Source organism: Oceanobacter mangrovi, from assembly GCF_019740315.1.
In the GTDB taxonomy this organism is placed as follows: domain Bacteria; phylum Pseudomonadota; class Gammaproteobacteria; order Pseudomonadales; family Oceanobacteraceae; genus Oceanobacter; species Oceanobacter mangrovi.
The window spans coordinates 1-57,671 of the sequence record NZ_JAHXZR010000007.1; the positions used below are offsets into that span (position 1 = coordinate 1).

Genomic DNA, 57,671 nt, shown 5'->3' on the forward strand with positions numbered 1-57,671 from the left:
CTACAAACATCCAGGAGACTCAAAAGAATCCGGCGACCCGAGCGGTTAAACACACTCTTTTCGCCGTCCTTCGCTGCCGAAGCAGTGAAGAGGCGCGCATTATAGGGACGCCTCATTTTGAGTCAATAGCCCAGGGAAACTTTTTTCGAATTCGTATATTATCAACGGCCTTGATACAGGTGGCTGGTTCCGACTCATCGGATCGAGCTGTTGCCATAACACGTCGCGCAGACTGTTTTTCTACGCGACTGAACCCTGGAGTTCCCATGTCTGAAAAAGCGGTTGTCATCTATTCCGGCGGAATGGATTCATTCACCATTCTCCACAAAGCCCATAAAGAAGGTTATGAGTTGTATCCACTCACCTTTGATTACGGTCAGAAGCACAGTAAGGAAATTCGCTTCGCCTCATCGGTGTGCGAAGAATTAAAGTTGCCACACCGCATTATCGACATCACTGCAATCAATCAGTTACTGCAAAGCTCTTCGCTCACGTCCTCTATTGATATCCCGGAAGGTCACTACGAAGACGAAAACATGAAGTCGACCATGGTGCCTAACCGCAACATGATTCTGCTGTCACTGGCGATTGGCTACGCCGTTGATATCGGTGCCAGCAAAGTCTTTTATGGTGCTCACAGTGGTGACCACGCGATCTACCCGGATTGTCGCCCTGAGTTTGTTCATGCCATGAACGATGTTGCGAAAATCGCCAACTATCAGGCAGTCGAAATCGTCACTCCATACTTGACCTCCGACAAAATCGGTATTCTGAAAGACGGTCTGGCAATGGGGCTGGACTACGGCAAGAGCTGGACCTGTTACAACGGCCGCGAAAAGGCCTGCGGTAAGTGTGGATCCTGCGTTGAGCGGCTGGAAGCTTTTGAGCTAAACGGCACAACCGACCCACTCGCCTACGAAGACGCCTGAGATGTCCGCTTTATATAAGGTCAAAGAAGCCTTTTATACGTTACAGGGAGAAGGCGCCCAATCCGGCAGACCTGCGGTTTTCTGCCGTTTCAGTAAATGCAATCTCTGGAATGGCAAGGAATCTGGCCGCGAGGCCGCTGTCTGCAAATTTTGCGACACAGACTTTATTGGTACCGATGGCCAGAACGGCGGCAGTTATTCCGCAAGGGAGTTGATCAGTCTGTTGACTTCCCTTTGGCCAGACATGTCTCAGGGAAAACCATATGTTGTTTGTACTGGTGGTGAACCAGCCCTGCAATTGGATGAAACACTGGTCCAACAGCTGCACCAGGCGGGGTTTGAAATTGCGGTTGAAACCAATGGTACCTTGCCACTACCAGCCGGCATCGACTGGATCTGTCTGAGCCCCAAAGGAACTTCCAATATCGTCTTGCAGCGCTGCAATGAACTTAAACTGGTTTTCCCTCAACCAGATAACCAGCCTGACGACTTCCTGAACATTGAAGCCGATCATCGTTACCTGCAGCCAATTGACGAACAGGCAGTCCGCACGACAGCAGATAGCACCTCACTGATCCAACTGTTCCAGCTGGATCAACAGCAAGCGTCCCCCACTGCTCAGACCGTTGCCTACTGCCTGGCCAATCCGGTGTGGAAAATCAGCCTGCAAACCCATAAATGGATGGGAATCGACTGATTCCCATCCGGTAGAAACAAGGTTGCTTACCAGACAAAAGCAACCTTGTCTCGCAGCTTTCCGGCTTCATATTCTGTGTGGATCGACTTCGCTTCGGCCATTGCCACAACCCGGGGTTCAGGCAATAACAACTTACCTTCTACTAGCAACCGCGTGAGGGTTGCCAGACGAATGCCATAAGCGTCGTAACCCTTACCTGTCAGTATCGGAATCAGGCTGAACACGGCGTTCAATGCCAGGCCCTTGCCATGAGCCAGCGCCAACTGATGTTCACCACGAGCATTGATCGTTACCACATCGCCGTAAAAGTCAGCCAACCCTAGCGCCTGCTGTAAGGCCGTACCGCCGAAAGTATCAACGACGCAAGGAAAAGTGGTTCCGTTCTGGATCAACGAGTCAACCTCAGCGTGGGATATCGCCTGAACGCCCAATTGCTGCAAGTCATCGATTCGTTCAGGAGAACCGGCCGTTCCAGTGACATTCATTCCGGCGGCCAGCGCCAACTGAACCACACAACGGCCAACGCCACCCGATGCACCCAACACCATAATCGGCATGCCAGGTTCAACGGGGAAACGCTCCATAACCTCCAGAGCAGTCAAGCCAACAACCGATGCACCTGCAGCCTGTTCCGGTGAAATATTGGCAGGACGACGAGCCAACCAGCGAGCATCCGCCAGCGTATATTCTGAACAGGCGCCCCAATATTGTTTGACACCACCACAAAGCCCGAAAACCTGATCGCCCGGCGCGAATCCATTGACGCCCTCGCCAACTTCAACGACTTCTCCGGCCATCTCAACACCGATAGTGCGACTGTCACTCAGCAAAGGAGCCAAACCTGCACGGATTTTGGTATCCAGCGGATTAAAACCTGCTGCTACTACCTTGATTAGCAATTGGCCAACCGCTGGCGATGGAATATCCACTTGCCCCAGCCCAAGAACATCTGGAGCGCCGGTGCTTTTAACCAGTAATGCTTTTGAAAGTGGCATCTAGCCTCCTAGCCCCAGCTCTTCCGGGTCGAGTTTTTTCAGTATGGGATGAGAATTTGAAGCGGCGCCAGCAATTTGTCTTACCACGGTATCCACCAGATGCTCGATGCCACTATTAGACTGATAGCTGACATACACAGTGCGGGAAATGACCGGGGCGTCTTCAACCACAAATAACTCCTCGCGCTCCAGATGTGGAGCCACCAGCGCCATTGGCAAATAGGCCGCACCACCGCGGGCTAACAAGCAATCGAGTGCAATTCGTCCGGTATTGGTCAGAATCTGCTGGTTCGGCTGTGTTTTGATCTGTCGATTGTGCTGATTCAGGAACGAACTCCCCCACTCCACCATCACGTAGCCTTCACCAACCGCGTCCGCTGCTGTCGCATTGTTACTGGTGCTAAACAGATATAAAGGAAGATGCGCCACCTCCAGAGTTGTCAGTTCATCAACCTTGGGCGCATCAAACAGAAACGCCATGTCGAGAGTCCGTTCGAGCACCTGCCGAATCAGGTTGGCACTACTATGAGCCAATGCACTGACGGCAAGTCCGTCAACACTGTCGATCAGATCGGCAACATGATGTTGCAGAAAACCATCCCACAAATTCGGAGTTGCACCAACCGCCAGCTGGCGTTGCTGGCCATCCACCGAAGCGACTTCCTGACGGATTTTCTGCTCCAGTTTGACGGTGCTTTCAGCCAGCGGCATCAGCTTTTCTCCAGCCGCCGTCAGCTGGATATTATTACGCTGCCGGCTAAAGAGCTCGACACCCAGAAGGCTCTCAAGCTGGCGCACCCGAAAACTGACCGCAGACTGGGTCAGATACAGATTTTCCGCCGCACGGCCAAAATGCCGGGTACGGGAAACCTCCATAAAGGTTTTGAGCAGTTCAGTATCCATTCAACCAATTAATGTATTCGTTACGATAAGTATTTTTTGTTTTACCACGTTAGTAGCGCTGACCATACTCCGCCGAAACAGGCCCGGCGTCCAGTTACCCGGATCTTATAAGTTGTTATCAGGGGAACCAAGCCATGAGTTTTGACAGCCCTAAAAAGTTTTTTGACGACATCAACTTCCCGCGCGGATTCCACCGCTCCGGAGACTTCACCCGTGCCCAGGCTGATATTCTGGAAAGCAAGGGTGCGGTGCTGAAGGCTCTGCATGATGGCAGCCAGCCACCAGCTGATGACGTTGAAGAACGTTTTTTGCAGGTATGTCACGGGGATGCACAACCACAATCCGATGTGGAAAAGGCATGGACCCGTTATTTATCCGCCTTGCGTCGTAAACAGGTGTATTTTACTGCATCTTCTGCAGCAGTAACTGATGGAGCGACCGAGACAGCCGATAGCGATGACTAAACCCGCTATTGGTTACCTGGAACAGGTTAACCTGCCCGACCTTGGCGTCATCTGTCATGCCAAGGTTGATACCGGTGCCTGCTCCAGCAGCATTCATGCAGAAAATATCGAGATCTTTGATCACGACGGAGAAGAGTGGGTTCGATTCCATATATTATTCCGCCGCGGAGAACTCCCGCTCGACCAGATTTGCGAAGCGCCGGTTGTCAGCCGTAAACGGATTGCCAGCTCTAACGGTTCTCGCAGCTACCGTTATGTCATCCGAACCCGGATTCAACTGGCCGATCAATGCTGGCCGATTGAGCTGAATCTGAGTCACCGGGGTAGCATGAGCTATCCTATGCTTCTTGGCCGGGAAGCCTTTGCCGGCCGCTTCGTTGTTGATGTCGAACACACTTACCTGAGCAACTGATTAACATGAAAATCGCGATTCTGTCGCGCAACCCACGACTCTATTCGACTCGTCGACTGGTGGAGGCCGGGGAAGCGCGTGGCCATGAAATGGTCGTCCTCGATACCCTGCACTGCTATATGAACATCAATAGCAGAGAGCCTTCGATGCACTATCAGGGCAACGCCCTGCATGGTTTTGACGCGGTGATCCCGCGTATCGGTGCCTCTATTACATTTTATGGCACCGCGGTACTGCGCCAGTTTGAAATGCTGGGCGTGTATCCCTTGAATGAATCCGTTGCCATCAGCCGTTCGCGTGACAAGCTGCGCTCCATGCAATTGTTGTCGCGTAAAGGTATTGGCATGCCGATTACCGGTTTTGCCCACAGCCCGGACGATATTCCCGACCTGATCCAGATGGTTGGCGGCGCACCGCTGGTGATCAAATTACTCGAAGGTACCCAGGGTATTGGCGTCGTCCTGGCAGAAACCCGCAAGGCCGCAGAAAGTGTGATCGAAGCCTTTATGGGCCTGAAAGCCAATATCATGGTGCAGGAATTCATCAAGGAAGCCGGTGGCGCCGATATTCGCTGTTTTGTGGTTGGTGACCGCGTTGTTGCTGCCATGAAACGCCAGGCTGCCGAGGGCGAGTTCCGCTCCAACCTGCACCGTGGCGGTACCGCCAAACTGGTCAAGATTTCACCGGAAGAGCGATCCACCGCGGTACGTGCTGCCCGCACCATGGGCCTGAATGTCGCCGGTGTGGATATCCTGCGCTCCAACCATGGCCCGGTGGTTATGGAAGTGAATTCCTCTCCCGGTATTCAGGGAATTGAAGAAGCCACCGGTATTGATGTGGCCAGCAAAATCATGATGTTTATTGAAAAAACTGCGCGTACTCACAATACCCGCACCCGGGGTCAGGGATGATCCACAACTGCTTGTGTAACGCTCATTCCGGGTTTGATTCGATTTAACCCAGCCCTTACCGAATATAATTCGGATAACTGGTGATTTTCTTACTGAAAATTGCTCCAGAACGCCACAAAATCCGAAGTTGATCCGCAAGCGTTTACTTCCCGCAGCGGCTTTCGTATATTCAAACCCTACCGGGCAGCCATGGCTGCCCTTTTGCGTTTAAAGGAATCCATCCTGTATGTCAGCAATTATGAACACCTATGGCCGGCTGCCTGTGACCTTTGTGTCTGGTGAAGGCAGCTGGATCAAGGATACCGAGGGCAAAACCTATCTGGATGCTCTGTGTGGTATCGCAGTGACCGGCCTGGGCCATGCCCACCCGGCGGTTGTGAACGCCCTGACCACCCAGGGCAGTCAGTTGATCCACACTTCCAACCTGTATGGTATTGAACGCCAACAGGAATTGGCCGATGCCCTGACTCGCATTTCAGGCATGGACAAGGTGTTCTTTGGCAACTCAGGTGCTGAAGCCAACGAAGCCGCTATCAAGCTGGCACGTAAATATGGCCATCAGCGTGGCATTTCCGAACCTGTCATCATGGTAATGACCAAGGCATTCCATGGCCGTACTATGGGCACTCTGCCCGCGACTGGTAATGCCAAGGCACAGGAAGGTTTCGGACCGCTGCTGGGCGGTTTTATCCGGGTTCCCTACAACGATCTGGAAACCCTCACCAAAGTGGCCAAGGCCAACAGCAACGTGGTTGCCGTGATGCTGGAAACCGTTCAGGGTGAAGGTGGTCTGGCTACCGCCAGCCTCGAATACCTGCAAGGTGTGCGCGAGCTGTGTAGCGCCAACGAATGGCTGATGATGGTTGATGAAGTCCAGACCGGTAACGGCCGTACCGGCAGCTACTTCTCTTACCAGCAGCTGGGCTTTGTACCCGACGTCGTCACAACCGCCAAAGGTCTCGGCAACGGTCTGCCAATCGGCGCCTGTCTGGCCCGCGGTGTCGCTGCTGACGTATTGCAACCTGGTAGCCATGGCAGTACCTACGGCGGTAACCCTCTGTGTTCTGCGGTCGCCCTCGCCGTAGTGAATACCATTGAGCAGGAAGGCCTGTGTAATAACGTCCTCGAAATGGGCGAATACCTCGCAACGGCTTTCCGTCAGCGCCTGCAAGGCAACGGCAAGCTGGTCGATATTCGCGGCCGTGGCCTGATGATTGGTCTGGTGATGAATCAGGACTGCCCACAGCTGGTCGCCAAGGCGCTGGAAAAAGGCATTCTGATCAATGTCACCGCAGGCAACGTCATTCGTTTGTTGCCAGCCCTGAACCTGAACAAGCAAGATGCCGACAAGATCGTAGAACTTGTCTGCGAGCTTATTGATACACTCGAATAAAAGACCAAGGAATTGCCGTGAGACACTTTCTGACCCTGATGGATTTGTCGTCAGAGGAGCTGAACCAGGTTTTGCAGCGGGCTATCGAACTCAAGGCCATGCAGCATCGTCACGAGGTTTACGAACCATTCAAAAACCAGGTACTGGGGATGATTTTTGAAAAATCATCCACCCGTACCCGGGTATCCTTTGAAGCCGGTATGGCACAACTGGGCGGCTCCGCGATTTTCCTGTCGCCGCGCGATACCCAGCTGGGTCGCGGTGAGCCCATCGAAGACAGTGCCCGCGTTCTGTCTCGCATGGTTGATATCATCATGATTCGTACCTTCGATCATGCCAGCCTTGAGCTGTTTGCCCAATACTCTCAGGTACCTGTGATCAACGCCCTGACAGATGATTTCCATCCCTGTCAGCTGCTTGCGGACATGCAAACCTTTCTGGAACAACGCGGATCCATCAAAGGCAAAACCGTGGCCTGGATTGGCGATGGCAACAACATGTGCCAATCCTATATGAACGCGGCACGCCAATTTGGCTTTCAGCTGCGCATTGCCGCTCCAGAGGGCTTTGATCCCAAGCCGGAAATGATGACGAAATGCCAGGGCCATGTGACCATCACACGCTCGCCGGAAGAAGCCGTTGCTGGTGCCCATCTGGTGGTGACGGATGTATGGGCATCCATGGGCCAGGAAGAAGAACAAAAAGAGCGCGAACGCAAGTTCAAGGGCTATCAGGTTTCTGAGCAGCTGCTCGATCTGGCTGACCCGGAAGTGCTGTTTATGCACTGCCTGCCAGCCCACCGTGGCGAAGAAATCAGCATGACTCTGCTGGATGACCCTCGCGCAGTGGTTTGGGAGGAAGCAGAAAACCGCCTTCATGCCCAGAAAGCCCTGATGGAGTTCCTGCTCAAGGAAGCCCAGCAATAAAAAGCGGGCGAGAAATTGCAGCAACGCCCGGGAGCTATCCCGCGGCGTCGTCTGCCGCCAACCGATTACCGCCCTGCTGCTGTGCGGTTGAAGCCTGGTAACCCGCCCGATCCAGTAACCGCTCAATCGATTCCGGTGGACGATACTCGACCATTCCGACCGATACGGTCAGCTGGACAGTGTTGTTGTCAAACCGGCTGTGTTCAATCGCCTCCCGAATACGCTCAATCACCTGGCTGCCCCCCAGCAAATGAGCACCTGTCAGCAAGACACCAAAATGCCCCACAGCCAGGCTTGCAACCTGATCAACTTCCCGTACACAGGCCAACATTAGCTGCCCCAACTCACTCATTACGGTTTCCGTCGACCACTCGCCATTGTTCTCCCGCAAGCTTTCGAGTTGATCAACATCGATTAAAGCCACAACAAAGGCTTTACCCTCACGATTATGAAGGGCTTTTTCACCCGTTAATGCACGCACAAAAGAACGCCGATTTATCAACCCGGTAATATCATCACGCAAGGAAAGCTCTTCAATACGTGCCAATGCTGCCTTGATTTCACGACTTTTCTTGCTGCTGGCTTGCCGTAATAACACCATTTCCCGGCCGATCAGGCCAATCGCCAGAGCCGTTAATACAAAGGATAAACTGACCAATAATTCCAGCCGCCAGTCAGCCAATTCATATCCGCTGTTTCGAAAATAGAAAATCAGTGATAAATAAATACCAGCGACGCCAAAACAGGTAGCAATAAATGGCCGCCAGCCCATCCCAAGCACCCCAAACGGTAACAGCGCCAGATATGCCAGCATCATGACAAAACGCAGTTCCGGCGACAGCAGAATAGACAGCGAAACAAACAGAATGGACCAGCCGATAAACAACAGCGTCAGGCCAGGATCCTTGTAATGCAAGGCCTTGCCACTCAATGACCAATAACTGATCAAACAATTACCGGTCCAGAAAGTAACCACTAATTCAATTTCACCAACCGGGCTAATGTCCAGCAAACGATTGCCGATAACGTATACCAGAGTGAACAGAACCATCCCGATCAAGGCCAGAATCTGTCGTCTGTATATGTTGTGGTGCTGAGATTCCGCCACAAATACATCCTTATTTGAGGGAAACACGGCAGAACACGCCAGATTGACTATAGTACTTAAGACCATAAATATCCGGGCACTGACCATGCGAAATAACCAACCGGTAACGGACCGGGAAATACCACTGTCAGAAGACAAACCTCTGGTTTCATCGACCAATTTAAAAGGGGTTATCACCCATTGCAACGATGCGTTCGTGCAAATCAGTGGATTCAGCAAAGATGAGCTTATTGGTAGCCCACACAACCTGATTCGCCATCCGGATATGCCGGAAGCAGCTTTCGCTGACATGTGGCAAACGCTTAAACGAGGCCAACACTGGATCGGGCTGGTAAAGAACCGCGCCAAAAGCGGTGACTACTATTGGGTTGATGCCTATGTTACGCCGGTCTATGAACATGGTCAGGTAGTTGGTTATGAATCTGTACGGGTGAAACCAAGCCGCGAACAGATCCAGCGAGCAGAACAGGCATACGCCAGACTGCGTGCCGGAAAATCGCCGCTGCCTGTCAGCAGCAAACTGAAAGTTGAACAGCTGATCGCCGCACTCTGCCTGGCGGCGATAGTGCTGCTGTGGCTGGCCTCGCCGTCGGCGCTACTCGCCGGTTTGTCGAGTCTGCTGATTGCACTGGTTGCATTCGGCCAGCTCCAGCAAGCCAGCAGTCTGAGTCAGCAATCGGAAAAGGTAATCCAGAATCCCCTGACCGCCTGGATCTACACAGGCCAAACGGGCACCAAAGGGGCTGTTGAAATGGCCCTGTTTACACTGCAACGACGTCTGCAGACCACCCTGGTGCGTATCAACCTCAATACTCACGAATTACTGGATGCCAGCACGCAAACACTCACCAGCGCAGGTCAGACCCGTGACAGTGTCCACAAACAGCACGAATACACCCGCAAGGTCGAAAGTAACAGCCTGCACATCTCCGGCAACGCCAGCGCCATCGCCGAGGCATCAGAAGATACCCGCAGCAGTACTGATCAGACCCTGCGGATTGCCGCCAATGGTGAAGATGAAGTCTCCGGCATGGTGACAGAAACCAATGCTCTGAAAGGCAAGCTGCAATCCACTGCAACAGCTGTTAGCCAACTGGCAACGGAAATTCAGGCAGTGAATGGTTTCCTCAAGGCGATTACCGATATTGCCGAGCAAACCAACCTGCTGGCCTTAAACGCCGCCATTGAATCAGCCCGAGCCGGTGAACAGGGCCGTGGTTTTGCGGTGGTCGCGGACGAGGTACGCAACCTGGCCAAACGCACCCAGGAGTCCGCCGGTCAGATCCAGACCATTGTCAATGGCCTCAACCTCAGTACCAATGAGGCGGTCGCCTCCATCAACCAGGGCCAGGAATCCCTCGAAGACACCCTGCTGCGCAGCCAGCGGGTGAATGATCTGTTTGCTGACATTCGTAATTCACTGATCGAGGTCCAACGCATCGCCGCACGTAACTCCGAGCTGTCGCGCGAGCAAAACCATTCAGTGGAACAGATTCAGGCTCACCTCAGTGAACTGCAGAAGCTGTCTGATCTCGCTGATAGTCAAATCGACCTGCTTCATCAGAGCTGTGCAGGGTCTGCCACACTGTCGCAAGAACAGGCCAGTATTGTGCAGCGCTTCCAGAATTGATCCTGAAGAACTATCATGAAGGGCCCGCCCCTTCATGAGCACAATTCATCAGCATGCTGGAAATCAAACACCTGCGCACCCTGCTTGCGCTGCGTGACGGCGGCAGCCTGGTAGAGGCTGCCCAAAGACTGCACCTGACCCAGTCTGCTCTCTCGCACCAGTTAAAAGATCTCGAAGACCGTCTTGGGGTAGGTCTGTTTGTCAGGAAATCCCGCCCATTACGATTTACCCGAGCCGGACTGGAACTGCTGCAAACCGCAGATCAGGTATTGCCACGCCTGCGTCAATGTGAGCTCAATCTGAAAAAACTCGCCAATGGTGAAAGTGGCCGCCTGCACATGGTGATCGAATGCCACAGCTGCTTTGACTGGCTGATGCAAGCGATCAACAAATATCGTGATCAATGGCCCGAGGTGGAAATCGACCTCAGTACCGCTTTCAACTTTGATCCATTGCCGGCGTTGATTCGCGGTGACGTCGATCTGGTCATCACCTCTGACCCGGTCGAAGATGAACGTATTTTCTATCAGCCGCTGTTTCGTTATCAGTCGCTGCTGGCGGTATCCAACCAGCATGAGCTGGCCAGTCAGAGCAAGATCCAGCCGGACGACCTGCTCCAGCAAACCTTGATTCACTATCCGGTTGATCGCAGCAAGCTGGACATCTTCCAGCGCTTCCTGACTCCTGAAGGGCTTGAACCACTGGCAACCCGGGAAACCGAACTGACGCTGATGATGGTGCAACTGGTGGCCAGTGGCCGCGGTGTCGCCTGCCTGCCGAACTGGGCACTACAGCCGTATCTGGAAAACAAGCTGGTGAAAGCCTTGCCACTGGGTGACGGTGTCTGGCCAACCCTCTATGCCGCCATTCGCAGCGAACAGCAGGGAGCGGCCTTTATGAATGATTTTCTGCAGTTGTCAGTGACAACCTGTTTTGATCAACTGAAAGGGATTGAGCCAGCTAAGGAGCTCAGGAATCCTGATGAAAACGCGGCCAGACCAGACTGAAACGAGCGCCACCAAGATCATCACTGCGACCGACCATGGCGCGGCCGGAATGCCAGTAGGTAATCCGCCGCACAATCGACAGCCCCAGCCCATAGCCACCTGAGCTGCGGGTGCGGCTGTCATCCAGCCGGGCAAAGGGTACAAAGACCTTGCTCCACTGATCTTCCGGAATACCTGGGCCATCATCCTCAACATCGACCCGGCAACTGTTATCGGTGAATACACAGCTGACCCGCACCTGACTGCTGGCATAACGACAGGCATTACCCACCAGATTCTGGATTGCCCGATGCAGATATCTGGGTTCAGCCTCACCCCAGGCGTTGTCGGCTTCGTCAGCTGGCTTGTAGATCACCTCAACACGAGCCGTTAAACGGGTTTCTTCAACCACCTGACGAGCAACATCTTCAATATCAATACGCTGAAATTCCAGCAAAGGACCGCCTTCTTCCAACCGCGCATAAGTCAGAATTTCGTCAATCAACTGATCCAGTTCGTGCAAGTCGCTGTCCATGCCCTTGAGCTGCTTTTTCTGATAAGGCGTTTCCGCTTCATCCTCCATGATCTGCACACCAAAGCGCAGCCGCGCGACGGGTGTCCGCAACTCATGGGAAACCGCCCGTAACATTTCACGCTGGATGCCGATCAAACGCTGGATGTGATCCGCCATGCGGTTAAAGGAATCGGCCAGACTGGCAACAGAGTTGGTTTCATCAATGGCCGCCCGGGCCGACAAATGGCCCTGGGCCAGCCGTTGGGTCATTTGTTCCAGCTGGCGTAAGCCCCCCTCCAGCCGTGCAATCAGGTGATACACCACCAGCGCCAGTAGCAATAATCCAAACACCAGATTCACCAGCCACCGGACCGTATGATCCGGAGCCTGATAGGCAACCGGGGAAAAGCGGAATTGTGGCTGACCAGCCACTTCCAGCACACTCACCTCACTCCCCGTAAGCTGCTGCAGCTGCTGGCGTTGCTGCTGAATGGCATCGGCGGTTGTCGCCACTGGCAACAAGCCCGGTACCACACTGACAAAGGACTGCCAGATATCACTCGCCAGCGGGGTTTTCATACGTACCGACAGTACCGAGCCTGATTGTGGCGACGAAACAAGAGGAATCAGAGCGGCTACATAGTCATCATCAACACCGACAATCGAATTGCCATGCTGCAAACGATAACGTTCAAAACCGGACAGCCGTTCCAGCGGCACACTGGTAACACTGAACAAACTGGATTGATAGCTACGAAGCTGGCCCTGGGGGGCCAGCAGATTGACCCAGGCTGGTCCGAACTGCGCTTCCCAGAAACGCTTTTCATCAACCAGCCGGGCCCAGCTCAATGTCAACCAGCACACCCCGGCGACCACAAGCAGCGACAGCAACAAGGTCGCATAGGTGCGCAAAAACATTTTGCTCATGATGAGAAAGATCTGACTCAGATTTCCTTGACGAATAGATAGCCCTTGCTGCGCACCGTTTTGATACGTCGAGGGTTCATTGGATCATCACCCACTTTCGGGCGAATACGGGAAACCCGCACGTCGATGGAGCGATCCTGTCCATCGTATTCAATGCCACGTAACTGATGGAAAATCTCCTCGCGTGTCAGCACACGACCGGCGCTTTTGCTGAGCAACCACAACAGATCAAATTCTGCACTGGTCAAATCGATACTGCGACCATCCAGCCAGGCTTCGCGCATGGCACTGTCAACCACCAGATTGCCAAAGGTCAGGCGGTTTTCCTGGCTGCTCTCTTCTTTAACCGGCTCAGCCACATCGTGAATCCGGCGCAAAAGGGCACGAATACGGGCCAGCAATACGCGTGGGCGTACTGGTTTGGCAACATAGTCATCAGCGCCCATTTCCAGGCCTAACACCTGATCGAGATCCTCGGTGCGGGCGGTCAGCATCAGAATCGGTCCGCGATAATGAGGACGAACCAGACGACACACAGCCAGTCCATCTTCCCCCGGCAACATCAGGTCCAATACCACCAGATCCGGCTGTTCAGACTTGATCCGCTCGATGGCTCGCGCACCATCACCTTCTATTGAGACTTTCAGGCCGTTACTTTCCAGATAGTCTTTTGTCAAAGCAGCCAGTCTTTCATCGTCTTCAACAATCAATATGCGCCAGTTTTCATCAGAGTCGTGCATCAGGGCCTCATTTGCCATTGGTTGTATCTCCAGTATTGGCCTTATTCTAGTTACGGCAGCAGCTGCAAACTAACGATCATTACCTACAAAACACACAAACTGTGGTTATACATGTTAATAAAACACTGTAGCCCATTCAGGTAATGATCCTTACAACGCAGATAACAGAAGGCGCAATTACTGCGGGCTTTCCCTAACTTTAGACGCAAAAACAACGAAATGCACAAAAACTTACTGATGATTAATATCCTGTATCTTTTGTCACAAGCCCGGTTAATAAGGGCTCCAGAGCGCTAGTCACAAATCGCGCACAAGTTACTCTGCAACGACCAACAAGTCGTGCACACCTTATCCACACCCGCAACAGTCAACACACAATATATGGGGTTGAATCGGCAGCCGAGGCCCATTATCTTGTGTCGCTTCTCCACGGTCAGACGTTCAGAAACGTCAGGTTTCTTCCATCAAGAATGAACAAGCCCTTGCTATCAAGCTGTTACTCACCGCATAAAAGCAATCACAAACAGGTGTTAAACTACGCCACCGTTTGCGCTTGCCGGTTGGCAGTGGTGGGACACCGGATGATACTCCCGGGCGTGTCCGTGGTCAGATACTGAACACCGACACATCCCGGCTCGCCAACCAGACAGACGCAAGTTACTCACCAGTTTCCCAGAGCTGGCTATTTCACTGAAAACACCGGTTGTTGAGCATGGATGTGATCGAAAACAAATTGAGTACAGGCGCAATCAACATGAACAGCTCTCTAAAAGTCACCAAACGCGACGGACGCCAGGAAATTATCGATCTGGACAAGATCCACAAGGTCGTTACCTGGGCCGCGGATGGACTGGACAACGTCTCAGTATCAGAAGTTGAACTGCGCGCTCACCTGCAGTTCTACGATGGCATCCCGACTTCCGAGATCCACGAAACCCTGATCAAGGCCGCTGCCGACCTGATTTCCGAGCAAGCACCGGACTACCAGTATCTGGCTGCCCGCCTGAACATTTTCCATCTGCGCAAAAAAGCCTTTGGTCGCTATGAGCCACCAACACTGCTTGATCAAGTCCGCAAGATGGTCGACCAGAAGCGTTACGACGAACACCTGCTGACTGACTATACCGACGAAGAATTCGGTGTGATGGAAACCTTCCTCGACCACAGCCGCGACCTGAACTTCAGCTACGCCGCCGTAAAACAGCTGGAAGGCAAATATCTGGTACAAAACCGGGTTACCGGTGAAGTTTACGAAAGTGCCCAGTTCCTCTACATCCTGATCGCTGCCTGCCTGTTCAGCGGTTACGACAAGGAACGCCGTCTCGATTTCGTCAAACGCTTCTACGATGCGGTATCAACGTTCAAGCTGTCACTGCCAACCCCGATCATGGCCGGTGTGCGGACGCCAACCCGCCAATTCAGCTCCTGTGTACTGATTGAAGCCGGCGACAGCCTCGACTCCATCAACGCCACTGCCAGCGCCATCGTTAAATACGTATCCCAGCGCGCCGGTATTGGTATCAATGGTGGCCGCATTCGTGCTCTGGGCAGCCCGATCCGTGGGGGCGAAGCTTTCCACACCGGTTGTATCCCGTTCTACAAACACTTCCAGACTGCCGTGAAATCCTGCTCCCAGGGCGGTGTACGTGGTGGTGCAGCTACCCTGTTCTACCCGATCTGGCACTACGAAGTTGAATCCCTGCTGGTGTTGAAAAACAACCGCGGCGTGGAAGAAAACCGTGTTCGCCACATCGACTACGGCGTTCAGATCAACAAGTTGATGTACGAGCGTCTGCGTCAGAACGGCACCATCACCCTGTTCTCACCATCCGACGTACCAGGCCTGTACGACGCCTTCTTTGAAGACCAGGAGCGTTTTGCCCAGCTGTACGCCAAGTACGAGCAGGACAACAGCATCCGCAAGAAAGTCGTCAAGGCCGTCGACCTGTTCTCCAGCATGATGCAGGAACGTGCCAGCACCGGCCGTATCTACATCCAGAACGTTGACCACTGTAATACTCACAGCCCGTTCAACCCCAAAAAGGCACCGGTACGTCAGTCCAACCTGTGTCTGGAAATTGCGCTGCCAACCAAGCCTCTGAACGATGTTAACGACGAAGAAGGCGAAATCGCCCTCTGTACGCTGGCCGCTTTCAACCTTGGCAAGGTTGACCAGCTGGATGAGCTGCAGGAACTGTCCGATCTGATCGTACGTGCTCTCGACAGCCTGCTGGACTACCAGGACTACCCGGTACCGGCAGCCCTCAAAGCCACCATGGGTCGTCGTACCCTGGGTGTAGGCGTGATCAACTACGCCTACTACCTGGCCAAGAACGGCGTGAAATATTCCGATGGTTCTGCCAATGGCCTGACCCACAAGACCTTTGAAGCCATCCAGTACTGGTTGCTGCGGGCTTCGGTTGAACTGGCCAAGGAGCAAGGTGCCTGCCCGATGTTCGGTGACACCACCTACGCCCAGGGCATTCTGCCAATCGACAGCTACAAGAAAGACGTTGACGCCTTCTGTGACGAGCCGCTGCACTACGACTGGGAAGCGCTGCGTACCGACATCCGTACCCACGGTCTGCGTAACTCAACCCTGACCGCACTGATGCCATCAGAGACGTCGTCGCAGATCAGTAACGCCACCAACGGCATCGAGCCACCGCGTGGCTACATCAGCGTTAAACAGAGCAAGGACGGTATCCTCAAACAGGTGGTGCCAGACTACGAGCAGCTGAAAGGCCAATACGAGCTTTTGTGGCAGATCCCCAACAACACTGGCTACCTGCAGCTGGTTGGTATTATGCAGAAGTTTGTCGACCAGGCGATCTCTGCCAACACCAACTATGACCCATCCCGTTTCGGCGGCAAGGTACCAATGCAGCAGCTGCTGAAAGACCTGATGATGGCTTACAAGAACGGCGTCAAAACCCTGTACTATCATAATACCCGTGACGGTATGGAAGACCCGCAGAAAGAAGCCATCATTCCGGAAGATGATGACTGTGCCGGTGGTGCATGTAAAATCTGATCCGGGTTTTCCCTGCGAACCATGACCAGCAGATAGCGTCTGGTCATGGTAAGATTCCCCACCCGCGTGAGTTTCTGCTCACGCGGGTTTGCTTTTTGAACCATCTGAATAACTCGGCCGCGCGACGGCCAGGTGAGACGATACCGGCCATGCCATACACCACGTTTAACCGTAACGAATTTGATACCTTTGCCCAGCCCATGTTTTTTGGGGAGCAAGTCAACGTTGCCCGTTATGACCAGCAGAAACACAAGATCTTTGAAAACCTGATCGAAAAGCAGCTGTCCTTTTTCTGGCGCCCGGAAGAAGTTGACTTGACCAACGATCGCAAGGACTTCCTCGACCTGCCGGAACATGAGCAACACATTTTCGTCAGCAACCTGAAATATCAGACCCTGCTGGACTCGGTACAGGGACGCTCCCCCAACGTGGCGTTTCTGCCAGTGGTATCGCTGCCGGAGCTGGAAACCTGGATCGAAACCTGGTCATTCAGCGAAACCATTCACAGCCGCTCCTATACCCACATTGTGCGTAACATTGTGCCAAACCCGGCAGTGATCTTTGACGATATTACCCGTAACGAACACATCACCCGTCGGGCCGTGTCCGTTACCCAGTACTACGACGCCTTTATTGAGCTGTCGTGCTGGTACCAGCAACTGGGCGAAGGTACCCACACCATCAATGGTGAAGTAGTTGAAGTCACCATGCATGAACTCAAGCGCCGCCTGTACCTGACCCTGGTATCAGTGAACGTGCTGGAAGCCATTCGCTTCTACGTCAGCTTCGCCTGTTCGTTCGCCTTTGCCGAACGCGCCAAGATGGAAGGCAACGCCAAGATCATCAAACTGATCGCCCGTGACGAAGCCCTGCACCTGACCGGCACCCAGCACATGCTGCAAATCATTGCCCGCGGCAAGGACGATGCAGAATTTGCCGACATCGCCGAAGAGTGCAAAGCCGACGTGGTACGCATCTTCAAGGAAGCAGCGCAGCAGGAAAAAGACTGGGCCGAATACCTGTTCAAGGACGGCTCCATGATTGGCCTGAACAAGGACATCCTCTGCCAGTACGTTGAATACATCACCAACCAGCGTATTGCTGCGCTTGGCTTCGACCGTATTTTCGAAGCCCGCTCCAACCCACTGCCATGGATCAACTCCTGGCTCAACAGCGACAACGTACAGGTTGCGCCACAAGAGTCCGAGATCAGCTCCTACCTGGTAGGCGCGATCGACAGTGAAGTCGATACCAGTGACTTTGGTGATTTCGACCTTTGATGAAAGCCCTCAACAAGCGCCGGGAGGAACTTCCCGGCCAGTCCGCCTCCAGTAATGATAACGACTGGTTTGAACTGGATGGCCGCAGCAACGACCAGCCTGACTTCGACCTTGAGCCATCCAGCGCAGAAAGCGCCGACGAGCAACGTCAGGCGGAATTGTATCTGCCCGAGAATGATCCTGAACATCCGGAGCCAACGCCACAGCTGGAGCTGGATGGTATGGCCCCCGCAATTTACAGCGTTATGCTCAGTGATGGTCGTGAGGCCCGCTTCCAGTACGCCAACAATCTGCTGGAGTCGCTTGAGGCACAAAACATCGACGTCCACTTCCAGTGCCGTGAAGGCTACTGTGGCAGCTGCCGTGCTCGCCTGTTATCTGGCGAAGTACACTACACCAGCGAGCCAATGGCCTGGATCAACGATGATGAAGTGCTGCTCTGTTGCTGTATTCCGCGTGGTCCGATTCAGCTGGAATTACTGAACTGATTGCGCTTGATCGAATAACATGGGTCAACCAAGATCAAACGAACAGCAGACAAGGAGCAAATCATGAGTGCACTCAACCTGCCTGAAGTTGGCAGCGACGCACCGGCGTTCAGCGCCCTCAATCAAAAAGGCGAAACAGTCACCTTGCAGGATTATGCCGGTAAGGTACTGGTGCTGTATTTCTACCCCAAAGCCATGACCCCCGGCTGCACTACCCAGGCCTGCGGCCTGCGCGACAGCAAGGAAGAACTGGCGCAATACAATGCAGTAGCCGTCGGCGTCAGCCCGGACAAACCAGCTCGTCTGCAAAAGTTTATCGACCGTGACAACCTCAACTTCGACCTGCTGTCTGACGAAGACACCAGCATGTGCCAGGCTTATGGCATCTGGGGCCTGAAGAAGTTTATGGGCAAGGAATATATGGGCGTCAACCGCATCACCTTCATCATTGATGAGGCAGGCAAGATTCTGCACGTAATGCCAAAGGTCAAAACCAAAACCCATCACGATGATGTGATTGCCATTCTGGCTGCACGTCAGGACTGATTTTCAGTCAGAGTGCTGACAGGCGGGCTGCATTGCCCGCCTGCTGTCAGACAAACTTGTAGACGCCACGCACCTTGTAACAGCTGCTGGCATTGCAATAGATCTGGATTGAGCGAAAACGATCAGCCGTCTCAATCAGATAGAGATCGGTAAATTCCGGTGAATATTCCATCTGGGTCGCATCCATGATGCGATTGGCCAGCAGAGACGATGGCTGCGGCTGTGGTTGCGTCATCGGCGTCACCAGACTGATCATCAATATCAAGCCTGCCGGTACTGCCAACATAATCACCTCCTGCCCGTTTGCGCGGGGGATCGATTGCCATTCCCTTGAGAGTCACCGCCTGTGAGTGTCCCTTTCCACCTGAATCATTCAGGTTGTCTTCTTATTCTTAATGTACTCGACCTTTCAGCGATAGCAACAACTCGGCCTCGGCTCTCGCCATACCACAACTTTCAACCAGCTCCCTGGCGTTCGCACCAAGCCGCACCAGTCGGGCGGCCTGTTGATACGATGCTTCATCTCCCGGCGTAAACAAGGCACGTTGTTCCGCCTCGCCCAGACGCTGGGTCAGCTGGCGAATTTTACGCCCCATGCCAACCACACTCTGGTTCATGGCCTCCTGATTCTGTTGCAGCTGACTGACGCGCTGACGCTGGGCAGTGTTTTGCTGCTCCAGTCGCACGATCCGCTGACGCATGCGCTGAATCGACAGGAAACCTGTTATCAGCATAGTTACTGCGCCTGCCAATGCCCACTGCTCAATTGTCAAAGGCCACATTTGTCGTTTCCTTCAGGGTTACAAACCCTGTAATTCTGACCACTCTTCGTCGGTCATGAGTTTTTCAAGATCCACGAGGATCAGTAACTCATCATTCTTGTGGCAAACGCCCTGAATGAATTTGGCACTTTCCTCGTTCCCGACAGATGGCGTGGTTTCAATTTCTGACTGGCGCAGATAAACCACTTCCGCCACTGCATCAACCAGGATGCCGACGACCTGGTTTTCCGCTTCGATGATCACGATACGGGTCTGGTCAGTCGTGTCAGCGGTCGGCAAGGCAAAACGCCGTCTGGTATCAATCACAGTCACGACATTGCCGCGCAGGTTGATAATGCCCAGTACATAATCCGGCGCTCCTGGCACCGGGGCGATTTCGCTGTAACGCAGCACTTCTTGCACCTGCATTACGTTAATGCCGTAAGTTTCGTTTTCCAGGCGGAAGGTGACCCATTGCAAGACGGGATCTTCGGCACTTTTGTTTCCGGCGATAGCTGACATAAAAACATCCTCATAAGAAAGGCCACGGCCTGACGTAAACCTGGCGAACCTTTCTTAACTATAGAACAGAGCACAATGTGTACCAGTTTGCAGAAAAGAAAATTCGTGACAGTCTGTCAACATCAGACGGGACGCCACCGTCAGCTTGCAGCGACGGCAGCACAAGACAAAAACTTCAGGACTGGTGAGCGCCAGCCCGCTTTGGACGACGGTTGTCCTCCAGCAAACCCAACAACCCTGGCACATCAATCAGGGCACACATTTCATCAATCACAGTACCGGCCAGCCAGGGCCGCTTGCTACGTTCACCGCGCCACTTGATAGCGTTCTGATCCAGTTTGACGGTGTCACAAATCTGCTGGCAGGCCACGGCCCATGGGGAGCGGTCGAGCTGGATGAAATATTCATAGCCTTCATCCTGCAGGCTGCGCTGACGCTCCGGCATCATCAGCAAGGCGCTGTCGACAATCGTGAGCTTGCCCTTTTCTCCCTGCCAGACGCCCAATGACCAACGCGCCTGACCAAACAGCGGCGTGATCTTGTCGGACACCCGATGCACACCACCCAGCCATGGCAAGGGAATCGCCAGCTTGAGCCCACAAACGATAAAGATCAGGCAATCAACACCACCGCCAGATTGCCAGTTCAATGACGCCAGCGCTGCTGCGGTGTCATTTTTCTGGCTCATCAAGGTGGCTTCAGGCACCGAAGTCGCCGTCGCTTTATTGACAGCCTGTTTACTAACGTCAGGGGCCGACGGAACGACGGGAGCCCTGGTTCTCGCAACGGGTTTGGTTTCGAGCGGCGGCGTAACAACCTTTGCTTCAGCGACCTTCAGCGCAACTGCCGGTTGAGCTAATTCAGTTTGCGGCTTTGCTGCTGGAGCAATCGGAATGACTTTTTCAGCAACGCTTTTTTCAGAAACGCTTTTGTCTGCAACAACCTTTTCTACCGCTGTTTCTGCCACCACAACCGGTGGCATTAACACCGGCTTGGGCGGCTCTGGCTCGGCAAATCTTGGCATCGCCGGTTTTTCAGGCTGAGGACTGCGAGCAGCCTGTGGCTGGACTCTGTTTTCAACTCCTGCTGGCGGTGCTGGCGGACGGTTATAGCGCTCAGCGGCGGCTGGTTTGCCGGAGCTGCCCGGTAATTCCAGCAGCAAGTCGTCGAGATAGCCCTGCAGGACTCCATCAACCTTGTTAGGACGTTTGGCGTTATCACTCATGGATACATTCCTGCCGCTTCAAGCCGAACCACCAGCTGCTGACACGATGCCAGCAAGGCACCGTGAACACGACTCCCACGCGGCAACTGCCTTAATAGAAACAGGCCATCCAGCAACTGTAACGGCAGCTGGCTACGATGCCCCTGACCGATTGTATTGACAGGTAACAGCGCCATGCCCTCCGGCAGGCTGCAAATCATCTCAGCGGATTCTGTGACGGCAACTTGTTGCTGCCCTGCCCGCGAGCTGGCAACCGCTTGCTCCAGTACCGCGTTCCAGTTGGTTGCAGGTTCAAGCTGGTCCGGCTCAGAGTCTTCCAGAGCAGCCACTTCAATAGCGTCATCAGCCAGCGGCAGCGGATCCAGTAACAGGCCGTCGAGATAGCTGCCGATCAGCTCATCAACACTGCCGCGAGACTCACGCATGCTGGCTAGTCCTTTCGACATCATGGTCCAGCGCAGTTAATAAATGTCGATAAACCCGCAGGCCACGGCTTTCTTCACCGAGTTGATGTGGAAACACACCTTCGTGGCTGGCATCGCGTAAACGGGTGTCCACCGGAATCGGTTCGGCGGCCAGATTAGTGCGATAGATCTGGCGCATTTCCTTGAGCGTAATGACCGAGGCTGAAGTCCGGCGGTCAAACATGGTTGGCACGATCGTATAAGGTAACTGGCGGCGCTGGGACTTCATCACCATTTGCAGGGTATGCACCATGCGCTCCAGCCCTTTCATAGCCAGATGTTCGGTCTGGGTTGGAATCACCAATCGCTGACAGGCGGCCAGTGCGTTGACCATCAACACGCCGAGAATGGGGGGCGTATCCAGCAGGGCATAGTCGTATTCATCCCATACCTGGGCCAGCGAACGGGACAACACCAGCCCCATGCCTTCCTGACCACTGACCTGACGTTCAAGCGTGGCCAGCGAGGTAGCAGCGGGTAGCAAATGTACATTCGGCAAGGAGGTTGGCCGAATCACCTGGCCAATGTAGTCGCGGTCTTTGCAGTTGTCGTCGAAAAACAGCTGATACATGCTGTGCTCAAGGCTGTCCGGGTCCAGTTTGAAATAACTGGTCAGGGAGCCGTGGGGATCGAGATCCACCAGCAGTACCCGTTCACCGCGTTCGCCCAGCAAGCCGCCCAATGTGACAACGCTGGTTGTTTTGCCAACACCACCTTTCTGATTTGCAATCGACCAGACTCGCATGTGGTCACCCCTGATAGAACACCCGGCCAAAGTACCGGGTAAAAGTCATTAATCTGTCGCCAGCGCTCTGAAATCCAGTAACTGACGCGCTTCAATCTGTTTGCTGGCCATCAGTACCAGCACTTTATTGCCGCTTTGGGCGGTTATCAGGACTGGAGCAAAGTCTGTTCCACTCCACACGGACTTATTGCGCCCCGGTTTCCGGTGCTGCCCAGGGTTCATCGCCATCACTGACCATCAACACGATTTCAACCCGCGCCGAAACCACACTGGTCTCGCTCGCTTGCCAGCCAGCGGCTGACGGCAAGGCTGGATGGTAATGGCCAACCCCGGTTGCCAGCAGCCGTGCCGGAGCAACGCCCTGAGTTACCAATTCATCAGCCACACTGGCCGCTCGCATGGCCGATAACTGCCAGTTACTGTCAAAGCCAGATTGCGGCATCACACTGGAATGGCCTATCACCTGAATCACATACGGCCACTCGCGTAACGCCTGCGCCAGCTGTTCTATACGTTGGCGTCCCGCCGGGCTCAATCGATACTGGTTGTTGGCAAATACAAACTCACCCGCCAACGCCAGGCTGGTCCACTTTTCAGCCTGTCTGATGCTGGTATCGGCGTCGGGCGGAAAAAGTTGAGTTAATTGGCGCAGTTTGTTGGTAGCTACTGCCAATGGCGTTTCAGTCGTTTCTGCAGGATTCTCTGCTGACAGCGATTCAGCGGCGGGCGGCGCTGGAGTATTTGCTGTTGCGTCAACCACCACAGGGGTGCCGTCATTGCCCATCGACTTGCTGTCAGTGGCAATTTGCCCCAGGCTTTGCTGCAACTGTTCAAGCAGGTTAGTCCCCTGGCGGCGGTCAATCTCACTCATGGCGTACAACATGATAAAAAAGGCACACAACAGGGTAATAAAGTCGGCATAGGACAACAGCCAACGATGATGATCGCTGTCCTGCTCCGGCAGCATCGGTGGTTTGGCCTGCCCCACCCGGCGTGATGCCGGGGTTTCGTCACTGATGCCAGACACGGATCCGATCCACAATCGCGACAGGGTTTGTGCCATGCAGCAGGTCATCAACCCCCTGCACCAGCGCCCAATAAAAATTGCTCTGCACCTGTAAACGGTGCTGCAAGAACTGCTGTAGCGGCAATACCACCAGATTCGACAGGGCGACCCCGTAGAAAGTCGCCACAAACGACGTCGCAATGCCCTTGGCGAGGGTATCCGGGTCACTGATACCGGACAGCACCTGAATCAACCCCAGTACCGCGCCGACAATCCCCAGCGTTGGCAGATAACCCGCCAGATTGGTCAGCAGCGCCAGCGCCTGCTGGTTGCGGGCAAAGCGGAAGTTGAGTTCATTTTCGAGAGTCTGGCGAATATCGGCAGGCGGATGGCCATCGGCAATCAGTCGCAGGGTACGGGCACAAAACAGATCCCGCTCGGACTGCAGCAATTCTTCCAGTCCGGGATTACCCTTGCGACGACGGGTATTACCCCAGTTAACGATGCGGTCAGAGAGTTGTTTGAGGCCAAAACTGGAATCGGCAGGCAAACGCCAGAGCGCCTGGGCCAGATGCTGCACCGCGACCAGCGGCGCTGGCACAAAGGTCGCCAACAGGCTGCCGATAATGACAATCACCGCCGCCATCGGGTTCCACAGCATCGTCAGACTGCCCCCTTCGATGCCAAACACCAGCACAATCATCACTGGTGCCAGCAGCAAGAGTGGCAAACGCCAGTACCCCATGGCCCCTCCTTGCAGACTGTTGGTCAGACAAGATCGGTCGACAAACGCGGCCCTATATCTTTCAGCGAGACAATATCGTCAGCGTAGCCAGCCTTGGCGACCGCCATTGGCATACCGTAAATCACACTACTGGCTTCGTCCTGGGCCCAGATATGGCCGCCAGCCGACTTCATCAGTCGCGCACCTTCCTTGCCATCCGCACCCATGCCGGTCAGCACCAGCCCCAGCGCCTTGCTGCCAAAGTTCTTGGCGGCGGATGCAAAGGCAATGTCGACGCTTGGACGATAGTTCACCCGTTCGTCGCTTTCACGAATACGAATGGCGGGCTGGCCACGGTTTTCCAGCATCAGCTGCATGCCACCGGGAGCCACATAGACATGTCCGGCAGCAATACGATCACCATCGACGGCTTCTTTCACCGTCATGCTGCTGATGCTGTTCAGACGTTCGGCAAATGCCTTGGTAAACGAGGCTGGCATATGCTGAATAATAATAATCGGCTTGCGGAAGGTCGGTGACAGCCCCTTGAACAGGGTCTGCAAGGCGGCCGGACCACCCGTCGAGGTGCCAATCAATACCAGCTCGATACCGTGCAAGGATTTTGGTGGTTTGCTGACAACCGGCACAGCCTCCACCGGTTTGCTGGCGCGTACCGTGCCAGCCTCCACGCGTGCTGTTGGCCGCAGTGGAGCAGTATCTGCAACAGACGGACGCGCTGGTTCTGGCGTGTGAGCCGGGGCTACAGCTGCGCGCCCCATCCGACTGCCCGATACAGCAACAATACGGTCGGTCAGCATCCGGCGTATTTCCGCCGTGCCCTTGGCCACCGCGTCAAAATTCTTCGGCAGATAATCCAGCGCCCCGGCATCCAGCGCATCCAGCGTGACGCGGGCGCCTTCAAAGGTCAGCGATGAAAACATCAATACCGGCACTGGCCGCCGCAGCATGATATTGCGCAAGGCGGTGATACCGTCCATCACCGGCATTTCGTAATCCATGGTGATGACGTCCGGCTTCAGCTGTTCGTTCAGGTCAATGGCCTCACGACCATTGCTGGCTTCGCCAATCACCTGCATACGAGGGTCTGCATTGATAATGTCCGACACCCGCCGACGGAAAAAGCCGGAGTCATCGACAACCAGTACCTTGATGCTCATAGATTTGCAGCTCTACAAGCCCCCGCCAGGCAGGGGCATTAAATCACGCCGGGCAGAACCCCAGGGTTCCGGCCGAGCTCTCAGGCAGCCGATGCATGGCGGGCTGCGTAGTGGTTCAACATGCTGGGGATATCCAGAATCAGGGCAATACGGCCATCACCCGTGATGGTGGCACCGGCCATACCGGCCGTTCCCTGCAGCATTTTGCCCAGTGGCTTGATCACCACTTCTTCCTGACCAACCAGCTGATCAACCACAAAACCGACACTCTTGGTTCCCACCGAAACCACCACCACATGACCGGTGCGGTCTTTGGCGTGAGCCTTGGAAGGCACCAGCCAGCGCTTCAGGTGGAACAGCGGAATCGGCCGCTCACGCACGACCACGACTTCCTGGCCATCAACGATGTTGGTCTGGGTCAGGTCGAGATGGAAAATTTCGTTAACACTGACCAGCGGGAAGGCAAACGCCTGGTTTTCCAGCATCACCATCAGCGTCGGCATAATCGCCAGCGTCAGTGGTACCTTGATCGCAATGGTGGTACCCATGCCAGGAGACGAATCGATCCGAATAGTGCCGTTAAGCTGGGAAATCTTGGTTTTCACCACGTCCATGCCAACACCCCGGCCAGAGACGTCAGAAATCTGATCCTTGGTTGAAAAGCCCGGCAAAAAGATCAGGTTAAAGCATTCCTGTTCGGTCAAGCGCTCTGCCGCGTCCTGTTCCATCAGGCCTTTTTCAACCACCTTGCGACGCAGCAGGTTGGCATCCATCCCCTTGCCGTCATCCTGAATCTGCAACAGGATGTGATCGCCTTCCTGCTCGGCAGACAGCACCACAGAACCAACCCGCGGTTTACCAGCTGCTTCCCGTTCAGACGGGGTTTCGACACCATGGTCAACCGAGTTGCGCACCAGGTGAACCAGCGGGTCAGCCAGCGCCTCAACCAGGTTTTTGTCGAGATCGGTTTCTTCGCCACGCAGTTCGAGGTTGATTTCTTTTTTCAGCTGCCGCGCGAGATCACGTACCACTCGCGGGAATCGACCAAAGACTTTCTTGATCGGCTGCATACGGGTTTTCATTACCGAGGTCTGCAGGTCGCCAGTCACCACATCGAGGTTGGCAACCGCCTTGGCCATGGATTCATCCTGGCTCTTCAGACCCAGCCGTACCAGCCGGTTACGCACCAGCACCAGCTCGCCGACCATGTTCATAATGTCGTCGAGACGCTTGGTATCAACCCGCACAGTGGCTTCGCCAGCCGGTTCCTTGTCGTGCTGTTTACGATCGGCAGCCGGAGCGGCGGCACGAGTGGCAGCCGCTGCCGGTGGACGTGCACCGGCACCACCCGCTGCAGCCACAGGCGCTTCAAAATGAGGTTCAGGGTCCGGCTGATAAGATGCCGATTCTTCGACCGCAGGGGCCGCTTCAGCAACGTCTTCATGCACAGGCTCTGCGGCGACTTCCGGGGCCGCCTCCACACTGAACTTGCCTTTGCCGTGCAAGCGATCCAGCAGCTCTTCAAATTCCGAGTCCGTAATCAGATCACTGGCCAGACTACTGTCCTGGGCTACTTCTTCGGCTACTTCAGCAACCGGCTCAGGTTTTGCGGCGGCCACGGGCTCACTCGCCGGAGTCCCAACAGCGACAGCGCCGTGTTTACCCTTGCCGTGAATCTGATCGAGCAAGGCTTCGAATTCGTCTTCCGTGATTTCATCGTCGGAACTGGCACCAGCAGAAGGAATATCGAACAGGTCATCGTCATCCAGTCCCATCCCTGCGGCAGCAGCCTCGGGTTCGGCGACCGCTGCCGGTTCGTCGTGTTGATCATCCAATGCAGACAACAGCTGTTCAAATTCGTCGTCGGTAATATCACTATCAGTGCCACTGCTGGCAGGCGCTGCAACGGGCTGAGGTGTTTCCACCACAGGTTCTGGCAGCGGCTCTGGCTGTTTGGCAACCGGCTGGGCTGGCGCTTTGGGCGCCGCTGATTGCGGCTGTGCCAGATCATGCAGCTGATGAATGATATAGGGATCAGCAGGCTCCGGTATGGCACCAGAACGCACATCGTCAAACATGCTATTGACAGCATCCAGTGCCTGCAAAACCACGTCCATCAGGTCGGCATCAACACTGCGCAAGCCATTACGAAGGGTATCAAACACGTTCTCAGCGGCGTGACAGCAGTCCACTAACGGCGACAACTGCAGAAAGCCAGCACCACCCTTGACGGTATGGAAGCCACGGAAAATCGCATTCAGCAGATCATGGTCGTCCGGACGCTGCTCCAGATCCACCAGCTGTTCGGACAGCAGCTCAAGAATTTCGCCAGCCTCTACCAGAAAATCCTGAAGAATCTCTTCATCAGCATCGAAGCTCATTTACCTGCTCCTTTAGAATCCCAAACTGGACAACAGGTCATCTACGTCATCCTGACTGGCGACCACGCCATCTACGGTTTTATCGATTTGTGGCCCTTCCGCCACGATTTCTTTGGTCTCACTGACCTCAGGCTCGGCGTCCAGGCCCTGGTGCTGAATACCGGTAATCTGGTCAACCGTGCCTGCCATCACCACCAGGTTAACCAGACGGCTTTCAACATCGCGCACCAGCGCGGCAACTTTCTGGATCACCTGACCGGTGAGATCCTGAAAATCCTGCGCCAGCAGAATCTCGGAAAACTGGTCCTTGATCTGACGGGAATGACGTTCGCTGTCTACCAGATATTCCTGGATGTCACGGGTCAGAGAGCGAAACTCGTCCGGCTTCAGCTCCTTGTTGAGAAACTTCTGCCATTGCTCCCGAAGCGCCGTGGATCGCTCATTCAACGTTGCCGCCAGGGGAATACCGGCATCGACCAGATCCATGGTGCGGTTGGCCGATTTATCGGTCATTTCGATGACGTACTGGAGCTTGTCGGTGGCTTTATCGATTTCTGAACCGGCGCCAACAGACTCAATATTGAGATTCTTGATCGACTCGTGCAGGGCACGGGTGAGTCGACCAATCTCCAGATACAGAGTCTTGTCACGAACCTCTTTCATCTGGTTCACCAGCGCCACAGCCTGCCCCAGATCGCCACGTTCGAGACTCTCGACCATGGTCTGGGCGAGGAGCTTCATCTCCTCGCTGCTTTGCTGTGAACCAATAGACTGGTAACTTTCGGACATGAATAAATCCCTGAGTTAGCCTTCGACACGCTCAAAGATCTTCTCAATCTTTTCCTTAAGCACCGCTGCCGTGAACGGCTTGACGACATAGCCGTTCACACCGGCCTGAGCCGCCGCCACAATCTGCTCGCGCTTGGCTTCTGCCGTAACCATCAGTACCGGCAGGTGACGCAGACGTTCATCAGCCCGAACTTTCTTGAGCAAATCAATGCCCGACATGCCCGGCATGTTCCAGTCAGTCACCAGAAAGTCGAAGTCGCCCTGCTGTAGCATCGGCAAGGCAGTCGAGCCATCATCCGCTTCGGCGGTATTGGTAAAACCCAGGTCCCGCAGCAGATTTTTAACGATGCGTCTCATCGTAGAGAAATCATCAACGATGAGAATTTTCATGTTCTTGTCCAAAACGACCTCCAATAATCGACTCAATCTCAAGCCGTCCAGCTACCCGGTGGCATTACCCCAACACCGGGGTGTTAAAGGAAGTGTAGACCCACTCTGACGGTTATCCAGCTGATGCCTGAGAGAATTCACTACCAGAAACCAATTTGGGCAATTGGCTCCGACCTCAGTGAATACGCCACTTCCGAAGTCATCGGCAATTTCGGTAACTACTTGAGCAGGAAAGCGTTATGAATACAGAAGGGAAACAGCAAGGGGTCAGATAACCGACCTTGATAAACGTGCAGACAGGCAACAGCAGCAGGATAAAGGGCAGGAAACGGTACGATGAGAAGCCAGATGCTACATCCAGCCTCCCAAACGAGCCCGCAAGCGGTGTGCCGCCTGACTGTGAATCTGACAGACCCGACTTTCACTGACGCCCAGCACGGCACCAATTTCTTTCAGGTTCAGTTCTTCGTCGTAATACAACGCCAGCACCAGTTGCTCACGCTCCGGCAAATCCCGAATGGCATCTGCCAGTTGCTTCTGGAAAGCGCCACGTTCAACACTGTGGGACGGATCTTCGTCGTCCGAGTCGAGCATGGCATCCACACTGTCGTGATGGTTCTCGAGCATTTCCTCGTAACTGAACAGCCGACAACCCGCACTGTCACGCAGAATCGCATGGTATTCGTCGGCACTGATGCCCAGTCGTTCGGCCACTTCGCTGTCGTCAGCATCACGGCCTTTTTCACTTTCAATCTGCTGGATCGCCTCGCTGATGCGACGGCTGTTGCGGTGCACCGAGCGTGGAGCCCAATCGCCCTTACGGATTTCATCCAGCATGGCACCGCGTATACGGATACCGGCGTAGGTTTCAAAACTGGCGCCCTTCTCGCCGTCGTACTTGCGCGCAGCTTCCAGCAGGCCAAGCATGCCCGCCTGGATCAGATCATTCAGCTGCACCGAGTCCGGCAAGCGGCCCAGCAAGTGATGAGCAATACGTTTGACCAGCGTGGCGTGCTCACGCACGCGCTCGTCCACGCTGTTTCCCTCAACCGAGGTATAAGCCATGCAACTGCGATTCACATTCAGGCTCCGACTTGTTGCTGCACCAGTCGATCAACAAAAAATTCCAGATGGCCACGAGGCGTTGAAGCCAGCGGCCAGGAGTCCACTTTTTTCGCCAGCGCCCGGAAGGCAATCGCCGCCCGTGAACGCGGATAGGCTTCGATGACCGCTTTCTGACGCTGCACCGCGCGCTTGACCGCATCGTCCTGTGGAATCGCACCAACGTACTGCAACGCCACATCGAGGAAACGGTCAGTCACCTTGGTCAGCTTGGCGAACAGGGCATGGCCATCCTGCGGGGTACGCACCATGTTGGCGACAATACGGAAGCGGAACATCCCATAATCGCGGCTCAACAGCTTGATCTGGGCATAGGCGTCAGTGATGGAGGTTGGCTCATCGGTCACCACCATAATGACTTCCTGCGCGGCACAGACAAAGCTGATCACGGTGTCAGAAATACCGGCCGCGGTATCGACAATCAATACATCAATGTCATCGGCCAGGTCACTGAACGCCTGGATCAGGCCAGCATGTTCAAGCGTGTTCAGCTGCGATAGTTTCTGGGTGCCGGATGCTGCAGGCACGATACGAATACCGCCCGGACCACGGACCATGATGTCACGCAAGTCACATTCACCTGCCAATACATTTTCAATGGTACGGCCAGCGCTGATGCCCAGCAAAATATCGATGTTGGCCAGACCCAGGTCAGCGTCCAGTACAACCACACGGCGTCCCAGCTCAGCCAGGCCAATCGCCAGGTTGACGGACATGTTGCTCTTGCCGACGCCCCCCTTGCCACCAGTGACTGCGATTACCTGTACAGGATGTTTTGCCATAACTACTGAACTCCGTGTTGAGAACCTGCTTGCCGGGCCGGGCTGCGCATGGCGTCTGCTGCTTGCCAGCGAGTACGTGCCATACGAGCCATTTGCTCAGCGAGCTTGACCAGTTTGCCTGCATCCGGGTAATGCAGATCGTCCGGGATGCGGGGGCCATCAGCCACCATCACCACCGGCATCCGGGTTAACGCCGCCACACTCATGGCTGGCCCCAGGCTGAAACATTCGTCAAGTTTGGTGAAAATACAGCCGGCCAGACCGGCTTCTTTATAATGTTCATAATTTTCCTGCAGACAACGACCCTGACTGGTCAGTGGCAACGTCAGCAGACAGCGCAGACGAGCAGCCTTGACCTGGCACTCAGACGCTTGCTTAAGCATAGACAATTGCTGCGGAAACGCCGGATCCTGACTGGCCAAACCGGCAGTATCGATCAAAACCAGACGTTTCTTTTCCTTGCCCACCAGCTGATCCAGCAGTGGTGCCAGATCATTGCCCGGTGTGACCGAGTGCAATTGCACCCCCAGAATCCGCGCCACTGAACGCAGCTGGTCTTGGGCTGCCATGCGGTAACTGTCGATACTCACCAGTGCGACCGAATCAGCACCGTTGTGCATGACAAAGCGGGCTGCCAGCTTACCGATGGTGGTGGTCTTGCCAGCACCGGTCGGGCCAACCAGAGCAAATACTCCGCCCTTGTCGAGGCTGCCGGACTTCACTACCGGCAATTCCATGGCAATCTGCCGCATCGCCTGTTTCCAGGCCTCTTCAATATTGTCGGATGGCTGCACACGGGCGACGATCTTGTCAGCCCAGGCGGGTTCCAGGCCGACATCCTGACAGCGATTCCACAGCTGGCTTTGCTGCCAGGTCATTGGCCGACCGCTATCCCAGGCACTGCCGCCATGGCTGACCATCCAGTTTTTCAGTTCCTGCAGCTCGCCACTCATCTTCGCCAGCAACTCGCTGTAATCGGTCTGCTCAGAAGACGCAGTTGCTGCTGCCATGGTTGGCGCTGCAGCCGATTTATTGACGCCCTGATCAGCTCGCTGACTGATGTTCTGACGCTCTGCCGGACGAGCAGCTCTGGCTGATTGCGGGCGCTGATAGGTCATGTCGGGCAGCTCGCCACGAATATCGCGGTCGAGGTCAATTTCACGTGGGGTTTCACCACGGGCTATGGCTTCACGACGCTGTTGCTGCAGCGCCTTGGCGCGTTCCAGTTCCTGTTGCAGCTGCAACTGACGATCCACTTCGGCGTTGTGCTGGGCGGCAGCGTCAGACTGGTAATCCAGAGCGGCGACAACCTCAAAGCCTTCAGCCACTTTTTTGGTCGACAGAATCACCGCGTCCTCTCCCAGCTCGCGGGAGACCTGACGCAGCGCCAACTGCATGTTTGAGCCAATAAAGCGTTTCACTTTCATAAGGACGTCTCGTCTACGTTAGAGGCCTGGCCTCTGGTTACCCTGGTTGCGACCGGGTGTCAGCGTTTACCACCGACAGCTGCTGAAATCGTAATGCTCTTGGTATCCGGAATTTCCTGATACGACAGCACGTGCAATTGCTCCAGCGAGTTACGGACAAACTGTGCCATCGCTGCGCGGATCTGACTGGTAACCAGCAATACTGCCGGGTGCCCTGCCATCTCCTGATTCTGAACCGCTTCGGTCAGTGAACGCTGGAGCGTCTCTGCCATGGCCGGTTCGAGCACCAGGCCCGCCTGACCACCGGTCTGCTGAGCCTGTTGCAAGGACTGCTGATATGACTTAAGCAAAAGCTGTTCCAATCCTGGATCCAACGTGATAACCGGCAGCGCATCCGCGTGGCCATAGATGTTCTGGACGATCAGGCGGCGCAGACCCATCCGTGCGGCCGCAATCAAAGCGGCAGAATCTTGACTATTGGCAGGGCTATTCGCCAAAGACTCGGCGATTGAACGCATATCCCGAATTGGCACATGCTCTTTCAGCAGACTTTGCAGCACCGTCAGCAACTGGCTGACGGACACCTTGTTGGGCACCAATTCTTCCGCCAGCTTGGGCGAGGTATTGGCAAGCATGTCGACCAGCTTCTGAACGTCTTCATGACCGAGCAATTCGTGGGCATGGCGGTAAAGTTTCTGATTGAGGTGAGTGGCTACCACAGTACTGGCGTCAACGACGGTATAACCGAGTGTCTGGGCGCGGTCTTTCTGACTGGCTTCAATCCAGAAAGCATCCATGCCGAAGGCCGGGTCCTTGCCGGGAATGCCTTCGATCTTGCCAAACACCTCACCGGGATTAATCGCCATTTCCCGTTCAGGATGAATTTCGGCTTCTGCCAGAGTGACGCCCATCAGGGTAATACGGTATTGATTGGGCAGCAGATCGAGGTTGTCGCGGATATGCACCGACGGCATCAGAAAACCCAGATCCTGTGAGAGCTTGCGACGGACGCCCTTGATCCGACTCAGCAGCTGGCCGTTCTGGTGTTTGTCGACCAGTGGAATCAGCCGGTAACCGACTTCCAGGCCAACCCGGTCGACTGGCTCAACGTCATCCCAGCCCAGTTCCTTGACCTCCAGCTGACGGATCGCCTGCTCGGCTTTTTCTTTCGGCGCTTCCAGCGCGCCACCCTTACCGGCAGGGCCAGCCAGCGCTTTAGGAGCTGCTTTAGGCTGGCCACCAAGGCGTTTCACCACCGCATCGCCAAGCTGGCCACCTTCTTTCTTGTAACGAATGGCGTAGGCCAGGCCACCGGAAATCGCCGCCGCGCCGAGGAATACCACGTGCGGCATGCCCGGAATCACGCCCATCAGGAACATCAGGCCAGAAGAAACCCCCAGCGCCTTGGCCGACGAAAACATCTGGCCAACCACCTGAGTGCCCATGTCTTCATCACTGCCGTTACGAGTCACCATGATGGCCGTGGCGACCGACAACAGCAGCGATGGAATCTGCGCCACCAGACCGTCACCAATCGCCAGCAGGGTGTAAACCTCCACTGCATTGCCAAAGCTGAGGGCGTGCTGGCCCATACCAATGGCAAAACCACCGATCACGTTGATCAACAGAATCAGGATACCGGCGACGGCGTCACCTTTGACGAATTTGCTGGCACCATCCATGGAGCCGTAGAAGTCGGCTTCAGCAGCCACTTCGGCACGACGGGTGCGGGCGGAATCAGCATCAATCAGGCCGGCGTTGAGATCGGCGTCAATCGCCATTTGTTTGCCGGGCATGGCGTCGAGAGTGAAGCGGGCACTCACTTCGGATACCCGGCCAGCACCCTTGGTGACCACCACAAAGTTGATGATCATCAGAATCATGAAGACCACCAGACCCACCGCGTAGTTACCGCCAATCAGCACTTCACCAAATGCCTCGATCACCTTGCCGGCGGCATCACCACCCTCGTGGCCATTCATCAACACAACGCGGGTCGAGGCCACGTTCAATGCCAGCCGCAGCAAGGTGGCGACCAGCAGAATGGTCGGGAAAATGGCGAAATCGAGCGGCCTTCTGGCATACACGCTCACCAGCAACACCACAATCGACAGAGCAATGTTGAAGGTAAAGAAGGTATCCAGCAGCATCGGCGGCAGCGGCAGGGTCATCATACCCAGCAGCACAACAACCATCAGCGGGATGCTGAGGTTTCCCTTCAACAGGGTCGAACTGCCCTGCTTGAGCTGTGAAAGTACCTGGGTTGCGGCAATGGCCATAATCGGGTCCGTCAGAAAATTGAATCTGTGAACCAGTTATCGCAATAATCGGGCCATAACCAATGCCCGCTTTCTGACAGTTATAAAAAAAGCGGCCGGAGCCGCTTGTTCAGAGTCAGATCAGCCGTCGTATTAACGTACTGCCGAGACATCCTCTGCCTGTGGACCCTTGTCACCACGAACCACAGTAAATTTGACCCGCTGACCTTCGGTCAGTGAACGGTGACCCTGGCCACGAATCGAGCGGAAATGCACAAATACATCCTCACCTTCGTCCCAGGTAATAAAGCCGAAGCCTTTTTTGACGTTGAACCACTTCACCACACCGCGTTCACGGCCGTCTTCCACGTCTTCCTCAACCACAGTGCCTGAGCTGCGACTGCGACGACGAGGTTCAGCATCACCATTTGCCAGAGCAGAAACAATCAAACCTGCAACCAGGCCAGCAACAAATACAATCAGGGCCAGAGATGACGGCATGGCGTCGCTGACCAGCGTACCATCAGCCAATTTCAACTCACCCAGCAGAGCAACAGACGATACCCAAAATGCTACCAAGACAATCACGCCGCTCAGCAGCGCCAAACCCAATTTTTTCGCCATAGTGATACCTGTAAATAACGTTCAACGATTTTTGTACAACGACTACAGTAAAGAACAATTTGACTTACCGCGCTGGAATGTAATCCCAAATCTCCAAAAAAATCAATATGATAGAATTTGACGACAATTCAGTGAGGACAATCCGCCATGACCGATAAGCAAACGCCCCGGACTGACAACGACAACAGCGCCAGAATCGCCGAGCTGGAAATACGTATTGCTTATATGGATGAAACGATCGACGCCCTCAATCAGCAGGTCAGCCGCCTGACACTCGACTTCGAAACCGCTCGTGAAGCAATGAAAATGATGAACCAGCGCATTGAACAACTGATGCAATCACAAGGACCAGGCAAGTCACCCGCTGACGATGCGCCACCACCTCATTATTAATTAATCGCCAGCCGCAACCAGACGGCCGTCTGCGCTGTCGATAACAACCATTAACAAACACCATCCAGAATAATAATCCCGGGGTCCAATACATGAGCTGGTTTTCCAAATCGCGACTGACACTGATGCGCTGGCTGCAGCGACTGCTGTATCTGTTGCTGAAAACCCGCCAGATCGGCACCTTGCAGGCCGACCAGCAGCAAGGTGAGCGCCTGCGCGTGTATGCCTTTATGTATGCCTCACTGGCAGAACAGCTGGTGATTGACCGCGAAGTCGAGGCCTTTGAATGGAGCCGACCGCTGGATCACGGCAACGGCGGGCTGGAATTGTCACCGTTTTTCCACGTTTATCGCCGCTCCGGCCGACTGTTCCGTAAACAGGCCAAACCGGTACTGAGCAAGTCCCTGCAGCAACTGGCGCAATGGCAAATGAGCCATCCTCAGCAAAATATCGAAGTGGTTCCAGTACGCATCTACTGGGGCCGGGGGCCACAGAAAGAAGGCTCGTTCTTGCGTATCTGGCTGCAAAACAGCGGCACCATTGGTGGTCGGCTGTTTACCCTGATGGCAATTCTGATTAATGGCCGCAATACCTTTGTGCACCTGAGCCAGCCGGTTTCGATGCAGCGACTGGCTGAAGGCAGCAACAGCGCCAGCCAGCTGGCCCGTAAAACCGCGCTGCTGCTGCGCAAACATTTCCGCCTGGTGAATGCCACCGTGATCGGCCCGGATCTGTCACACCGCCGTACCCTGATCAGCCAGCTACCGAACCGACCACTGGTGCACCAGGCAATTGAACAGGCCTGTCAGGATGGCCAGCTGACCCCGCAACGGGCACGCCAGAGAGCGCTGCGCTATGCCGATGAAATTGCCTCGAATATTTCCTACACCACCGTGCGATTTCTCGATGTCCTGCTCGGTTGGGTGTGGAATTCCTTATATGACGGCGTCAAATTGCATAATATCGACGCTCTCAAAACCGCCGCTCGTGATAATGAAGTGGTATATGTGCCCTGTCATCGCAGCCATATTGATTATTTATTACTCTCTTATGTGCTATATCAGCATGGCCTGCAATTGCCGCAAATCGCGGCCGGTATTAACCTGAATATTCCGGTGGTTGGGCCGATTCTGCGGCGTGGTGGTGCATTTTTTATCCGCCGCTCTTTCCGCGATAATCCATTATATGGCGCGGTGTTTGATGAATATCTGCACAGCATATTCAGCCGTGGTTATTCCGCCGAATACTTTGTTGAAGGTGGCCGCAGCCGCACCGGCCGTACGCTGCAACCCAAAGCCGGGATGCTGGCAATGACATTGCGCAGCTATTTGCGCGACTCCCGCAAACCGATTCTGTTTATGCCTGTGTATATCGGATATGAGAAAGTATTCGAGGGCAGCACCTATCAAAAAGAACTGCGTGGCCAGAAGAAACGCAAGGAAAGCCTGTTGGGTATTGTTTCGACGCTGAAATCCTTTGGCCGGGATTTTGGCAAGGTCCACGTCACCTTTGGCGAACCCGTCTATCTGACCAGCTTCCTCAACCAGCAACAGCCAGGCTGGCGCGAGCAGGAATTTGAGAGCTGCCACTACCGACCAGACTGGGCGCCAGCCGTGGTCGATTGCCTGGCACGCCGGGTGGTGACAGAAATCAACCGCTCGGCAGTGGTCAATCCGATCAACCTGGTCGGCTTGACGCTGCTGGCCAGTCCACGCGAAGCCATGCCAGAAGCAGCCTTGAAACAGCGCCTGCAAGACTGGGCTGCGATGATCACTGCGGCCCCGCTCAGCCCACTGACACATGTTAGTGACGGCACCCCGGCAGAATGGATCAAGCATGCGGAAAGTCTCGCGGCGATCAGTCGCCAAACCAACCCACTCGGTGATCTGATCTATGCAGACGACCGTCAGGCCGTTGCCCTGACCTACTACCGCAATAACGTCTTACACCTGTTAGCAATTCCCGGCATGATCGGCTGTTTGCTGATTCACCGCCAGGCGATCAGCCGCCAGCAGATTCTCGACTTTATCGGCGCGCTCTATCCCTTTGTCCAGGCTGAGCTGTTCCTGCCCTGGCAAGTCGAGGAATTACCCCGGCAGCTTGAACTCTGGCTGCAGCAACTATGTGACAAGGGCTATTTGCAAACGGACGGCGAAAACTTCCAGGCCATTGATGACCGCGAGGCCAGCTATGAGGATCTCGACGCCATGGCACGGGTGATGATGCCCACGCTGGAGCGCTACTACATTACCCTCGCCTTGCTGCAACACCATGGTTCAGACCACTTCAGTGCCAGCGCGCTGGAACAACAAAGCGCCCTGATCGCCCAGCGCGTCAGCCTGTTACATGGTGTTAATTCGCCGGAGTTCTTTGATTCGTCGCTGTTCCGCACCCTGGTCAGCCAGCTGCAGAAACAACAGATGCTGGCAGAACAGGAACAAGGCATGCTCACCACCAGCAGCGCGCTGGAACAGTTGGCCAACCGTCTGTCTCACGCCGTGGATGGCAGTGTGCAGAACACCATTCGCCGTTGTCTCTGACGGTCTGTCACTACCGTTCTGGAGGGATTATTCCTCCAGCGGAGCGACTTTAGCCAGAGCGTAGACATCAAAACGATTGGACTTGCCGGTGAGCGCATAGGACGGCGCCTTGCCGGCCAGTGGTGCAGCCTTGCGACCACGCTTGACCACCACCCGACAGCGGGCACAGGACAGCGCCCGTTGCAGCAGCTCATCGGCATCCATATCCGCGCCCACCACAGAACGAAACGCCTGCATGTCTTTTTTCACCTGCGCCGAGCCCTTGGCATCTTCACCAAACATGGGGTCCAGATACACCACGTCGGTTTGCAACTGTGGCTCTGGTTGCGGGACTAACAGCTGGTGACTGGAACCAAACGTCAGCGACATTCTGGCGATAATATCAGCAACCTCAGGATGGTCTTTGGCACGATCCAGCCCATCCTGCAGCAAGGCTGCCACGATCGGCTGACGTTCATGGGAATGCACCCGACAGCCCAGCGTCGCCAGCACAAAACTGTCACGGCCAAGCCCGGCGGTAGCATCAATCACGGAAGGTTTATAGGCACTGCTGATGCCAATCGCCTTGGCAATGTCCTGCCCCATACCGCCACCGAACTTGCGACGATGCGCGGCAGCTCCGGCAGTGAAGTCGACCTGGACGCGAGCCTTGCCAGCGTCTCCTTGCTGTAGTGCCAGACCACTTTGGTCCAGCACCAGATGAAAGCCCGGCTGCTGCAGCTGTTCAGCAGTAGCCAGGGTAAAACCGTAGTAGTCACACCACTGCTGCGCTTGTGGCAGCAGGGTGTCTTGCAGACAAATCAGCTGTGGCATTCAGATTACACGAAGAAAAGGAACAGGACGCAGCCAAGTAACAGTCGATAGATTACAAATGGCAGCATGCCAACACGATCAACCAGTTGCAGGAAGTAGTGAATCCCGAGCCAGGCGCTGATGCCGGAAATCAGTACCCCCAGGCCGATGTGCAACCAGTCGATGGCCAGGTCAGAGCCCAGCAATTCAACCGACTTCAAACCGGCAGCGGCCAGAATCAGCGGAATCGATAACAGGAACGAAAAACGCGCAGCATCCAGGCGGGCAAAGCCAAGGAACAACGCCGCAGTCATGGTAATACCGGAACGGGAGGTACCCGGAATCAGGGCCAGTGCCTGGGCAAAACCAATCGCCAGTGCCAGTCCCAGCGTCATCTGCGTGAGACCTGCGCGGTGCGATTTGAAACGGTCTGACAGCCCCAGGATCACACCAAACACAATGGTGGTGGTGGCAATCACTGCCGTCGAACGCAGATTTTCTTCAATAAAATCCTGCGACAGCAAACCTGCAATCACTGCTGGAATGGTCGCCACCACCACCATCCAGGAAAGTCGCGCATCTTCATTAGGGGTGGAAGAAAAACCGGTGGAGAAGAAACCAACGATCATGCGCTGCAGCTCGACCCGGTAGTACCAGACGATCGCCAGCAGAGTGCCAAAATGCACCGCCACATCAAACGCCAGTCCCTGGTCTGGCCAACCGAACACCTGTGAGGGAAGAATCAGGTGCGCCGAACTGGAAATGGGCAAGAACTCGGTGATGCCTTGCAACACTGCCAGTACAAAGGTTTCGAAAAATCCCACGGTCTCTCCTTGTTTTGGTGAATTTAGTTACGCTTCAGCAGACTGGGCTGCTCATCAAGTTTCTTCCAGGCGACAGAATCACGCAGATACACAGGTGGATAGGCATCCATATCGCCAAACTGGCCGCTTTGCCAGGCCTGCTGAACCAGTTCGGCCGCATAACGGCTGAGCGGTTCGAGTTCTGCCAAACAGGGCAATTCCGGTAATCCGGCCGGTAATAATTTCAAACCGTTACCCGCCAACATCCAGCGACAATCCGGTTGCTGTTGCAACTGCCGGGAAAGATCACCGACACAGACATCGGGGGCGCCTACCTGTTCCGTTCCTGTCAGCGTCCAGCCAGCTTCCGAGTGCTCAAACACCCCCCAGAAGACTTCGCCCATATGGGCGTCCATCACGCAGGCAATACGATCAAGCTGACGGCCAGCAGCGGCTTGCCAGGCCAATAACTGCAGGGTGGAAAAGCCGTAAACCGGTAACTCCAGTCCCAATGCCATGCCCTGTACCACGCTGACAGCAATCCGAATACCGGTAAATGAGCCTGGCCCACGGGCATAGGCAACACCATCAATCTGGCGCTTGCTGATACCGGCCTGCTGCACCACTTCATCAATCATGGGTAACAGCCGCTGGGCGTGGCGGCGAGGCTGTTGCTCGGCAATATCAAACAATCCGTCGTCGGTCACCAGAGTTGCGGAGCAAAAAGCCGATGATGCGTCGACAATCAATACATTGGCCATGGAAAACTCCCCGCTAAAAAAGCGCGCAGTATACCAGAGCCGCCGGACGGCATACTAAATCGACTTGATGGCAATTTGGCTGCCAGTTTCTGGCAGCCATAAAAAAAGCTCCCGAAGGAGCTTTTTCAGTCAGATCTCACAAAGAAATCAAGACAGTGCGGTCATCACGTTGTTGGTGATGTCCTGCAGCGAGCCGACACCCGGGATGTGGCTGTATTTTGGAGCCTTGTCGCCGCCCAGGTTCTTGTAGAAGCTGACCAGTGGCTCGGTTTGTTCGTGGTAGATCGCCAGACGCTTGCGAATGGTTTCTTCCTGGTCGTCGTCACGTTGAACCAGATCTTCACCGGATTCGTCGTCCTTGCCAGCCACTTTTGGTGGATTGTAAATCACGTGGTAAACACGGCCGGAAGCCGGATGAACACGGCGGCCGCTCAGACGGCTGACGATTTCTTCGTCATCGACGTCGATTTCAACCACATGATCGATGTCCACACCGGCTTCCAGCATGGCTTCTGCCTGTGGAATGGTGCGTGGGAAACCGTCAAACAGGAAACCGTTCTTGCAGTCGTCCTGTTGAATACGCTCTTTCACCAGACCAATGATGATTTCGTCAGAAACCAGACCACCGGTTTCCATGATTTCCTTTACCTTCAGACCCAGTTCGGAGCCTGCCTTCACAGCTGCACGCAGCATGTCACCGGTAGAGATTTGTGGAATATCGAACTTTTCACAAATGAACTGAGCCTGAGTGCCCTTACCGGCACCCGGTGCGCCCAAAAGAATTACGCGCATGTATTTCCCCTCGTAGCTTAGCTTGGAATTTTTCTAATCCCTGCGGTCAATAGTATTGGTTATTTTTTAACCAGGGCAAAAATTAAGGGTAACCTTACTCTGGCGTGACCGTTATCTCAACTTATTCTGCAGCAATTCCGAAAACAGTGTCGCCAGACTTTGGTATAGCGACTTGCCTGCTATCCGCATTCGAATAAGCGTTACATATTCCGGACTACGACTGTTGATTTAAGCCAACAGAAGCAGCCATTTGCTGCTATTCCAGCATTGCTATGCAGCTCTTTGATGACTCTTCTATAACATGCGTTACCGTAATGGCAAAGCAATAAAAATACGACTGACGCGGAATAATCCGCTGCCAGCCAGGAAAATCATTATTGCTTTGCAGTCAGGCCAGAATCAGCCGGTATTGCGCATACCAGCGGCAATACCTGCCATGGTCACCTTGATCGCCTGTTCGACAATCTGGCTGACCACTTCCGGATGCTGACGCTCCCGATAAAGCAGTTCTGCCTGCAGATAATGCAGTGGATCGGTATAGGGATCACGCACTGTCATCGAATCCCGCAAAATCGGATGATTATCCAATAAGGCTTGCTGGCCATTAATGGCCAATACCTGCTCCTTCACTCGCTCAAGCCGTAACCGTAACTGGCTGCCCAGCGGTTGTAACTCCGGCTCCACCAGCCGTGCCTCATAATATTCTGCTATTCCGGCATCGGCCTTGCTGACCACCATTTCGAGCATGTCGATATAAGTACGAAAGAACGGCCATTGCTCATACATTTCACGTAATTGATCGAGTTTTCCCTGCTGCTGGATTTGCTGCAACGCCTGATCGGACCCAAGCCAGGCTGGCAGCATCAAACGAATCTGGGTCCAGGCGAAAATCCATGGGATCGCCCGTAAGGTTTCGATGCCTCCACCGGCCTTGCGACGTGCCGGACGACTGCCCAGCGCCAGTTTGCCCAATTCGGATTCCGGCGTAGCGCTGCGGAAATAACGCACAAAGTCCGGTGTATCCTTGACCATTGCCCGATACGAAGCGACCCCGGCAGCAGCCAGTTCACTCATCCGCTCACGCCAGTCTGGCTGTGGCGGCTGCGATGGCAGCAGATTGGCTTCCAGTACTGCGGCGGCATAAATCTTCAGGTTGCGACGGGCAATGTCCGGCTGACCAAACTTGAAGCGGATCATTTCGCCCTGCTCTGTCACCCGCAAACCACCGGCTACCGAGCCTGGTGGCTGTGCCAGAATCGCCCGGTGAGTCGGACCACCACCACGCCCCACCGTGCCACCGCGGCCATGGAACAGCACCAGCGAGATACCCGCCTCCTCAGCATCGCGAGTGAGTGCTTCCTGGGCTTGATATTGCGCCCATACTGCCGCCAGCTGACCAGCGTCCTTGGAGGAATCAGAATAGCCAATCATCACCTGCTGGCGCTGCTGGCAATAGTCGCGATACCACTCGACCTGCCACAGCTTGCGCATCCGCACCGACGCCTGCTGTAAATCACTGAGGGTCTCGAATAACGGCACCACGGGGAAATGTTCACGCACCCCGGCATCCTGCAGCAGCAGGGTTACGGCCAGAATATCGGACGGCTCGCTGGCCATCGAAATGATGTAACAGGAAACTCCGGCACCCGCCTCTGACGCCAACACCGTGATACTGTCGAGTACTTCCTGAACCTCTGCCGACGGCTGCCAGTGTTTTGGTACCAGCGGCCGTTTGGACGCCAGCTCCCGCAGCAGGAAGGCCTGTTTGTCGTCCTCACTTCAGCTGAGGTAATCGCCCCAGCCGTAGTACTGGCAGATTTCCTGCAGCACGCCCGCATGACGGGAAGATTCCTGCCGCATGTCCAGTCGTACCAACACCAGCCCAAAACAGGCAACCCGGCGAATGGTATCCAGCAACATGCCGTTGGCGATCTGCTCCAGCCCCTGTTCCATCAGGCTGCGATAACACATCAACAAAGGCAGCAGCAGCTCATCATCAGACAACAAGGGCTGAGCTTCGACCGCTTCACCCCGAGCACAGGCTCCAGCCCAGCGCCGGGTATCTTCCAGTCGCTGCCGTAGTTCGTGCAGACAGGCTCGGTAGGGTTCGTCCGGGAATTCCGGATAAGCACGCCGTAATTCCGCCGAGGCATCCGCCATCGACAGCTGATTGCCAAGCGAATCAATATCGCGCAGGTACAGATCAGCGGCCATCCAGCGCGCCAGAAACAGAACTTCGCGGGTCACATTGGCCGTGACATTGGGGTTACCGTCACGATCACCGCCCATCCAGGAAGCAAAGCGAATCGGCGCAGCGTTCAATGGCAACATCGCCGCGCCCCGTTGCTGCAACTCCTGATCGAGGTCGCGCATCATTTGCGGCACGGCCTGCCAAAGCGAGTTTTCAATCACCGCAAATCCCCAGCGGGCTTCATCAACAGCGGTTGGCCGGGTCTTGCGAATTTCATTGGTATGCCAGATTTCCTCAACCAGCCGCGCCAGATGTTGTTCACGTTCCAGCCGCTGCGGATGCTGCTCATGCAAATCATCCAGCTCCTGTAACAGGCGGGTAATGGTGTCGTATTTCTGGATCAGAGTACGGCGGGTAACTTCGGTCGGATGGGCTGTCAGCACCAAGTCGATATTGAGAGCCGCAACCTGTTGCTCCACCCCATCGAGACTGATTCCGGCTTGTTGCAGGCGATCCAGCAAGGCCGGAAACATGGTATCCAGACCCGATTGCAAGGCATCTGAACGACACCAGCTGGTACCATGCTGCTGATCAGCAATATTGGCCAGATTGAGAAACTGGTTAAAGCCGCGTACCACGGGCAATAGCTGGTTTTCTGGCAATTCCTTTAACGTGCTCAGCAAGACATCACGGTCTTGCTGGCCGCCGCGACGAGCCTTTTTGGCTTGTTTGCGGATGGTTTCAATACATTGCAGGACATCTTCGCCGTCACTGGCAGCGATGGTTTGCCCCAACAAATTCCCCAGCATTCTGACCTTGTCACGTAATCTGGGATCCAGTTCACTCATAAGTCATCTCCTTTGGAATCCTGCCGAATTTCACGGTGCCACCGCGGTCAGAGACAGGCAATGGTCAATGTCTGATCACAATAAGGAAACCCGACTATCTCTTGGGGATGAACGGATAACAAGTAGACCATTTGGCCCTTTTGCCGAATTTGGCCAGTCCGATGGCACAATTTTGCGGAGTATTCGGGCTATTCTTGTAAAACGATCCCGAAGATGTGTAAGGAGAGTCAGTATGAAAGCTGCCGATATGATGAAACGCTGGCAAGCAGAGTATGGTGAACCGCGAGTTCAACAAAGCTGGCCGATCACCCTCAACGTCAAGGATGCCGCGCGAGTAGAAGCGCTGTTGGAAATGTTTCCGGGGTTAACCCGTGAACGCTTGTTGAGTGATCTGGTGCACGCTGCGCTCAACGATTTGACCAGCAGCTTTCCCTATGTCGAAGGCGACACTGTTATCGGCCAGGATGAAGATGGCTTTCCGATGTATGAAGACGCGGGTAAAACGCCAACGTTTCTGGCGCTGACCCGCAAACATCTGGATGCGCTGAATACCGGCCAGCACTAACCTGCAGGTTAAATCCCGTACGACAAAGTCCCGGCATGCCGGGACCCTACATCGAATTGATACAGCTTGCATGGCAAGCTGTGCCTGGCGATAGAGCCCTTTGCCAGTCGCAGCCATCTAACGGCTGCGCTGTTTTTCCAGCTGCTTGGCTTTTTGCCAGGACAGTTCCATCTCGTCGAGGCCAACCTGATCCCAGCCACCAGCGGCGAGAGCATCGTCCTCGACCTGGCTGAAACGCCGGTAGAAACGTTGATTGGTGCCACGCAAGGCAACTTCCGGGTCAATCTTGTAGTGCCGGGCCAGATTGCTGACGGCAAACAACAAGTCGCCGATTTCTGACTCCAGCCGCTCGATGTCGCCGGTTGCCATTTCGTGCTGTACTTCGGCCAGCTCTTCCTGAATCTTGCTGACCACTGCGTGAGCGTCATTCCAGTCAAAGCCAACGCTGCTGGCGCGTTTCTGCAATTTCACTGCCCGGGTCAGGCCCGGCATGGTTGCTGGCACACTGTCGAGCAGCCGCTCAGGCAGCAGGTTGCCACCGGCCCGCGCCAGCTTGTCGGATTTTTCCTGCTGCTTGATCAAATCCCAGTTGGCGTTGATTTCCGCTTCCTGCGGTGAAATCGACGGATCCCGTTCGCTTGCCAAGGTACCTTGTGGAAACACATGGGGATGACGGCGAATCAATTTTTGCACCAGCCGGTCGATAATGCTGGCGAGGTCAAAATGACCGGCTTCCGAGCCCATCTGGCCATAAAAGATCACCTGGAACAGCAGGTCGCCCAGTTCCTCCTCCAGATGTGGCCAGTCCTGCCGTTCAATGGCATCGGCGACTTCGTAGGCTTCTTCCAGCGTGTGCGGCAAAATTGTGGCGAAGTCCTGTTTCAGATCCCACGGACAGCCGGTTTGCGGGTTACGCAAACGGGCCATCAGGGTGATCAGATCAGCAAGATCATAGGTCACCGGGCGGCTCATCCCTGCGCTGCTCATCCCTGTGAACCGCCACGAATCCGGCGCGCCGAGATGATGTTTGGCAGCTGCTCGATTTTCTTCATCAGGCGACCGAGATTTTCGAGGCTCTCAACTTCCACCGTCAGCTGCATGCTGGCGGTATGATCGCCCTGGTTGGACTGGGTATTCACGCCAATCACGTTAACCCGTTCGTTCGCCAGAATAGCACTGACGTCGCGCAGCAGACCGGTACGGTCGAACGCCAGAATCGACATTTCCACCGGGTAAGTTCGTGATGGCGCCGCCCCCCAACTCACCTGCAGTACCCGATTCGGCTCCATGGCCTCCAGGTGCAACAGGTTTTCACAGTCGCTGCGGTGCACGGTCACACCGCGACCAATGGTAACGTAACCACGAATATCGTCGCCCGGCACCGGATGACAACACTGTGCCATCTGGGTCAGCAGGTTGCCGACACCCTCGATATAAATATCGTCCTTGCCCGGCTTCTTGTTAGTGTCTGCCCGCCGCAACAGCGGCAATTCCTGCTGCGGCTGTACCGAGTCGGTCTGCTTCAGCACCGCGTTAACAATCTGGCCGATACGCATGTCGCCAGCACCAACCGCGGCAAACATGTCGTCAACGGACTTGTAGTTCATCTGTTGGGCGATGTCGTGCAGCGGCTCCTGCGCCAGATCGAGACGATCCAGTTCTCGCAGCACCAGCGCACGGCCTTCTTCGATGTTCTGATCACGGGCCTGCAGCTTGAACCAATGGGCAACCTTGGCGCGCGCCCGGCTGGTATGGATGTAACCGGATTCCGGATACAACCAGTCACGGCTCGGATGGGCGTTAGGATGAGTCAGGATTTCGACCTGCTCGCCGGTCTTGAGAATATAGGTCAGCGGTACGATACGACCGTTAACCTTGGCACCACGGCACTTGTTACCGACTTCAGTGTGTACCCGGTAAGCGAAATCCACCGGTGTCGCCCGTGGTGGCAAATCAACCACGTGGCCTTCCGGTGTGAACACATAAATGCGGTCCGGGTTAATATCGCTGCGCAGTTCCTGCGCCAGCTCTGGCAGGTCGTCGAGTTCTTCGTGCCACTCCAGCACCGAACGCAACCAGGCAATTTTCTGCTCGTAGCCCTGATCCTTGCCGCCGGTATCCGTGCCTTTGTAGAGCCAGTGCGCACATACGCCCAGTTCAGCATCTTCATGCATGCCGTGGGTACGAATCTGTACTTCCAGCACCTTGCCTTCCGGACCGATTACCGCGGTATGCAACGAGCGATAGCCGTTTTCCTTGGGGTTAGCGATGTAGTCATCGAATTCATTGGGAATATGACGCCAGAGCGTATGCACAGTACCCAGCGCGGCGTAACAGTCGCGCAGCTCTGGCACCAGAATTCGCACCGCGCGAATATCGTAGATCTGTGAGAAATCGAGATTCTTGCGGCTCATTTTGCGCCAGATGCTGTAAATGTGTTTGGCGCGGCCATAAACATCACAGCGAATACCGCTCGACAGCAGTTCTTCCCGCAGGGTCTGTACCACCTGATCAATGTAGTCCTGACGGGCAATACGCTTTTCATCCAGCAAACGGGCAATCTGTTTGTAGGAAGTTGGCTGCAGATAGCGGAACGCCAGGTCTTCCAGTTCCCACTTGAGGTGACCAATACCCAAACGATGGGCCAGCGGTGCATAAACGTTGAAGACTTCTTCCGCGACCTTGTGACGACGGTCTTCCGGCGCGTCTTTGACCGCCCGGATGGCCGAGGTACGTTCTGCCAGCTTGATCAGTGCCACTCGCACGTCATCAATCATGGCCACCAGCATTTTACGCAGGTTATCGACCTGGGCTTCACGCTGGCCCAGTACCGTTTCGCCGGAAGAGTTCTGAATGGCGCTGATCGCAGCCATCCGCAGCACCCCTTCAATCAGCTTGGCTACCTGAGAGCCGAACTCCCGTTCGACCTTGGCCAGCGGCAGACGTCCTTCACGTACCGCCCGGTACAGTACAGCGGCAACGATGGACTCGGTGTCGAGGCGCAAATCCATCAGAATCTGGGCCATTTCCAGACCCATCTGAATACTGTCTACCGACCAGTAGGTTTGATTGGCAATCGCTTCATCCGACAGCTGTTTGGCCAGTTGCAATGCCTGTAACAGCCGTTCGCTATCGCGAATTTCATAAACCTGCAGCACCTTTTCCAGCCAGTGCTCAATGTCCAGCTCACCATCGTGCCAGAGCGGTAAATCTTCCCGTACCTTAACCATGTTTCTTTTCCCGCCGGCTCAGCATCACCATGGTTTCCACGTGGTGGGTCTGTGGAAACATATCCATGATGCCAGCCTTGTCTACTTGATAACCGGCCTTGACCAACCGATCCAGATCGCGTGCCAGGGTCGCCGCGTCACAAGACACATAAAGAATCTGCGATACCCCGCGCGCACTCAATTCATTCATCTGGGCCGCCGCCCCCGCTCGTGGCGGGTCAAGCAGTACCTTGTCGGGTGCCAGCAGGTGGGCCAACACGCCTTCGTTCGATAAATCCGCTGCAACCGCATGCAAGGACAAAGCCAGTGCACTCGCCTGCTGCTGTAAACTGTTCACCATGCTGTCCTGCACTTCGACCGCATAAACCCGGTCGCAGCGCCGCGCCAGCGGCATACTGAAGTTGCCGTGACCGGCAAAAAGATCCCAGATCACTTCGCCCGGCTGTGGCTGTAACCACTCCAGTGCCTGCATAACCATGGTGCGGTTCACTGCGCCATTGACCTGAAAGAAGTCGCTGAGTTGCATCCGCAAGGGCTGCTCATCAACATAATGAACCAGTGTTTGCGGAGCATCAGGATACAGACATTCCGGCAATTCTTCCTTGCCCTGGCTTAACCACAGCTGAATTGCCTGGCCGTCTGGTTGACTGCTGATGAATTCCACCAGCTTGTTCTTGTCCGGTTCATTCAGGGGCTTGAGTACCCGTAATACCAGTGCCAACGCATTATCGGCAGCAATCACTTCAATCTGGGTGATGCGGTCACGGCCCTGTAAGCTGCCGATCAGCTCACGCCACTGGGCCCAGTCGAGTACCGCCAGATCTGGCAGCACCGGACAGCGATCAATATTGGACAGGTGTTCGGAACGACCTTCGCGGAAGCCAACAAAGTTCTGTTGTTTTTCCTTGCTGAAACGCACCCCCAGACGGGCCTTGCGGCGGTAATGCCAGGGATCGGCAGTGATCGGGGCAGCCCATTCGGCCACCTCGATACCATGACGGGAAAATTCGCGGGCTACCCGCTGCTGCTTGTAATTAACCTGGGCGGCATAGTCGAGATGCTGCAGGTCGCAGCCACCGCAACGCTGATAATGAGGGCAAGCGGGTTCGATACGATCCGGTGAAGCTTCATCGATGCTGACCAGACGGGTCATCCAGACTTTCTTACGTCGGCCATCGAGGCGCGCGGTAACGGTTTCGCCTGGCAAGGCGCCCGGTACGAAATAGACGTCACGGCCGCGTTTCGCCACGCCCTGGCCTTCGGAAGTCAGGTCCTGAATCGTCAGTTGCAAACTTGTTGGTGTAGCCACCCGGATATCCCCCGTTCAATTCGGCGCACAGTATTGGCACTGACTGACGGATTGCAACCCTGCCAGCGGGGGAATCCGCAAATAAACCGCTTCAGGACGGTGCAAAAACCCCGGACGACAGATAACGGTCGCCGCGATCACACACTATTGCCACAATGGTGGCATTGGTTTCAGTCTGTGCCAGCTGCAGCGCAGCAAACACTGCACCACCCGACGACACACCACAGAAAATGCCTTCTTCACGGGCCAGCCGCCGCATGGTTTGCTCGGCATCCTGCTGGCCGATATCGAGCACCTGATCGACTCGCTGGCGATCAAAAATGGTTGGCAGATATTCTTCCGGCCAGCGACGAATACCCGGGATCGAAGCGCCGTCTGTGGGTTGCAGGCCAACCACACAAACATCAGGGTTTTGTTCCTTCAGGTAACGTGACGTTCCCATGATGGTTCCGGTTGTACCCATCGAGCTGACGAAGTGGGTAACCTGGCCTGCAGTCTGTTGCCAGATTTCCGGCCCGGTGCTGGCGTAGTGAGCCTCCGGATTATCCATGTTGCCAAATTGGTTCAGCACCTTGCCCTGGCCCTGTGATTCCATCGTCAGCGCCAGATCACGGGCTTCTTCCATACTGCCCACCAGAATCAGTTCAGCACCATAGGCCTGCATCGCCCAGCGTCGTTCCATGGTGCTGTTGTCCGGCATGATCAGAATCATCTTGTAGCCCATCATGGCGGCGGCCATCGCCAGGGCAATACCAGTGTTGCCACTGGTGGCTTCGATCAGGGTGTCGCCAGGGCTGATCTGACCACGTAGTTCGGCCCGCTGGATCATCGACAAGGCTGGCCGGTCTTTCACCGAGCCAGCCGGGTTATTGCCTTCAAGCTTCAGCAACACCTGGTTGCCATGGTCGTTTTGCGCCATCCGCTGCAAACGGACCAGCGGTGTCTGCCCAATACAGTCAATGATAGTGGGATATTGTATTGCTGTGCGATCAGAGTCACTCATGGGTGGACAACCTGTGTGATATAACAAAATGGATTTATGGTAAGCAGAAAAAGCGTCAAATCTTAATAACAAATGCGAATTTGATTATGCACATGCACACATCCGGGCAATTGCACCGCCTGGCATTCGCCAGTAACCTTTCGAAAACCTGCTGAAGACGTCCTGCCAATAATGAAAAACTGGAACATCCAACAGCGCTTCCTGTTGATCGGCATGCTGCCGGGCCTGCTGATATCTCTGGTGCTGGGCGTTTATTTCATCAGCCAGCGCTTCCACGACCTCAATGATCTGCTCGACCAACGGGCACTGGCAATGGCCAAGCAGCTGGCACCGGTTTGTGAATACGGCGTTACGATTGGCAATTCGGCCATTTTGCAGAACATTGCCAACAACATGCTGGAAGAGCCGGATGTCCGCTCTGTCAGCATTTATAACCAGGATATGCAGCTGCTGGCCCACTCCGGCCCACGTATGCTGACCGACCAGCAAAGCAGTGCCCAAATGCAGCGCGGCCAGATGCACCTGATCCGGACCTCGGGATCAGTACGTATTCGGGCACCAATTCTGGCCCAGAACCTGTTGATTTCCGATCAGGTCTCAAACCAGTTTTTCGCTGAACAAAGCCCGGCTCCACGCTTGCTGGGTTGGGCGGAACTGGAATTGTCAGCGACCAATACCGAACTGACCCGCTATCAACACATCGCATCTTCTCTGTCGCTGATTGTTGTTACCCTGATTGTTGGCCTGCTGATAGCCATTCGTCTCGGCCGTCAGTTTTCCGGCCCCAGCAACAATATCCTGCAAGCGCTGAAATCGCTGATGGAAGGCAAATACGAAACCCGTGTACAGGTAGAAGCCAGCGGTGAACTGCGCGAAATGGCGACCAGCCTTAATACCCTTGCAGCCGGCTTGCAGCGCACCATCTCAGAGCAGCAACGTAACCTTGAAGAAGCCACCCGCGACATGCAGGAAACCATGGACGATCTGGAAATCCGCAACCGTCAGCTGTTGCTGGACCAGCGTGAAGCCAAGGAAGCCAGTCGGATGAAGTCCGAATTTCTTGCCAACGTCTCACATGAATTACGGACGCCCCTCAACAGCATCAGCGGTTTTGTTGACCGCATGAAGCAGACCGAGCTGTCCGAACGCCAGCAGGACTGGATTGATATTGTTTCCAAGGCGACCCGCGACCTGGTCGGTATCATCAACGACATTCTCGACCTCTCCAAACTCGAAGCCGGCAAGCTGATCATCACCCACGCGCCATTTAACCTGCGCGACGTGGTTGAAGACGTACTCGAACTGATCGCCCCCAACGGTATGCGCAAGGGGCTGGAGATCTCACTGGCGATTGCACCGGAGGTGCCGGTTTGCCTGTCCGGAGACTCCATGCGGCTGAAACAGGTGCTCACCAATCTGGTTGGCAACGCCGTAAAATTTACCGATCAGGGATCCGTTCATCTCAGCATCAGCCTGATCAATAGCCGTGACAATCAGGCCAGCCTGCTGTTTGAGATCCAGGACACCGGCGTCGGGCTGTCACTGGAGCAGCAACAAAAACTGTTCAACGCCTTTACCCAGGCCGATAACAGCACCGCCCGCAAATTTGGTGGCAGCGGACTGGGGCTGATCATATCCCGTGCGCTGGTTGAAGCCATGCATGGCGACATCAAGGTCGAAAGCAGTCCTGGGGAAGGATCGACGTTCAGTTTCCATATCACGGTTGATATCGACAAGCAGCACCGTCATGCCCTGCCAGCACTGTCACCAGGCTGCCTGGCACTGCTGGACGACCGCGAACACAGCCTGCTGAACATTCACCAGTTGCTGACCAGCTGGGGGCTGGAGTCAATCGACTGCCGCAGCGCCGACGCGCTGGAAAGCCTGATCGCTGACGACAGTATCAAACTCGATGCCATCATCATGGCGGTACAAAGCAGCTATATCGGCACCGAAAAATGCCACAGTCTGGGAACCAGGCTGGTACCACAGGGCATTCCTATCGTTGCTCTGGTCGACAGCGAAGACGAGGAAGACCGCCAGCGGTTACTCGAGTATGGCGCAGTGAGCTGTCTGAGCCGCCCGCTCAACAGCCGCAAACTGCATCGACTGCTGGATAAACTGCTCAATGGCGAAGCTCTGAACGAGCCGGAAAATCGCGACAAGGCGGTAGTGACCAGTCAAAATACCTTGCCGCCGACCATCCTGGTAGTCGATGACAATGAGGCTAACCTCAAGCTGGTGCTGATTTTGCTGGAAGATCTTGGTTTGCCTGTGATCCCCGCCAGCTCAGGCCCACAGGCAATTGAAGCAATTCAGCAACATGCCATTGATCTGGTGTTTATGGATATTCAGATGCCAGGCATGACCGGCCTGGAAGCCACTGAGGCAATTCGCCAGCTGCCTGGTAAACAGAGCCTTCCGATCATTGCCCTCACTGCTCATGCCATGGCCGATGAGCGCCAGTATCTGATCAAAAAGGGCATGAACGATTACCAGACCAAACCGATTTCGCTGCAGCAGCTGATTGATACGATTTATCAATGGACGGGATATCGAGCCAGTGCCCAGCCATATCTGGAAAGGGAGAACATACCACCAGCGGCGGCTATCGTCACCACCAACTCTCAACCGGCAGCGGAGTACACCGTTTTTTCAGTCGCGGCTGCCCTTCAGGCTGCCAGCCAGAAGCCGGCTTTGGCTAATGAAATGATGAGTCTGTTGCTGAAAAACCTGCCTGCCGATCTGGAAAGTATTCGTGACTGCTGGGAAGAGGAGGATCTGACTCATCTGCAAGCCGCCGTCCATCGGCTGCATGGGGCAACCCGTTATTGTGGCGTGCCACAACTACAACACGCTCTTAATGAACTGGAAACCGCACTTAAATCCGGTAACTCAGCGTCACTGCCAGAACTGATGCGGATGACCATGACAGCCGGTAGCCGGCTGCAACAATGGAGTGAGGATAACGACTGGCAGGCACTGATTCAAAACCAGACCAGCGCTGTTAACGACTGAGCACCGCAAAGGCCAGGATCAGGCCACCGTCGTCAGTGAGACTCAGCAAGGCGGTCTGGCCGCCAAGCTGAAACAAACGCTGCTCAGCAGCGTCATATAGGCGCACCAAAGGTGCGCCGTGAGCATCCCGCAAAACTTCAATTTGCTGAAATCCGACGCCTTTGGCAATGCCTGTACCAAGTGCCTTGGCGATCGCCTCTTTGGCAGCGTACTGCTTGGCGAGGAAGTTCTCCGAGCCACCGCGCTGCTGCCACAGCTGTTGTTCTGCGGCCGTCAGGATACGCTGCACGAAACGTTCACCCTTGCGCTGATAAACGGCCGCAACCCGTTGCTGGCGGATCATATCAGTGCCGATTCCAACGACCTGGGCCGCAACCTGACTACCGCCTTGAGCGCCAACCTCAGGCCTGTTAGCCATCATGCGCTGGCGCGTGCCAGCAATTCACGCATTTCCCGTACGGCTTGTTCGAAGCCCACAAAGACAGCATGGGCAACAATCGCATGACCGATATTCAGCTCGTTCATTTGTGGAATCGCCGCAATGGCTTCAACGTTGTGGTAGTTGAGGCCATGACCGGCGTTAACAACCAGACCTTTGGCAGCCGCATAGCTGGCTGCCAGTTCAATCCGTTCCAGCTCTGCCTGCTGTTCGGCCGGAGTTTCGGCATCGGCATAACGGCCGGTGTGCAGTTCGATCACGGGGGCGCCGGTGCGCACAGTGGCATCAATCTGGGCTTCATCCGGATCAATAAACAGGGAAACTTCCGCCCCAATTGCTTTCATACGCGCCACAGCAGCGGCGATAGGCGCTTCCTGACCGACCACGTCCAGACCACCTTCAGTCGTCAGCTCTTCACGCTTTTCCGGTACCAGGCAAACGCATTGCGGCTCGATTTCCTCGGCCAGTTCCAGCATGGCGTCCGTAACGGCCATTTCCAGATTCATACGGGTCGCCAGGGTTTCCTTCAACACGTAAACATCACGGGTCTGGATATGGCGACGATCTTCACGCGGATGAATGGTGATACCGTCCGCGCCAGCCTGTTCAGCCACAAAGGCAGCCTGTACCGGATCCGGATAACGAGTCCCACGGGCCTGACGCAGTGTCGCCACGTGATCAATGTTTACACCCAGCAATACCCGATGTTGTTTCACGCACATTCTCCTGTTGTCGTCGCAACGACCTTGATAAAAAAAATCAGCCGCGCGGCTGATTGAATAACTCTCGACTGACCAGTCCCGCTGGCAGTCGCGCCGCCAATGCTTGTCGCAACACGTGTTTGGCAACCGGCAGGGTTTGCAGGTTGAAATGTCCACGGCCAATTTGCAATAACCATTCGCCGCGATAAGGGCCATCTGCCCGCTCGACAAAACCTTCCTGCTGCACAAACTGATAATGCTGCTGCTCACGTACCGGACTGCCATCGAGCTGCCGGTGCCAGTCAAAATGGTAACCCAGGCTACTCAGTAACCGATATTCAAACACTCTTAGCCAGGGCTCCGCCAACTGCTGTTGCGACAAGGCTGCCAGTGCCTGTAAATAGAGGTCGTAAATCGCTTCCACCGCTTCACCCTGCGGTAGCAAACGCACCAGCAGTTCATTGAGATAGCTGCCGCAGTAAAGGTATTCGGCTTGTAAGGGAAAGGATTGCAGCGGCTCAGCCAGCTTGAGTCTTGGCCAGTCCTGCTCAGCGCACCAGTCACCCTGATAATGGGTGTGTAACTGCAAGGTACGGGAGTGTGGCCCCCGAAGCATCAGGTGACCGTGTTGACGGGTAAAAACATTGAGCAGCCAGCCGGTTTCAGCCACCGGCCAGCGATGCAGCACCACAAAGGACTGCATTAACGATCGTCGTATCCAAGGCTGCGCAAGGCACGCTCGTCGTCAGACCAGTTGGATTTCACCTTGACCCACAGATTCAGCATCACCTTGCAGTCGAACATGGCTTCCATATCCTTGCGGGCGTCCTGCCCAATCTGTTTGATACGGGAACCGCCCTCGCCAATGACGATGCGTTTCTGTGACGGCCGCTCCACCAGAATCAGCGCACTGATTTCTGCCAGCGTGCCACTGTGGGTGAATTCCTCGATTTCCACCGTCATGGCATAAGGCAACTCGTCACCCAACTGGCGCATGATTTTTTCACGCACCAGCTCAGCTGCCAGGAAACGGGAGCTGCGATCGGTGATCTGGTCTTCTGGATAGAAATACTGACCTTCCGGGATAAAGCTGTTGATCAGATTTTCCAGCCGTTCGACATTGTGGCCATGCTTGGCACTGATTGGAACGATTTGCTCAAATGGGTAGCGGGCTGACAGTTCCTGCAAGTACGGTAGCAAGGAGTCCTTGTCCTTGAGGAAATCGACCTTGTTAACCACCAGCACCACAGGTGCGCGCTGGTTTTTCAAGGCCTCCAGCACCATCTCGTCTTCGTCAGTCCAGCGGGTACGGTCGATCACCATCACCACCAGATCAACGTCCTTGACGGCAGTCGTCGCGGCCTTGTTCATATAGCGGTTGATCGCTTTTTCCTGCTTCAGGTGCATCCCCGGGGTATCAACATAGATAACCTGGACATCATCTTCAGTTTTGATACCGAGGATTTGATGGCGGGTAGTTTGCGGCTTGCGCGAAGTAATCGACAGCTTCTGACCCAGAATGCGGTTCATCAGGGTCGATTTGCCAACGTTGGGACGACCAACAATGGCAACAAAACCGGTACGGTTGCTCATTCCTCTACCTCGCTGATGCCAAGATCTGACAACAATTTTAATGCGGCAGCCTGTTCGGCAGCACGACGGCTGGTGCCATCGGCCTGCTGCGGTTCGGCATCCGGAATGCGAACTTCCACTTTAAACACTTGTTCGTTGGACGGCCCAACGATCGACAACACCTGATATTTCGGCAGCGCCATATGACGGCCCTGCTGATATTCCTGCAAACGGGTTTTGGGGTCCTTGATCGGATCTTCCAGGCTCAGATCATCCAGCCGGCTGCTGTACCAGGCCAGAATCCGCTCACGTGCTGCTTCCAGACCACGATCCAGATAGATAGCGCCAATCAGCGCCTCCATCGCATCGGCCAGAATCGATTCACGCTTGTAGCCACCGCTCTTTAACTCCCCCGAACCAAGCAACAAAAAGTCGCCCAAATCGAATTCCCGCGCCAGATCGGCAAGGGTTTTGCCTTTCACCATGCGCGCACGCAAACGGCTCAACTTGCCCTCACGGGCCTGGCTGAAGCGCCGATAGAGGTCTTCAGCGATGACAAAGTTAAGAATTGAATCGCCAAGAAACTCAAGCCGCTCGTTGTTGGTACCACCCTTGCTGCGATGGGTCAGTGCCAGTGTTACCAGAGCGGTATCACTAAAGGTATAGCCCAGGCGCTGGGAAAGTTTTAATAATGGGTCGTTCACTTACTAAAATTCTTCATGGAAGGAAAATTCGCCGACAAATGACAAGTTAGCGATGAAATGGGCCTTCACCTCATAATCCAGAGAGACCTTAAGCACCCCTTTGGATCGGTCCACTTTGAGGTTATCCAGCGGAATCTCGAGGTTGTTGGCGGACACCCGCTGCTCCATCACCTTACGTACGTCACGCTCGGTGGTACGCTCGGTGAAAGTATTGGATTCATGTAAGGTGTCGATGACCTGTTTCATCATTTGATAGTCGAAGTACATGGGCATCAAGGAAACAAACACCTTGGCTCCAAAACCAACCAGAACCAGAAGTACCAATACAGCATTAACCGACATACCCGACTGACGTTTCATTAATCATCCACCTTGAGGACTGCAAGGAAGGCGGCTTGCGGGATCTCGACACTGCCGATTTGTTTCATCCGCTTTTTACCTTCCTTTTGCTTCTGCAACAGTTTCTTTTTACGGCTGACATCACCGCCGTAACACTTGGCCAATACGTTCTTGCGCAAGGCCTTTACTGTGGTACGGGCAACTACCTGATTGCCAACCGCCGCCTGGATCGCCACATCAAACATCTGACGCGGGATCAACTCTTTCATTTTCTCCGCAAGAGAAGCGCCACGTCTGCGGACATTGTCACGGTGCATAATGACAGCCAGTGCATCCACCCGCTCACCATTCACCAGTACGTCCAGACGCACCAGCGGGGCTTCCTGGAAA

The 57,671-nt window shown here is 54.9% G+C and carries 54 protein-coding genes and 1 pseudogene (1 of these 55 running past the window's edge); 17 read left to right on the top strand and 38 right to left on the bottom strand.

Going from position 1 to position 57,671, the window contains the following annotated elements; translation table 11 throughout:
* Positions 1-266: 266 nt before the first annotated feature.
* Together queC and queE are read left to right on the top strand one after the other, a co-directional pair.
* Positions 267-929: a 7-cyano-7-deazaguanine synthase QueC gene (gene queC, locus K6123_RS14570; protein WP_221798989.1), complete on the top strand. Its 663-nt coding sequence runs from the start codon at positions 267-269 to the stop codon at positions 927-929.
* A 1-nt stretch (position 930) separates the two neighbouring features.
* Positions 931-1,626 (top strand): 7-carboxy-7-deazaguanine synthase, encoded by a 696-nt coding sequence (gene queE, locus K6123_RS14575; RefSeq protein ID WP_221798990.1) that lies wholly within the window; start codon positions 931-933, stop codon positions 1,624-1,626.
* Positions 1,627-1,652: 26 nt separating this feature from the next.
* Here queE and K6123_RS14580 read toward each other — a convergent pair whose 3' ends face one another.
* Both K6123_RS14580 and K6123_RS14585 read right to left on the bottom strand, forming a co-directional pair.
* Entirely contained in the window at positions 1,653-2,621 is a 969-nt protein-coding gene (locus tag K6123_RS14580) for an alcohol dehydrogenase catalytic domain-containing protein (protein WP_221798991.1), read from the bottom strand.
* Positions 2,622-3,524 carry a LysR family transcriptional regulator gene (locus K6123_RS14585; RefSeq protein WP_221798992.1) on the bottom strand — a complete coding sequence of 301 codons (903 nt, stop codon included), beginning with the start codon at positions 3,522-3,524 and terminating at the stop codon, positions 2,622-2,624. It abuts the gene before it with no gap.
* Between the two features lie 134 nt (positions 3,525-3,658).
* Between K6123_RS14585 and K6123_RS14590 the strand changes: the two genes are divergently transcribed.
* The 5 genes from K6123_RS14590 (at position 3,659) to argF (ending at position 7,630) form a co-directional block, all read left to right on the top strand.
* Positions 3,659-3,988 carry a MaoP family protein gene (locus K6123_RS14590; protein WP_221798993.1) on the top strand — a complete coding sequence of 110 codons (330 nt, stop codon included), beginning with the start codon at positions 3,659-3,661 and terminating at the stop codon, positions 3,986-3,988.
* Complete coding sequence (locus K6123_RS14595; RefSeq protein WP_221798994.1) at positions 3,981-4,400, top strand: ATP-dependent zinc protease family protein; 420 nt, start codon at positions 3,981-3,983, stop codon at positions 4,398-4,400. Before K6123_RS14590 ends, K6123_RS14595 begins: the two co-directional genes overlap by 8 nt.
* Positions 4,401-4,405: 5 nt before the next feature.
* The gene (gene rimK / locus K6123_RS14600) at positions 4,406-5,311 is read left to right on the top strand and encodes a 30S ribosomal protein S6--L-glutamate ligase (protein WP_221798997.1); all 906 of its coding nucleotides are present in this window, start codon (positions 4,406-4,408) and stop codon (positions 5,309-5,311) included.
* Between the two features lie 226 nt (positions 5,312-5,537).
* On the top strand, positions 5,538-6,704 hold the full coding sequence (locus K6123_RS14605; protein ID WP_221798999.1) for an aspartate aminotransferase family protein: 1,167 nt from the start codon (positions 5,538-5,540) through the stop codon (positions 6,702-6,704).
* 11 nt (positions 6,705-6,715) lie between these two features.
* Positions 6,716-7,630, top strand: coding sequence for an ornithine carbamoyltransferase (gene argF, locus K6123_RS14610; protein WP_221799441.1), 915 nt, complete (start codon positions 6,716-6,718; stop codon positions 7,628-7,630).
* 34 nt (positions 7,631-7,664) lie between these two features.
* Here argF and K6123_RS14615 read toward each other — a convergent pair whose 3' ends face one another.
* Positions 7,665-8,681, bottom strand: coding sequence for a GGDEF domain-containing protein (locus tag K6123_RS14615; RefSeq protein ID WP_246624833.1), 1,017 nt, complete (start codon positions 8,679-8,681; stop codon positions 7,665-7,667).
* A 142-nt stretch (positions 8,682-8,823) separates the two neighbouring features.
* Between K6123_RS14615 and K6123_RS14620 the strand changes: the two genes are divergently transcribed.
* The gene (locus K6123_RS14620; RefSeq protein ID WP_221799003.1) at positions 8,824-10,368 is read left to right on the top strand and encodes a methyl-accepting chemotaxis protein; all 1,545 of its coding nucleotides are present in this window, start codon (positions 8,824-8,826) and stop codon (positions 10,366-10,368) included.
* Between the two features lie 53 nt (positions 10,369-10,421).
* Positions 10,422-11,375, top strand: coding sequence for a LysR family transcriptional regulator (locus K6123_RS14625; RefSeq protein ID WP_221799005.1), 954 nt, complete (start codon positions 10,422-10,424; stop codon positions 11,373-11,375).
* Here the strand turns inward: K6123_RS14625 and K6123_RS14630 are convergent.
* Together K6123_RS14630 and K6123_RS14635 are read right to left on the bottom strand one after the other, a co-directional pair.
* Positions 11,338-12,795, bottom strand: coding sequence for an ATP-binding protein (locus K6123_RS14630; protein ID WP_221799006.1), 1,458 nt, complete (start codon positions 12,793-12,795; stop codon positions 11,338-11,340). The two genes, K6123_RS14625 and K6123_RS14630, sit on opposite strands and share 38 nt — an antisense overlap.
* Before the next feature lie 17 nt (positions 12,796-12,812).
* Positions 12,813-13,553, bottom strand: a complete 741-nt coding sequence (locus K6123_RS14635; RefSeq protein ID WP_281423945.1) for a response regulator — start codon at positions 13,551-13,553, stop codon at positions 12,813-12,815.
* Between the two features lie 736 nt (positions 13,554-14,289).
* On the opposite strand from K6123_RS14635, the gene nrdA reads away from it, so the two are divergent.
* From nrdA to bcp, 4 genes are all read left to right on the top strand, one after another.
* Positions 14,290-16,569, top strand: a complete 2,280-nt coding sequence (gene nrdA / locus K6123_RS14640) for a class 1a ribonucleoside-diphosphate reductase subunit alpha (protein WP_221799008.1) — start codon at positions 14,290-14,292, stop codon at positions 16,567-16,569.
* A gap of 149 nt (positions 16,570-16,718) precedes the next feature.
* Entirely contained in the window at positions 16,719-17,849 is a 1,131-nt protein-coding gene (nrdB, locus tag K6123_RS14645) for a class Ia ribonucleoside-diphosphate reductase subunit beta (protein ID WP_221799010.1), read from the top strand.
* Complete coding sequence (yfaE, locus tag K6123_RS23470; protein ID WP_343224002.1) at positions 17,849-18,337, top strand: class I ribonucleotide reductase maintenance protein YfaE; 489 nt, start codon at positions 17,849-17,851, stop codon at positions 18,335-18,337. The genes nrdB and yfaE overlap by 1 nt, the downstream gene beginning before the upstream one ends.
* A 63-nt stretch (positions 18,338-18,400) precedes the next feature.
* Positions 18,401-18,883, top strand: coding sequence for a thioredoxin-dependent thiol peroxidase (gene bcp / locus K6123_RS14655; protein WP_221799012.1), 483 nt, complete (start codon positions 18,401-18,403; stop codon positions 18,881-18,883).
* Between the two features lie 46 nt (positions 18,884-18,929).
* On the opposite strand, the gene K6123_RS14660 is transcribed toward bcp, so the two are convergent.
* From K6123_RS14660 to K6123_RS23390, 17 genes are all read right to left on the bottom strand, one after another.
* Entirely contained in the window at positions 18,930-19,169 is a 240-nt protein-coding gene (locus tag K6123_RS14660) for a hypothetical protein (RefSeq protein ID WP_221799014.1), read from the bottom strand.
* A gap of 106 nt (positions 19,170-19,275) precedes the next feature.
* Positions 19,276-19,665: a DUF2802 domain-containing protein gene (locus K6123_RS14665; protein WP_221799017.1), complete on the bottom strand. Its 390-nt coding sequence runs from the start codon at positions 19,663-19,665 to the stop codon at positions 19,276-19,278.
* An 18-nt stretch (positions 19,666-19,683) separates the two neighbouring features.
* Positions 19,684-20,166, bottom strand: coding sequence for a chemotaxis protein CheW (locus K6123_RS14670; protein WP_221799018.1), 483 nt, complete (start codon positions 20,164-20,166; stop codon positions 19,684-19,686).
* Between the two features lie 175 nt (positions 20,167-20,341).
* Entirely contained in the window at positions 20,342-21,391 is a 1,050-nt protein-coding gene (locus K6123_RS14675) for a hypothetical protein (RefSeq protein ID WP_221799020.1), read from the bottom strand.
* Positions 21,388-21,816: a hypothetical protein gene (locus tag K6123_RS14680; RefSeq protein WP_221799022.1), complete on the bottom strand. Its 429-nt coding sequence runs from the start codon at positions 21,814-21,816 to the stop codon at positions 21,388-21,390. Before K6123_RS14680 ends, K6123_RS14675 begins: the two co-directional genes overlap by 4 nt.
* Positions 21,809-22,600: a ParA family protein gene (locus tag K6123_RS14685; RefSeq protein ID WP_221799024.1), complete on the bottom strand. Its 792-nt coding sequence runs from the start codon at positions 22,598-22,600 to the stop codon at positions 21,809-21,811. Before K6123_RS14685 ends, K6123_RS14680 begins: the two co-directional genes overlap by 8 nt.
* A gap of 184 nt (positions 22,601-22,784) precedes the next feature.
* Positions 22,785-23,627 carry a flagellar motor protein MotB gene (locus K6123_RS14690; RefSeq protein ID WP_221799026.1) on the bottom strand — a complete coding sequence of 281 codons (843 nt, stop codon included), beginning with the start codon at positions 23,625-23,627 and terminating at the stop codon, positions 22,785-22,787.
* The gene (locus K6123_RS14695) at positions 23,611-24,351 is read right to left on the bottom strand and encodes a motility protein A (protein WP_221799028.1); all 741 of its coding nucleotides are present in this window, start codon (positions 24,349-24,351) and stop codon (positions 23,611-23,613) included. Before K6123_RS14695 ends, K6123_RS14690 begins: the two co-directional genes overlap by 17 nt.
* A gap of 23 nt (positions 24,352-24,374) precedes the next feature.
* Complete coding sequence (locus K6123_RS14700) at positions 24,375-25,508, bottom strand: protein-glutamate methylesterase/protein-glutamine glutaminase (RefSeq protein ID WP_221799030.1); 1,134 nt, start codon at positions 25,506-25,508, stop codon at positions 24,375-24,377.
* A gap of 80 nt (positions 25,509-25,588) precedes the next feature.
* Positions 25,589-27,889 (bottom strand): chemotaxis protein CheA, encoded by a 2,301-nt coding sequence (locus tag K6123_RS14705; RefSeq protein WP_221799032.1) that lies wholly within the window; start codon positions 27,887-27,889, stop codon positions 25,589-25,591.
* Positions 27,890-27,901: 12 nt separating this feature from the next.
* Positions 27,902-28,678 (bottom strand): protein phosphatase CheZ, encoded by a 777-nt coding sequence (locus K6123_RS14710; protein WP_221799034.1) that lies wholly within the window; start codon positions 28,676-28,678, stop codon positions 27,902-27,904.
* A 15-nt stretch (positions 28,679-28,693) separates the two neighbouring features.
* Positions 28,694-29,068 (bottom strand): chemotaxis response regulator CheY, encoded by a 375-nt coding sequence (gene cheY, locus K6123_RS14715; protein ID WP_425517709.1) that lies wholly within the window; start codon positions 29,066-29,068, stop codon positions 28,694-28,696.
* 351 nt (positions 29,069-29,419) lie between these two features.
* Positions 29,420-30,133 (bottom strand): RNA polymerase sigma factor FliA, encoded by a 714-nt coding sequence (locus tag K6123_RS14720; RefSeq protein WP_221799447.1) that lies wholly within the window; start codon positions 30,131-30,133, stop codon positions 29,420-29,422.
* A 17-nt stretch (positions 30,134-30,150) separates the two neighbouring features.
* The gene (locus tag K6123_RS14725; protein ID WP_221799037.1) at positions 30,151-30,972 is read right to left on the bottom strand and encodes a MinD/ParA family protein; all 822 of its coding nucleotides are present in this window, start codon (positions 30,970-30,972) and stop codon (positions 30,151-30,153) included.
* A 2-nt stretch (positions 30,973-30,974) separates the two neighbouring features.
* Positions 30,975-32,399, bottom strand: a complete 1,425-nt coding sequence (gene flhF / locus K6123_RS14730; protein WP_221799039.1) for a flagellar biosynthesis GTPase FlhF — start codon at positions 32,397-32,399, stop codon at positions 30,975-30,977.
* A gap of 59 nt (positions 32,400-32,458) precedes the next feature.
* Positions 32,459-34,678: a flagellar biosynthesis protein FlhA gene (gene flhA, locus K6123_RS14735; RefSeq protein ID WP_221799041.1), complete on the bottom strand. Its 2,220-nt coding sequence runs from the start codon at positions 34,676-34,678 to the stop codon at positions 32,459-32,461.
* A 132-nt stretch (positions 34,679-34,810) separates the two neighbouring features.
* Positions 34,811-35,281, bottom strand: coding sequence for a cold-shock protein (locus K6123_RS23390; protein ID WP_221799043.1), 471 nt, complete (start codon positions 35,279-35,281; stop codon positions 34,811-34,813).
* A 147-nt stretch (positions 35,282-35,428) separates the two neighbouring features.
* Here K6123_RS23390 and K6123_RS14745 point away from each other — a divergent pair, with 147 nt between their 5' ends.
* Both K6123_RS14745 and plsB read left to right on the top strand, forming a co-directional pair.
* Entirely contained in the window at positions 35,429-35,674 is a 246-nt protein-coding gene (locus K6123_RS14745) for a SlyX family protein (RefSeq protein ID WP_221799046.1), read from the top strand.
* Positions 35,675-35,766: 92 nt separating this feature from the next.
* Positions 35,767-38,214, top strand: a complete 2,448-nt coding sequence (gene plsB / locus K6123_RS14750; protein WP_221799048.1) for a glycerol-3-phosphate 1-O-acyltransferase PlsB — start codon at positions 35,767-35,769, stop codon at positions 38,212-38,214.
* Between the two features lie 27 nt (positions 38,215-38,241).
* Here the strand turns inward: plsB and K6123_RS14755 are convergent, their stop codons facing one another.
* The 5 genes and pseudogenes from K6123_RS14755 to ppc form a co-directional block, all read right to left on the bottom strand.
* Positions 38,242-39,027 carry a class I SAM-dependent methyltransferase gene (locus K6123_RS14755; protein WP_221799050.1) on the bottom strand — a complete coding sequence of 262 codons (786 nt, stop codon included), beginning with the start codon at positions 39,025-39,027 and terminating at the stop codon, positions 38,242-38,244.
* 5 nt (positions 39,028-39,032) lie between these two features.
* Positions 39,033-39,830, bottom strand: coding sequence for an undecaprenyl-diphosphate phosphatase (locus K6123_RS14760; protein WP_221799052.1), 798 nt, complete (start codon positions 39,828-39,830; stop codon positions 39,033-39,035).
* A 23-nt stretch (positions 39,831-39,853) separates the two neighbouring features.
* On the bottom strand, positions 39,854-40,570 hold the full coding sequence (gene tsaB / locus K6123_RS14765) for a tRNA (adenosine(37)-N6)-threonylcarbamoyltransferase complex dimerization subunit type 1 TsaB (protein ID WP_221799054.1): 717 nt from the start codon (positions 40,568-40,570) through the stop codon (positions 39,854-39,856).
* A 147-nt stretch (positions 40,571-40,717) separates the two neighbouring features.
* Positions 40,718-41,362: an adenylate kinase gene (gene adk / locus K6123_RS14770; RefSeq protein ID WP_221799056.1), complete on the bottom strand. Its 645-nt coding sequence runs from the start codon at positions 41,360-41,362 to the stop codon at positions 40,718-40,720.
* A 399-nt stretch (positions 41,363-41,761) separates the two neighbouring features.
* A pseudogene (gene ppc / locus K6123_RS14775) lies at positions 41,762-44,401 on the bottom strand (phosphoenolpyruvate carboxylase).
* Positions 44,402-44,633: 232 nt separating this feature from the next.
* Between ppc and K6123_RS14780 the strand changes: the two are divergent.
* A complete protein-coding gene (locus K6123_RS14780; RefSeq protein ID WP_221799058.1) occupies positions 44,634-44,966 on the top strand; it encodes a hypothetical protein in 333 nt (110 codons plus the stop codon).
* 117 nt (positions 44,967-45,083) lie between these two features.
* Here the strand turns inward: K6123_RS14780 and mazG are convergent, their stop codons facing one another.
* The 4 genes from mazG to cysM all read right to left on the bottom strand — a co-directional run bounded on the left by mazG (position 45,084) and on the right by cysM (position 50,508).
* The gene (gene mazG / locus K6123_RS14785; protein ID WP_221799060.1) at positions 45,084-45,938 is read right to left on the bottom strand and encodes a nucleoside triphosphate pyrophosphohydrolase; all 855 of its coding nucleotides are present in this window, start codon (positions 45,936-45,938) and stop codon (positions 45,084-45,086) included.
* An 11-nt stretch (positions 45,939-45,949) separates the two neighbouring features.
* Positions 45,950-48,196: a GTP diphosphokinase gene (relA, locus tag K6123_RS14790; protein WP_221799062.1), complete on the bottom strand. Its 2,247-nt coding sequence runs from the start codon at positions 48,194-48,196 to the stop codon at positions 45,950-45,952.
* On the bottom strand, positions 48,189-49,505 hold the full coding sequence (gene rlmD / locus K6123_RS14795) for a 23S rRNA (uracil(1939)-C(5))-methyltransferase RlmD (RefSeq protein WP_221799064.1): 1,317 nt from the start codon (positions 49,503-49,505) through the stop codon (positions 48,189-48,191). Before rlmD ends, relA begins: the two co-directional genes overlap by 8 nt.
* A 91-nt stretch (positions 49,506-49,596) precedes the next feature.
* A complete protein-coding gene (cysM, locus tag K6123_RS14800; RefSeq protein WP_221799067.1) occupies positions 49,597-50,508 on the bottom strand; it encodes a cysteine synthase CysM in 912 nt (303 codons plus the stop codon).
* Between the two features lie 171 nt (positions 50,509-50,679).
* Here cysM and K6123_RS14805 point away from each other — a divergent pair, with 171 nt between their 5' ends.
* Positions 50,680-53,526: a response regulator gene (locus tag K6123_RS14805; protein WP_221799069.1), complete on the top strand. Its 2,847-nt coding sequence runs from the start codon at positions 50,680-50,682 to the stop codon at positions 53,524-53,526.
* Here K6123_RS14805 and acpS read toward each other — a convergent pair.
* The 7 genes in view from acpS to lepA are tightly spaced (at most 37 nt apart) and all read right to left on the bottom strand, a layout consistent with a single transcriptional unit that may run on beyond the window.
* Positions 53,516-53,947 carry a holo-ACP synthase gene (acpS, locus tag K6123_RS14810; protein ID WP_221799071.1) on the bottom strand — a complete coding sequence of 144 codons (432 nt, stop codon included), beginning with the start codon at positions 53,945-53,947 and terminating at the stop codon, positions 53,516-53,518. The two genes, K6123_RS14805 and acpS, sit on opposite strands and share 11 nt — an antisense overlap.
* On the bottom strand, positions 53,944-54,687 hold the full coding sequence (gene pdxJ / locus K6123_RS14815) for a pyridoxine 5'-phosphate synthase (protein WP_221799073.1): 744 nt from the start codon (positions 54,685-54,687) through the stop codon (positions 53,944-53,946). Before pdxJ ends, acpS begins: the two co-directional genes overlap by 4 nt.
* Before the next feature lie 37 nt (positions 54,688-54,724).
* A complete protein-coding gene (gene recO / locus K6123_RS14820) occupies positions 54,725-55,369 on the bottom strand; it encodes a DNA repair protein RecO (RefSeq protein WP_221799075.1) in 645 nt (214 codons plus the stop codon).
* A complete protein-coding gene (gene era, locus K6123_RS14825) occupies positions 55,369-56,259 on the bottom strand; it encodes a GTPase Era (RefSeq protein WP_221799077.1) in 891 nt (296 codons plus the stop codon). The genes recO and era overlap by 1 nt, the downstream gene beginning before the upstream one ends.
* A complete protein-coding gene (rnc, locus tag K6123_RS14830) occupies positions 56,256-56,942 on the bottom strand; it encodes a ribonuclease III (protein ID WP_221799079.1) in 687 nt (228 codons plus the stop codon). The genes era and rnc overlap by 4 nt, the downstream gene beginning before the upstream one ends.
* 3 nt (positions 56,943-56,945) lie before the next feature.
* A complete protein-coding gene (locus K6123_RS14835; RefSeq protein ID WP_221799081.1) occupies positions 56,946-57,302 on the bottom strand; it encodes a DUF4845 domain-containing protein in 357 nt (118 codons plus the stop codon).
* Positions 57,302-57,671, bottom strand: partial view of a translation elongation factor 4 gene (gene lepA, locus K6123_RS14840; protein ID WP_221799083.1) — the final stretch only. It continues 1,430 nt past the right edge of the window; the window shows 370 of its 1,800 coding nt (coding positions 1,431-1,800); the start codon falls outside the window, past its right edge; the stop codon is at positions 57,302-57,304. The genes K6123_RS14835 and lepA overlap by 1 nt, the downstream gene beginning before the upstream one ends.

Excerpts from the sequence above, each read along its gene's own strand:
- queC (WP_221798989.1), top strand. The coding sequence starts at position 267 with ATGTCTGAAAAAGCGGTTGTCATCTATTCCGGCGGAATGGATTCATTC.
- queE (WP_221798990.1), top strand. The coding sequence starts at position 931 with ATGTCCGCTTTATATAAGGTCAAAGAAGCCTTTTATACGTTACAGGGA.
- K6123_RS14580 (WP_221798991.1), bottom strand. The coding sequence starts at position 2,621 with ATGCCACTTTCAAAAGCATTACTGGTTAAAAGCACCGGCGCTCCAGAT.
- K6123_RS14585 (WP_221798992.1), bottom strand. The coding sequence starts at position 3,524 with ATGGATACTGAACTGCTCAAAACCTTTATGGAGGTTTCCCGTACCCGG.
- K6123_RS14590 (WP_221798993.1), top strand. The coding sequence starts at position 3,659 with ATGAGTTTTGACAGCCCTAAAAAGTTTTTTGACGACATCAACTTCCCG.
- K6123_RS14595 (WP_221798994.1), top strand. The coding sequence starts at position 3,981 with ATGACTAAACCCGCTATTGGTTACCTGGAACAGGTTAACCTGCCCGAC.
- rimK (WP_221798997.1), top strand. The coding sequence starts at position 4,406 with ATGAAAATCGCGATTCTGTCGCGCAACCCACGACTCTATTCGACTCGT.
- K6123_RS14605 (WP_221798999.1), top strand. The coding sequence starts at position 5,538 with ATGTCAGCAATTATGAACACCTATGGCCGGCTGCCTGTGACCTTTGTG.
- K6123_RS14615 (WP_246624833.1), bottom strand. The coding sequence starts at position 8,681 with ATGGTTCTGTTCACTCTGGTATACGTTATCGGCAATCGTTTGCTGGAC.
- K6123_RS14620 (WP_221799003.1), top strand. The coding sequence starts at position 8,824 with ATGCGAAATAACCAACCGGTAACGGACCGGGAAATACCACTGTCAGAA.
- K6123_RS14625 (WP_221799005.1), top strand. The coding sequence starts at position 10,422 with ATGCTGGAAATCAAACACCTGCGCACCCTGCTTGCGCTGCGTGACGGC.
- K6123_RS14630 (WP_221799006.1), bottom strand. The coding sequence starts at position 12,795 with ATGAGCAAAATGTTTTTGCGCACCTATGCGACCTTGTTGCTGTCGCTG.
- K6123_RS14635 (WP_281423945.1), bottom strand. The coding sequence starts at position 13,553 with ATGGCAAATGAGGCCCTGATGCACGACTCTGATGAAAACTGGCGCATA.
- nrdA (WP_221799008.1), top strand. The coding sequence starts at position 14,290 with ATGAACAGCTCTCTAAAAGTCACCAAACGCGACGGACGCCAGGAAATT.
- nrdB (WP_221799010.1), top strand. The coding sequence starts at position 16,719 with ATGCCATACACCACGTTTAACCGTAACGAATTTGATACCTTTGCCCAG.
- yfaE (WP_343224002.1), top strand. The coding sequence starts at position 17,849 with ATGAAAGCCCTCAACAAGCGCCGGGAGGAACTTCCCGGCCAGTCCGCC.
- bcp (WP_221799012.1), top strand. The coding sequence starts at position 18,401 with ATGAGTGCACTCAACCTGCCTGAAGTTGGCAGCGACGCACCGGCGTTC.
- K6123_RS14660 (WP_221799014.1), bottom strand. The coding sequence starts at position 19,169 with ATGTTGGCAGTACCGGCAGGCTTGATATTGATGATCAGTCTGGTGACG.
- K6123_RS14665 (WP_221799017.1), bottom strand. The coding sequence starts at position 19,665 with ATGTGGCCTTTGACAATTGAGCAGTGGGCATTGGCAGGCGCAGTAACT.
- K6123_RS14670 (WP_221799018.1), bottom strand. The coding sequence starts at position 20,166 with ATGTCAGCTATCGCCGGAAACAAAAGTGCCGAAGATCCCGTCTTGCAA.
- K6123_RS14675 (WP_221799020.1), bottom strand. The coding sequence starts at position 21,391 with ATGAGTGATAACGCCAAACGTCCTAACAAGGTTGATGGAGTCCTGCAG.
- K6123_RS14680 (WP_221799022.1), bottom strand. The coding sequence starts at position 21,816 with ATGCGTGAGTCTCGCGGCAGTGTTGATGAGCTGATCGGCAGCTATCTC.
- K6123_RS14685 (WP_221799024.1), bottom strand. The coding sequence starts at position 22,600 with ATGCGAGTCTGGTCGATTGCAAATCAGAAAGGTGGTGTTGGCAAAACA.
- K6123_RS14695 (WP_221799028.1), bottom strand. The coding sequence starts at position 24,351 with ATGGGGTACTGGCGTTTGCCACTCTTGCTGCTGGCACCAGTGATGATT.
- K6123_RS14700 (WP_221799030.1), bottom strand. The coding sequence starts at position 25,508 with ATGAGCATCAAGGTACTGGTTGTCGATGACTCCGGCTTTTTCCGTCGG.
- K6123_RS14705 (WP_221799032.1), bottom strand. The coding sequence starts at position 27,889 with ATGAGCTTCGATGCTGATGAAGAGATTCTTCAGGATTTTCTGGTAGAG.
- K6123_RS14710 (WP_221799034.1), bottom strand. The coding sequence starts at position 28,678 with ATGTCCGAAAGTTACCAGTCTATTGGTTCACAGCAAAGCAGCGAGGAG.
- cheY (WP_425517709.1), bottom strand. The coding sequence starts at position 29,068 with ATGAAAATTCTCATCGTTGATGATTTCTCTACGATGAGACGCATCGTT.
- K6123_RS14720 (WP_221799447.1), bottom strand. The coding sequence starts at position 30,133 with ATGGCTTATACCTCGGTTGAGGGAAACAGCGTGGACGAGCGCGTGCGT.
- K6123_RS14725 (WP_221799037.1), bottom strand. The coding sequence starts at position 30,972 with ATGGCAAAACATCCTGTACAGGTAATCGCAGTCACTGGTGGCAAGGGG.
- flhF (WP_221799039.1), bottom strand. The coding sequence starts at position 32,399 with ATGAAAGTGAAACGCTTTATTGGCTCAAACATGCAGTTGGCGCTGCGT.
- flhA (WP_221799041.1), bottom strand. The coding sequence starts at position 34,678 with ATGGCCATTGCCGCAACCCAGGTACTTTCACAGCTCAAGCAGGGCAGT.
- K6123_RS23390 (WP_221799043.1), bottom strand. The coding sequence starts at position 35,281 with ATGGCGAAAAAATTGGGTTTGGCGCTGCTGAGCGGCGTGATTGTCTTG.
- K6123_RS14745 (WP_221799046.1), top strand. The coding sequence starts at position 35,429 with ATGACCGATAAGCAAACGCCCCGGACTGACAACGACAACAGCGCCAGA.
- plsB (WP_221799048.1), top strand. The coding sequence starts at position 35,767 with ATGAGCTGGTTTTCCAAATCGCGACTGACACTGATGCGCTGGCTGCAG.
- K6123_RS14755 (WP_221799050.1), bottom strand. The coding sequence starts at position 39,027 with ATGCCACAGCTGATTTGTCTGCAAGACACCCTGCTGCCACAAGCGCAG.
- tsaB (WP_221799054.1), bottom strand. The coding sequence starts at position 40,570 with ATGGCCAATGTATTGATTGTCGACGCATCATCGGCTTTTTGCTCCGCA.
- adk (WP_221799056.1), bottom strand. The coding sequence starts at position 41,362 with ATGCGCGTAATTCTTTTGGGCGCACCGGGTGCCGGTAAGGGCACTCAG.
- K6123_RS14780 (WP_221799058.1), top strand. The coding sequence starts at position 44,634 with ATGAAAGCTGCCGATATGATGAAACGCTGGCAAGCAGAGTATGGTGAA.
- mazG (WP_221799060.1), bottom strand. The coding sequence starts at position 45,938 with ATGAGCCGCCCGGTGACCTATGATCTTGCTGATCTGATCACCCTGATG.
- relA (WP_221799062.1), bottom strand. The coding sequence starts at position 48,196 with ATGGTTAAGGTACGGGAAGATTTACCGCTCTGGCACGATGGTGAGCTG.
- cysM (WP_221799067.1), bottom strand. The coding sequence starts at position 50,508 with ATGAGTGACTCTGATCGCACAGCAATACAATATCCCACTATCATTGAC.
- K6123_RS14805 (WP_221799069.1), top strand. The coding sequence starts at position 50,680 with ATGAAAAACTGGAACATCCAACAGCGCTTCCTGTTGATCGGCATGCTG.
- acpS (WP_221799071.1), bottom strand. The coding sequence starts at position 53,947 with ATGATGGCTAACAGGCCTGAGGTTGGCGCTCAAGGCGGTAGTCAGGTT.
- pdxJ (WP_221799073.1), bottom strand. The coding sequence starts at position 54,687 with ATGTGCGTGAAACAACATCGGGTATTGCTGGGTGTAAACATTGATCAC.
- recO (WP_221799075.1), bottom strand. The coding sequence starts at position 55,369 with ATGCAGTCCTTTGTGGTGCTGCATCGCTGGCCGGTGGCTGAAACCGGC.
- era (WP_221799077.1), bottom strand. The coding sequence starts at position 56,259 with ATGAGCAACCGTACCGGTTTTGTTGCCATTGTTGGTCGTCCCAACGTT.
- K6123_RS14835 (WP_221799081.1), bottom strand. The coding sequence starts at position 57,302 with ATGAAACGTCAGTCGGGTATGTCGGTTAATGCTGTATTGGTACTTCTG.